The sequence below is a fragment of the Paenibacillus typhae genome (assembly GCF_900099765.1).
Classification (GTDB): Bacteria; Bacillota; Bacilli; order Paenibacillales; family Paenibacillaceae; genus Paenibacillus_AQ; species Paenibacillus_AQ typhae.
Genome location: NZ_FNDX01000011.1, coordinates 1 through 56,651 on the forward strand (window position 1 = coordinate 1; position 56,651 = coordinate 56,651).

Here is a 56,651-nt window from a genome sequence, read left to right on the forward strand (position 1 = left end):
TGGAAGTGCAGCAATGCATGGAGCTGACCAATACTAATCGGTCGAGGGCTTATCCAATCTTTAAATCGCAGATTCGTTTCGGATTCAGTTTTCAGGAATCAAGTTCCTGAAAAACCTTGAATGTTTTTGAAGGTTGGTTATTTTCCTGAAGGATTTCAGGGAGTGATGCGACCGGAAAAAACCTGTTTGGTGGCGATAGCGGAAGGGTTCCACGCGTACCCATCCCGAACACGACCGTTAAGCCTTCCAGCGCCGATGGTACTTGGACCGAAGGGTCCTGGGAGAGTAGGACGCCGCCAAGCGGATAATATTCCCTGATAGCTCAGTTGGTAGAGCACTCGACTGTTAATCGAGTTGTCACAGGTTCGAGTCCTGTTCGGGGAGCCATGCTCTCATAGCTCAGCAGGTAGAGTGCTTCCATGGTAAGGAAGAGGTCACCGGTTCGAATCCGGTTGAGAGCTCCACAAATTTTTTGAGGCCCGTTGGTCAAGGGGTTAAGACACCTCCCTTTCACGGAGGTAACAGGGGTTCGAATCCCCTACGGGTCACCATTTATTTAATGCTTTTGGTTATACATACGGAGGCTTAGCTCAGCTGGGAGAGCATCTGCCTTACAAGCAGAGGGTCGGGGGTTCGATCCCCTCAGCCTCCACCATAATCACTATTGAATGCTTATGGTAGATATGTTACATTATAGGGGATTCGCCAAGTGGTAAGGCAACGGACTCTGACTCCGTCATCATAGGTTCGAATCCTATATCCCCTGCCAATTGCGAGCCATTAGCTCAGTTGGTAGAGCACCTGACTTTTAATCAGGGTGTCGAAGGTTCGAGTCCTTCATGGCTCACTTTGATTAAAAAGTACTCTGCGCGTGTGGCGGAATGGCAGACGCACCAGACTTAGGATCTGGCGTCGTAAGACGTGGGGGTTCAAGTCCCTTCACGCGCACCACTTAATATGCGGACGTGGCTCAGCGGTAGAGCATCGCCTTGCCAAGGCGAGGGTCGCGGGTTCGATTCCCGTCGTCCGCTCCATATTTTGCGCCCTTAGCTCAGCTGGATAGAGCGTTTGACTACGAATCAAAAGGTCAGGAGTTCGAATCTCTTAGGGCGCGCCATTTTTCGGGATGTAGCTCAGCTTGGTAGAGCACCTGGTTTGGGACCAGGGGGTCGCATGTTCAAATCGTGTCATCCCGATTTTCATCTTTGCGGGTGTAGTTCAATGGTAGAACTTTAGCCTTCCAAGCTAATAGCGTGGGTTCGATTCCCATCACCCGCTCCATAATTTTATATTGTTTCGGGATGTAGCTCAGCTTGGTAGAGCACCTGGTTTGGGACCAGGGGGTCGCATGTTCAAATCGTGTCATCCCGATACTACAGCATAGGCTGACAGAAACTCCTACTTTAGGTAGGGGTTTTTTGTTATGTTCAATTGTCCTTCAATTAAGAAACTACTAGGATGGAACATATGTTCTTTTAGTCCTCTAAAAAAAAGCGAACCTCGGGCGGAATTCCGATTCGCAAATAATAGCTTTTTACAGCTTCGTCATGATCCGGCAGGGTACCTGATGAAAGCAGCTTAACAGCAAAAAGATTGGCCTGACGTTCAAGCTTGCCCGGGCTGAAAAAGGAATGCTCCTCCAGGAAAAAACGGTTAATGCCCTTATGAAGACGGTCATGCCCCAGCTCATGCGCACAAACAAACCGCTGCCACTCGGCAGGAAGCCCATTATGAATGACGATAAATCTTCTTCTCAGCTTACGGTAATATAAACCCTTTGTACCCGTTCCCAGATCCATGAACCGGATATGAATACCCAGTGCCCGGGCCAGCTCGAACGGATTGTTGGTCTTATATTTTGTAATCAGATTATTAATTAGTTCATCCATATTGTTCACCCGCAGCATGTAAAAGTAAGTTATAGCCCTGATTAGTTGTTCATACCCGATTGATCAGGAGTATCCGGATAATGTTCGGGTTTCTTTCGTTTGTTCATCTGCTTTGCCTCCCAGAACAGGCCGGTCAGCACATCCTTAATCCGCTGTTTGTCTTCCTTGTTGAGCGGAATCCCGTCAAACATCAGCTCCCCGTCATCCTCCAGCATTTTGCGGAAATCCCGTTTATCCTTGCTTGTTGCCCAATCGGGAACCGGATTGTCATTGCCGCTGGTACCTTGCTCCGGCAGATAGCCTGCCTGGCCCATTAACTGATCATAGGATGCTCCTGTTGCATCTGCAATCTTGCGAAGTGTGGCCGGCTTGGGGACACCACGTAGTCCATTCTCAATGCGTGAAATTTGCGAGCCGCTTATGCCGGCCAAGGAAGCCAGCTGATTAATACTTAATCCCTTCGCTTCACGGATTTGCTTCAGATATCCTCCGAATGTATCAGTCATCGTAAACCACTCCTTATCACCTAAGTACACAAGCCTGTTGCTAATAATATAAACTATCGTTGCCAAAAGGTAAACAACAAAGTCTATTATATTGCCAAAAAGCAAGAAAGAGAGAGTATAACTCCTTTAATTGCCCGAATATGAACGAAAACGGGATTTTACGTTGGAATCCGAAGATGGTATATTATAGGAAAATACGAACAGAATACGAACAAGAAGAATTTTAGCATACTTTCCGGAAAATTGCTGCCGCTAACTGAAAAATCATTTATCCCCCAAAGGAGTGCATACAACTATGAACCTTTCTACCCTGCCTGAATTGGACCGCCGCCGGACACAGATCACTATAGAAAATATGCTGGAGAAGTACCGGATTTTTAAAACGGTGACTTTTGAAGCGAAGGAAGCAGGAATTACTTATTCATACACAGAGAGATTCCATGGCGCGACCAATAAGATTACTGACCAGACCGCAGCGATTGCGGCACACAACGTTGATGTGCCAGCTGCCCGAAGAGCCTACTGTGCTGCATTGGATAGTGTAGTGGACAGGTTAGCGCCCAGGGAGCAGCAGCTTGTACGTGAGCGTTATATGAGAAGAGATGAGGTGTACGATTACACTATATATAACCATGTGTTTGATCCGCCGGTCAGTAAGGACACTTACGTGAAGATACGGTCCAAAGCGTTCTATAAGATGGCACTTGCATTAGCTGATCTTGAGCTGCTCTCATTGGGCTCAGTGCTTAAGTCCGGTGCAGCCGTTAACAGTGGACCCGCCGAGAATGCAGAGCTGACCTTCCGGTAAGCCTACAGTATATGTATAGATTGCACCGTCTCTAGAGGCGGTGCTTTTTTTTTGTGCAGTCGGATCCCCGGCTTAAGATAAAAGCTGAGGATATTGCCGCCCGCTTTAAATCTCCCTGGAACCTCCCCGCGGCAGCCCAAAGCTATCCTGAAATCAGGTGGAATACCGGCTTCATGCTGAAATAATGGGAGTATGATTATAACATGGCAAATGAAGCAAAAAGACACCGCAGGAGCATGAATGCTCCGCTACAAGCCTTGCCGGTTAGCGGCTTAAGGGAAACTGAAGCGGTGAAATCTCTTTGATCAGAGGCCACATCTTGCAGCGGATATTATCCATTACCGGATAATATCCGTTTTTATTTCAGCAGACAGGAGGAATGAGCACACCGGCAATGCTTAACAGAAAAGGGTGACGAAAATGAAAATGGTACAACGGCTGCGCGAGCATATTACGGCGGCGCTGAAGTCCGCTTATCCGGAGCTGCCTCTGGATGTGGACGGGGAGAAGCCGCAGTCGGCCTACTTCAGGCTGGAGCTGATCTCGGCTGTCTACGACAGGCAGCGGGAAGGCAGATATATGGCAGTCTACAAGTTTGGCATCCGCTATGAACAAGGAGGTCTGCTGGACTCTGAGGAGCTGGCTGACGGTCTCTGTGAAGCGCTGGCTGTTCAGAGCCATGCTGACCCTGCCTTTCGTGTAATAAGGCAAGCCTGGGAAGCGGGAAAAGACAGCATCGGGCCAGTGTTCACAGTCGACTATATGCTCTATTTGCAGAAACAGGAGCAGGGGCAGGGACAGACAGAGGCGGTGCTTATGGGCCAGCTATCGGAAGGGGCGTACGTGAAATGAGTACGATTGAAGCGGAACCGGGCAGGTTCAGCAAAAAGCAGATTATGAGCTCAGCACTATTTTCAACGCAAGAAAAGGATGTGCTGGATATAGTACTGCAGGATGGTAATGGATACACGCTGGATGAGGCAAAGGAAGGTATTAAGCTTTTTTTAACTAAGGAGGTTATTTAATGGCTGGCGGAACATGGACAACACAAAATAAGGTACGGCCCGGGGTTTACGTGAATGTAGCCTCAAATAGAAGTATTACAGGTAAAATGGGAAACCGTGGTATTACTGCACTGGCGCTTTCGCTGCCTTGGGGGCAATCCGGAGCTATTGTAAAGCTCACTCCGCAGGATGATTTCAGCCGGCTGCTGGGCTATGACCTGACAGACACTGTACTGATTCCGGTAAGGGAAGCATTAAAGCGTGCCGGTACACTGCTGCTCTACCGCCTGAATGAAGGGGTTAAGGCAGGAGTGAGCAGTAACGGGCTGCAGGCAACAGCTAAGTTCGGCGGGGAGCGCGGAAATGATCTGACAGTGGTCATTGAGAAGAACATTGAAGATAATGCGCTTTTTGATGTAAAGACACTGCTTGGCAGGACCGAAGTGGATAAGCAGACAGTGGCTGGTGCAGCTGAACTAAAAGAAAATGAGTATTTGCTGTTTAAGGCCAACGGTCCGGAGGCGCTGACCCTGTCAGCCGGAATGCCTCTGACTGGCGGTGAGAATGGTACAGTAAATGGAGCACAGCACAGTGATTTTCTGGCTGCGCTTGAGGTTCAGGATTTCCAGACCGTCGGGCTGCTGTCACAGGATAATACACTGAAGGCCCTCTATACCTCTTATGTAAAACGTCTGCGGGATACAGAAGGTAAGAAGGTACAGGCTGTCCTGTCTGATTATGCTGCGGCTGATCATGAAGGCATTATCAGTGTGGCCAATGGTGTCGTGCTGGCCGACGGTACAGTGATTGATAAAACCACAGCGGTAGCCTGGGTGGCCGGTGCTGCGGCTGGTGCTGCTGTTAATGAGTCGCTAACCTACCAATCCTACGATGATGCGGTTGATGCCGATGTCCGGCTCAGCCATTCAGAAACGGTAGCGGCGCTGACAGAAGGTCAACTGCTCTTTACGTACAGCAGCGGCCGTGCGGTGGTCGAGCAGGATATCAACAGCTTCACCTCTTTTTCACCGGATAAGGGGAGAAATTTCTCCAAAAACCGTGTTGTGCGCGTGCTTGACGGGATTGCCGGTGACTTGAAGCGTATTTTTGAACAAAACTTTATTGGCAAGGTTGCCAACAATGAGGATGGCCGGGCATTGTTCTGGGCCCAGTGCGTCACCTATATGAATGATCTGCAGGCGCTGGGGGCTATCGACAGCTTCAATTCGCAGAGCGATATTGTGGTATCTGCGGGTGCGGACAGTGACAGTGTTGTTCTGGAGGTCGCAATGAAACCGGTGGATTCCGTGGAAAAAGTATATATGAAAGTGAAGGTGGTTTAAGATGGCGTTTCTAAAAGCTAGTGATACCCTCTCCGGCCAGGAAGGCCGCGCATATGCCAAGATCGGCTCCCAAGTGGAGGAAATGTTCTATGTGAAGACGCTCGAGGCGACAGTGGAAAAGCAGAAGGCTGAAGTGAAGACACTGGGCCGCCGCGGGGTGCAGCATAAAGCGACCGGATGGTCGGGAAGCGGGACCATGACGATTTTTTATATGACCAGCCGTTTCCGGCAGATGATGCTGGAATATATGAAAACAGGCGTCGACCAGTATTTCGATATTGAAGTCACCAATGAGGATCCGTCGTCCAGTGTAGGAGCCCAGCGGATTATTCTGAAGGGTGTCAATCTGGACAGCGTGATTATGGCCTCCCTGGATACCGAATCAGATGCGCTCGAGGAAGAGGTCAGCTTCACCTTTGAGGATGTAGAGCTGGCACAGTCCTTTAGCGCTCCGGCGGGCTCCAGCCTGTAAGAGAAGGACAGCTTTAATCAGACGTGAGCACGAACAGGCCCGGACGCAAGAGCAGGCGGCGGGTCTTTGCTTCGTCTGCACATTTATATTAGGAGGAAAGACAATGAGCGAATTGAGTATGTTTTTTGCGCAAAATGCAGCTTGTGATACAACAGAGGAGTTTGTGGTGTCCCAGCGTTTTAAGGATAAAGAAGGGACAGCGGTAGCCTGGAAGCTGCGCAGTATGACCGAGGATGAGAACCAGGATTGCCGTAAAGCCGCCACCCGTAAGGTGAAGGGGAAAAACGGCGCCTACACCTCTGAAATCGACCCTAACGATTACATGGCAAAGCTTATGACAGCTAGTGTCGTGCATCCTGATCTGAAAAATGCCGAGCTCCAGCGCTCATACGGGGTGATGGGCGCGGAGGCGCTGCTGCGGAAGATGCTGCTGCCCGGTGAATTTGCTGCGCTCGGTGAACGGGTGCAGGCGCTGAACGGCTTTGGTACAGATATGAACGAGCTGGTGGACGAAGTAAAAAACTGATTAACGGGGGCGACAGTGAGGCCAATCTGGCCTACTACGCTCTCCATGAGCTTCATATTTTGCCGCATGAGCTGATGAGGCTGTCTGCGCGTGAGCGGGCGGCCGTGTATGCGATGATTGCTGTACGGGTAGATAAGGAAAAACGTGAGCGCGCGCGCAGTAAGGGCAAGAAGCGATGAAGGGGGTGAAAGAATGGAGAATTCAAACGGGTCAATGAATAATGCGCTGGTTCCGGTAACCGCACTGACAGTCTGGCAAAATGTGAATGCCCAGTGGGAGCGGCTTAATCAAAACTTTAACCGCGCATCTTATTCGCTTAATGATCTGCAGATCATCCTGCAGCGGATCTATGAGGAGAAAAATAAATCCTTTATGGAAGGCTTCATACAGGCGCAGGAGGCGGCTTCCCGGCTCAATAACGAAGCAGAGCGGGCTAACTCTACGGATAGTGCAGATCAGACGGATAATGCCGGTCCGGCAAATGAGAAAACCGGATTTATGGGAAAAATCCAAAAAATGATGAAGGCACTGGATGTAAGCGGCTTTGAGCTGATTACCTATGTCGGTGAGAAAGCCGTAAGCTACATGATGAACAGACAGGATAAGGCAGCCGCCGGGGCAGCAGGAGCAGGAACCCCAAATGATGCTGGACCTGAACCTGTGGCTGATGCAGCCGGAGAATCAGCCAAGCAGGATAAGCCGGGCTTTCTGTCCAAGGCAAAGGATTCACTTGCGGCTATAGATCTTAGCGGTATTTTCGATAAGGTGAAGTCGCTCGGTGTTAAGGCTATTACTGCAAACGCATCTGAGGAAGATACGAAAAAGTGGGATCTCTTGCAAAGAAATATGGATGGGGCCGTAAAATCAATGGGAGAAAAAGCTATCGTTGCGCTCCGTCCTGTGCTGGATACGCTGAATAAGTTCTTTCAGTCTGAGCAGATGGTCTCAATGCTAACTATGGTAGCCAACGGGTTTCTAGTGATTGCTACGGTCATCGGGGCAGTGGTGGACTGGATCTTTTATATGATTGATGCCATACAGCAGAACTGGGATGTCGTTGCCCCGATTCTGGCTGCGATTGCTTTCGTGCTGCTGGCTGCCATGATTATTCAGGTATATGCGCTTGCCGCTGCCTGGCTGGTGGCTAACTGGCCTATTCTACTTATTGTTGCGGCTATTGGCTTACTTATCTACTGTCTACAGCAATCAGGTGTTTCTGTAGGCCAGGTGGTGGAATTTATTGCAGGGGCTTTCGGCTGGCTTAAGGCTTTTATCGAAAATATCGTAATCGCGCTCTACAACACCTTTATTGCCTTTGCCGATTTTTTCCGGAACCTGTTCATTGATCCCAAGTTTGCTGTAAGTAAGCTGTTCTATGATTTGGCGATGAATTTCCTCGGCTTTATTTATCAGATGGCGTTCGGGGCCGAGAATTTTGCAGGCGGCTTTGTGGGAGCAATGGTGGATGCTATCAACCTGGTTTTGAAGAAGGTTAAAGGGATGGCGGACAGTCTCAGCAAGCTGCCGGGCTTCAGTTTTTTGGCGGACTTTAAGCCTAATTACCTGGACCCGGAGAATAAGCATGTATTCAGTGACATAATTCTGAAAGCCAAAGATATGATCCCCAAGCCTACCTCAGACAAAGCGGTATACGACTCGGAGAAGAAGGATTATGTGGATTATGATAAGGCTGTTAAGGATGCCAGTCAAATGGGCAAGGATCTGGTGAGCAAGTTCGACACGAAGGTGAAATTTGCCCCGTCCGATGCTTCGAAATCAGCTGCCGGAGGCTCAGGTCTGCCAAGCACTGTCAACCGGGTCAATGAAGTGGGTTCGGTGAACGAGACCGTAGACATCTCCAGCGATGATCTGAAAATGCTGCGCGAGCTGGCGGAGCTTCAGGCGATTCAGAATTTTGTGGAGCTGACACCGACGGTACAGGTTACTACCGGTAACATCAATAATGCCGGAGACATCGACTCCATCATTACCAAGATCGGGCAGGTGCTGCAGGAGGAATTCGTCTCAACCGCCCAGGGGGTGTATACGTAACGTGGAGGAATACGGTTTTTTCTTAAGCTTCAATAATTATGAAGAGGTCATCCGGCTGCCGGTTAATCCGGAGATGCTGGAAATCAAAGAGTCGGGAGACGGCAAAAGCTATTCGATTATCGAGCTGGGCGAAATTAATGCAATTGCTTATCCGAAGCTGACGGAGCTTACGATAGAAAGCATGTTTCCGGCGCAGTGGTATCCGTTTGTCGTCTATCCGGCCAGTAAGGTTCAGGAAAAAGAAAGCCGGCTGCTTAAACCCTACGAATATGTGGCGATGATCAAACGGTGGATGGTCAGCCGCAGGCCTATACGGTTTGTTTTTACCGGGCTAAAACAGCTGGATAGTAGTGGAACGGGGCAGACTGGGACGATGGCAGACTGGCTTAAGGAGGCTGCAGACCGGGCTGCCCAGACCTTCACAGGCGATATGGGCATCAACATGCCGGTCAGCATCGAAAGCTTCACCTGGAAGCTGAGTGCCGGGAATTCCGGGGATATCGAATACACGCTGGCACTCAAAAAATATGTCTTCTATCAGGCGCTCGCAGTAAAGGCTGCCGGAAATGTGGTAAAGAAACAGCAGCAGCGGGCCAGTGAAAAGGCAGCGGCAGCCACCTATACGATTCAAGCCGGAGACTCGCTCTGGAGTATTGCCCAGAAAAAGCTTGGCAGCGGAAGCAAATATAAAGCCCTCCAGAAGCTTAACGGCATTTCCGACAGTGAGCTTAAGAAGCTGCAAACCGGCAGAGTCATCAAGCTGGCATAGGGGGAGGAAGCATGAAGCTGCTGGTGAAAAATAAAGACGGTCTGCTCTGGGATATTTCCGCTATAGCGGCCGACATCACCTGGAAGACCTCGCGTTCGGGCAAACCTGCGACACTTGAGATAACGCTTGTGGACAGCGGGATATATCAGCATCCCAGGTTCAGCATCGGGAACGGGGATATTGTACAGTTCAGCAAGGATGGCAGGGATATTTTTTACGGATTTGTGTTTACGATAGCGACCGGTGCAGACCGCGAGATCAAATTGACGGCGTACGACCAGATCCGCTATCTGCTGGGCAACGGAAGCTACGTGCTGCAGAATGTGACTGCAAATGAGGTGATCGCAAAAATAGCGCAGGATTACGGTTTGCAGACCGGTGTGCTTGATGAGGCGCAGTACAGGATACCGTCGCTTATAGAGGATAATAAAAAACTGCTCGATATCATTATGGGAGCCGTGGGCAGTGAGCTGCAGAACAGCGGACAGCTGCTGGCTTTTTATGATGATTTCGGGAAGCTGACACTGCGAAATATGCAGAGTATGCTGCTTAATGTCGTTTTGGGAGCAGGCCGCTACCTCTATGACTACTCGCTGAAGCGGAGCATCGATGAGGACACGTACAATTCTATTTTTTTGTATAGGGATAATGAGGGGACAGGCAAACGTGAATTCTATCCGGTTACGGACAAGGAGAATGTAGCACGCTGGGGGATATTGCAGCTGTATCAGAAGGCCGACGACAAGGCGGCTGTGGCGCAAATCCGGGAGAAGGCGGACAATCTGCTTAAGCTGCATAACCGGGAAAAGCTAAGTCTGACTGTTCAGGCAATCGGGGATATGCGCGTAAGAGCCGGAAACTTCATTTATGTGCTGCTGGATGAATTCGAGACTCAGCAGTTTCTCGTGGATGAATGCAGCCATAAAATTTCAGGCGGAGAACACACAATGTCCCTCACGATAAAGGTGGTGTAGGAACAGATGCTGGATATTATTAAAAAAGCGAGCCTCGGAGCCGTATCCAATACGAATCCGGTGGCTTTTTCTTATGGGCAGGTGACGGGGGCGGAGCCATTGCAGATTCAGGTGGATCAGCGGTTTGTGCTGTCAGGCGCCGCTCTGGTGCTGCCGGAAGCTGTTACAGAGTGCCGGATTGAGCTGGACGGAAGGCAGCTTCTGATCCGGCGGGGGCTTGAACCGGGTGACCGTGTGCTGCTCCTGCGGATGCAGGGCGGACAGAGCTATGTTGTGCTGGATCGGCTGGTGAACCTATGATTCCGGCTGTCGGCAGGTCAGGGCCGATCAAGGGGCTGCTTGAAGAGGAGGCACCGGGACAGAGTGTGATGAGCCCCAGTCTTACCTACCGGATGGACTGGGGCATGAAGCGGATTACCGGCACTGTTGATGCCTTGGAAGCCGTCAGACAGGCTGCCATCAAGGTGCTGCGGACGGAACGCTATGAGTTTCTGATCTACAGTGCGGATTACGGGACAGAGTGGAATCTGCTGCTCGGTAAGGACAGGCTGCTGGTCCGGGCGGAGCTGCAGCGGATTGTCAGTGAAGCACTGCTGCAGGATGAACGGATCCGCGGTCTGGAGCAGGCAGAGATTATTTTTAACGGGGATCAGGTGAGCTTCAATTGCACTGTAGTCACGTATTACGGCAATTTTGAGCTCAGAAAGGAGCTGATAGACAGTGTATGAGGATCAGACATATGAAGTACTGCTTGAACGTATGCTGGACAGGGTCCCGGAAGGGCTGGACAAGCGGGAAGGCAGCATTATTTATGATGCGCTTGCCCCGGCAGCAGCAGAAATGGCGCAGATGTATATTGAGCTGGATGTGAACATTAATCTGCACTTTGCGGACACTGCAGCCGGTGAGTATTTGGAGCGCAGCATTTCCTGGACTGGCATCAAAAGGGAGCCGGCGACGAAAGCCCAGCTTCGCGGGTTGTTCTACAATAGTGACGACGAATTAATGGATATTCCTCTGGGCACCAGGTTCTCTCTCGGGCTCTATAATTACACGGCGGCTGAAAGGCTCTCCCCGGGAGCGTTCCGGCTGGAAAGTGAGACCGCCGGAGCAGCCGGCAATCAGTATTCCGGCAGCTTGCTGCCGGTCGGCTTTATTCCTGAGCTTGCGCGCGGGATGATCGATTCGCTGCTTATTCCGGGTGAGGATGCTGAAGCTGATGAGACACTGCGCCGGCGGTATTTCGAATCTGCGAGACGACCGTCAACCAGCGGCAACAAATATCATTACATGGAATGGGCATCACAGATTGAAGGCGTAGGCGGCGCACGGGTCTTCCCGCTGTGGAACGGACCCAAAACGGTCAAGGTAATCATTGTCGATGCTGAGAAGAAGCCGGCCTCAGCTGTGCTGGTATCCCTGGTACAACAGCATATTGATCCTGCTCCGGGTCTAGGGGAAGGACAGGCTCCTGTAGGTGCGGTGGTGACAGTTGCCTCAGCCGCCGGTAAAACCATCACAGTCAGTGCAGCGGTTACCTTGGCTTCAGGCTATACGCTGCAGGCGGTGATCAATGCTTTTCAGGTCATGCTGGAGAGATACCGTATGGAAAAGGCCTTTGAAGCCTCGTATATCAGCCAGTCTGTCATCGGCGCTTTGCTGCTGGATACTGAGGGTGTAGTGGACTACAGCGGACTGAAGCTGAACGGCGGAACCGGCAATATTACGCTGGCAGAGAACGAAGTTCCCTTGTTCGCTAATGCTGTGCTGGAGGTGTAGCGGATGGGGTACCCGGAGCAGATCGATGTGTTCAAAGAAAAGCTTAATAAAAAAGCCAGTGGCGGCAGCTATGTCGTCGAAGAAAAGCTCATGCTCACAAGTGGGGTTTACAGCGGCCAGCTTACCCACGACAACATTAATAACCAGAGCATAACGGTATATACCGGATCACGCTTCAGCGGGACTGAGCTTCGAAATTTTTCGGTTTCTTTTCCGGATGAAGCGCCCTGGCGGCGGATCATTAAGATTTTTGCAGAGGTTCCAGAGGTATATGTGACCTATGAAACCCCGGGCGACACCGTGGAGGCGGATGATATCAACGTGCTGCAAACGGGGCTGACCGCCGCCCAGCGCGAGATTGAACGATATAAAAGTGCGGGACTGATCGACGGCGGATCTTTTAAAAGAGAGGTGTAACATGGCACAGACGATTCAAGTAAAACGCGGCACAAAAGCGGAGCTATCCACTTATGGCGTGCTGAAGGCCGGTGAAATAGGTTTCTGCACAGACACAAAAGAAGTCTACATCGGTGACGGCACTTCCAATTCGATGGTCGGACGGGCACTATCCGGCCCCGAAGCTTCACGTCCGGCGGCTGCTTCCGTGGGGCGCTTATATTATGTAACGAGCGGGACGAACAGCGGTTATTTGTATTTTGACGACGGGACAGCCTGGCGCAGGATTAATGCCCAGAAGCTGACAGACCTTACGGGAACGGCGGATGATATTGCCGATGGTACAACCTATGCGAAGGTGCTCAAGGCAGATATTACCTCAGGGCATGTCAATAAAGTCTCTGACGGAACGAATGTCAAAACAGCAGCGGAGATTAAGACTCATCTTGATGATGCCACAAAGCATCGTGTGATTAATGATTCAGGTACAGCCATTACAGACCTGTGGTCAGCGCAAAAGATCAGAAACGAGATTGAGCTGGCCAAGCATAATATCGAGCCACAGAGCTCGGTTAAAGATCAGAATCTGACAGCTCCGCCTGCTTCTCCTGCAGAAGGGGACCGATATATTATTCCTGCTGCCGCTACCGGCGCATGGACGGGAAAAGGCAGCCAGATTGCCGAGTACCAATCCGCAGCATGGGTCTACTACCCTCCGGCAGTAGGCTGGACCGCTTATGTGGACGATGAGCAGAAAATCTACAGCTGGAACGGCAGTGCCTGGGTTCGCACCGGCGGCACACTTCAGACCATTACTGCCGGCAGCGGTTTAACCGGCGGAGGACAGGCTGATTCAGTGACCCTAAACATCGGTGCCGGCAACGGCATCACAGTCACTGCCGATGCAATTGCGGTTACCGCAGGCAGAGGGATTACAGTAGATGCAAACGGCGTAGCGGCCAATATTGATGGAAGCAGTATTGTGTATGACACAGCTAACGGCAACAAGCTGATGGTGGCCAGCATAGACGGCGGCACATTCTAGGAGGCGGCAGAGATGGCACTGAAGACATTGATACAGATCCGCCGCGGGTTGGAGAGTGCCCTGGGTGTTCTTGCTGCGGGCGAGCTGGGCTACTGCACTGATTCCGGCAAGCTGTATATCGGAACAGGCAGCGTGAACATGCTGCTGGTCGCATCGCAGAGCACCGGTGACATGCTGAAAAGCATCTATGACACCAACAACAACGGTAAGGTCGATTATGCGCAGACAGCAGACAGCGTAGCCTGGTCCGGCATAGCAGGCAAGCCGGATGTGTTTCCGCCGGCGGGGCATACGCATGATTACATGCCCCAAGGCCCCGTCAGCTGGAATCAGCTCAAGGGGGTATAGCGATGGCTTACGGCGAGCATTTATACGGGACTATAAACTATTCATCCGATCGTTCTCTGCAGGAGGGCCCCGGGTTCACCCGGGCGGATCTGATGAAATACCTGCCTGAGTATTATCAGGGTGTCATTGAAATGGAAGAGCTTCAGGCCAGCAATGCCATAGAATGCGGACAGCTTCGCTATTCAATAGAAGATTCGGCATTACAGACGGATGTAGAATCGGCAACCTGGGGGCTGGCCCGCTGGGAGAATGTATTGGCCTTAACTACGGATAATACCAAATCCTATGCGACCCGCCGGGAGATGATCAAGGCGAAGCTGCGCGGAAGCGGAACGACTACACCGGAGATGATCCGGCGGACGGCATCCGCTTTTTCAGGCGGGGACGTAGAGGTTGTCGATGTACCCGGAGAGTACAGCTTTCAGGTAAGGTTCGTCGGAACCATGGGCATACCGGCCAACATGGCAGGTTTAATCCAGATCATCGAAGAGATCAAGCCGGCGCATCTGGCCTACGAGTTTGTGTACAGCTATACCTGGTGGGATTCGGTGAAGGCACTCACCTGGAGAGGTGCGCATGAGCGGACCTGGAACGAATTAAGAGTATACGAATAGGAGCGTGAATCATGAAAACTACAGGCAATCTGGGGCTGAAAAAGCCGGATGGAACAGACATTGTTGATATCTCGGATATCAACGGCAATATGGACATTTTGGATACTGCGGTAAAGGGCGCACAGGATCATGCAGCTGACGCAGTAAAACATATTACTTCCGCTGAACGCACCGCCTGGAATGCAAAAGCTTCTACTGCGGCGGCAACCGCCAGTGCAGCGGGCCTTATGGCAGCAGCTGACAAAGCGAAGCTGGACGGTGTAGCTGCCGGTGCGAACAATTATGCGCATCCGGCCACCCACCCGGCTACGATGATCACTGAGGATGCTACCCACCGCTTTGCTACAGACACAGAGAAAAGCACCTGGAATGCTAAAGCCAGCACCTCTGCTGCTACTTCAACTGTCGCGGGTTTGATGAGTGCCGCAGACAAGGCAAAGCTGGACGGTGTAGCCACAGGAGCCAATAATTACACCCACCCGAATCATACCGGGGATGTTACGAGCACTAGTGACGGGGTAACGGCTATTGCGGCTGGGGTTATTGTAGACGCTGACGTAAACAGTGCTGCCGCTATCGGCTGGGGAAAGATCAGTAAGACGGGCTCATCCCTCGCTGACCTTGTAACAAGATCTGCTGGAGACCTAAGCAGCGGAACGCTCGCTGCGGCAAGGCTTCCGGCAATTTCCGGAGACATTACCATGGCAGCCGGAGCAGGTACAGCTGTGATTACCGCTGGAGCTATCGTCAACGCAGACGTAAATGCATCAGCAGCAATTGATGCTTCAAAGATTGGGACAGGAGTTGTTTCCAATGCAGAGTTTGCGTATTTGGACGGTGTAACCAGCGCCATTCAGACTCAGCTTAATGCCAAGGAAACGCCGGCAGGTGCCCAGACAAAGGCAAATACAGCAGAGAGTAATGCTAAGTCGTACACGGATGCTAAAGCTTGGCAAAAGCGCAGGCTGACTGAAGATGACGGAACTACAATTAACATCAATGGACAAGACTTAAATAGTCTGCGCGCTACAGGCTGTTTTGTTGGAACAGGTCTTTACAACTCACCTGACGGCAGTTCGGCTACGAGTAACTGGTATTATGTTCAGGTTATGGCAATGAACACGAATGTATGGGTTAAACAGGTTGCTGTCAATTTATTCACTAACACGTTTGCTATGAGAACAGGTTCAGATAATAATGGAACTATAAGTTGGGGAGCTTGGAGTGCGGACCTTTTTCAATCTGTCGCTAATGGGAAAAGCAGTATCGCCTCCGCCATTAGCGGCAAGGGAGTAGCAGCAACAGGAAGCGATGATTTCGGGACATTGGCGGCTAAGATCGGGCAGATAAACACGGGCAGAAGATTTGCAAGTGGAGCTGTATCCATGGGCTGGACAGGAGCCATCTGGACAGCAAGTGTGTGGGGACTTGCTTTTACACCAAAAACGATTATAGCAATGGCTCCGATTAACGGTGATTTGATATCCATTTATGATGTAACGGGCAATTTATATAGCTGGGCTTCATCATCATTTAATGTAAACCTCTGGGCGCAATATGGGGGATCTAATACCGGTAACAATGATGTTAGTGTCTCAGGTGGAAGCTTTACTGTACAGATGTACAGATACTCAACAACTTATGGTGACTCAACCATGCGCTGGATTGCTTTTGAATAGGAGGAGAATACAGATGAATATAGGAAGAAGAATTTATTACGATAAAGTAACAGGAGATATTATCCAAGAGACAGGGGAGCGTTCTGGTGATGTTATCATCACAACAATTGACCAGGATTTTGTTTTCTGCAGCAAGCTTTCAGAACGAGTCCGTGAGACCGTCGGTTGCTTGGAACTGGAATTTGGTGACTATGCTGATGATTTCAGAGAAGGACAGTTGATACGGATTAACACCGCAGAACGGATTCCTCTCTTTAGTTACCCGGAGTTCAACAACAAGCCGGAAGAGATTATTCTGAACCGGATGGGGTCAGTTTGATAATCTAAGGATTTCTATTAAACATTAGAAAGGAGCGGGGGGATGGATAGCGACGATATTGCAAATTTGGAAAAGCTGCTGCCGCTTGCTGATAAATACGGGCTGGCCTATATAGTAGCTTTGGTGCTGCTGGTGATTTTTCTGGTGCTGCTGAGGTCGATTGTGAAGGGGAATCTGGTGCCGCGGGAGCTGCTGGAGCGTGCTGAGGATGACCGGGACCGGCTGCAGAATATACTCGACAAAGAACGTTCAGATTTTATGGCGCCAACTTTGGAGGTGCTGCAACGGCTGAAGGTTGACCACGCCGCCGAGGAAGTAAATGAGGAGAACAGGGGGAGATAGCGTGCTGAGCAAATGGGTTAAACGGCTATCTCCGCTGCATCGTGCCAAGGACAAGGAGCTTACACGGGCTACTAGCAGGGTGGCCCTATCCATCCACAGGTACAAAGACGTCTCGCAGGATATCCAACAGGAAATCAGGAACAATGGTTTTGCCGAATTTTTAATTTATGACCGGGAGGGAGAAGATGGGCACAATTGATGTTGTTTTAATAATGGCATATTCCGTATCGTTTATCTGTGCGCTGCTGCTGATGGCTGCGCTATTTTTATATTTCCGCCGGAGAATCCGGGCAAGGGTAATCAGCTTATTTATGCTGGCAGCATTCTTTTTCCTGGGAGCATATACCGTAAAAATGGCAGTAGCTTTCTGGCTCAGATTCAGCAGTGCAGCAGGCACAGATGCGGTGCTGGCGTCACTTCACTCCCGGGCTTGGGCATTTGCCCAGGCGGGCACAACTTTTGGCCTGATCATTCTTACAATGCTGATGTACACGAAGCGGCGGGACTTGTTCATTGTACTGTCAGATTTAAAAAAATGGAGGTAACCAGCATGCTGACACTGACTCAGATCAAAGCTAAATCAGCCCCCCGTCTAAAAGGTCTTCATCCGGCTGTGTCCGCCGCAGCGGATAAGCTGATTGAACGCTGTTACACATGCGGTGTACCGATTCTGATAACTCAGGGACTCCGCACCTTTGCTGAACAAGACAGGCTGTACGCCCAAGGACGTACCTCTCCGGGAAGCATAGTTACCAATGCAAAGGGCGGATACAGCTATCATAACTACGGGCTGGCAGTTGATTTCGCCCTGCTGCCAATGCATCCTGGGATATGAAGCGTGATAGCGACCGTGACGGGACGTCAGATTGGCAGGAGGTTGTGCAGCAGGCTAGAGCACTCGGCTTTGAGTGGGGAGGGACTGGAGCAGTTTCAAGGATTATCCACATTTTCAGCTGAGCTTTGGCCTGACAATTGGAGAACTGCTTGGAGGAGCCCGGCCGGCTACGTCTGCTGTTGAAGCAGCGAACAAGTTGATCAATTTACAAGAGCAGCAGGCCGTAAAGAGTATTACAACAGCTGTTGTAAACGTCAACGGGTGCAAAATTGCCGAGGGATATATAAAAGAAGGGGTAACCTATGTGCTGGTACGCGCTGTAGCGGAGGCGTTAGGGGCCAGTGTAGGTTTTAATGCTGCGACCCGGACGGTTGAAATTACAAGCAGCCGGTAGGCGAGAGGCCCTAGAGCACAAGAAGCTGATTACTGCTGAATTAGCAGAAACATTTATATGGAAGGAATGAGCTTATGGTACGCAGTGATATTTTGGATAATGTGATGGCCTTTGCGTCTGTACTCGCCGTCTTTGTTCTTGCGCTGGTACAGCTGATAAAAAACAATCTGAATCTCCCGCGTAATGCTATCCCGTTTGTAGGGCTTGCAATAGGCTTGTTGACCGGTGCTGCGGCATATCCGTTTACTGACCTGGACACAGTCCTCAGACTTTGGGCGGGCGGGCTTGCGGGCTTAGCTGCTACGGGTTTGTTTGAACTGGCGTTTAACAACCGCTCTCAGGGCAGTACTAGAGCATAGATTGGATTACCCTGTTGGGCCTGCTCTCCTGAGCGGGCCTTTAATACATAACGGATACATTTTCAATAACCCCAATTTCCATTCTTCCGCAATCCGTGTATAATGCAATCAATACCTACATGCCGTGTGAACCTTGCACATAAATACTCCAAAGGGCAGCCATTATAATGAAATAAAATACATAAATATTTTATGACTGTATAATGAATGAATTTGGTGTATAATCGTAATTACTGCAGCGCTTTACAGCGCAATAAGTTGGAGATTTCCGATAGGTTTTACTGTATGATATGAGGAAAGCTTCAAATAGACAATGTTAGGACATTGATCCGGAAGAGGATGGGGGGAGCAGCATGACCGAACTTACGACAGCTGTCAGCAAAAGCAATTCTAATAATCTGCTGCGGCGTGACGTACGGTTCCTGGGGAACATTTTGGGCGAAGTCTTGGTTCACCAAGGCGGTAACGAACTGCTGGAAGTCGTGGAGAAAATCCGTGAGACCAGTAAATCGCTTCGCTCATTATTTTTGCCTGAACTGCACAATGAATTTAAAGAGCTGATTGGCTCATTGGATCCTGAGAATCGGCACCAGGTAATACGGGCATTTGCTATTTACTTTCAATTAGTTAACATCGCTGAGCAGAATCACCGGATCCGCCGTAAGCGGGACTATGAGCGTTCTGCAGGGGACACGGTACAGCCGGGATCTATCGAAAGTGCGATTCAGGAGCTCCGTGAACGTGATTTTTCCCAAGAGGATGTTCATGACATTATGAACAACCTGTCATTGGAGCTGGTCATGACCGCTCACCCTACGGAAGCAATGCGGCGGGCCATTCTCGATATTCACAAGCGGATCTCGGATGATGTAATGGGGCTCGACAATCCTACACTGACATTCCGTGAACGCGAACAGCTCCGTGAGAAGCTGCTGAATGAAGTTATTACTCTGTGGCAGACAGATGAATTGCGTGACCGCAAACCGACAGTACTGGATGAAGTGCGGAACGGGATGTACTACTTCCACGAGACGATTTTCCAGGTGCTGCCGGATGTATATCAGGAACTTGAACGATGTTTGAGCAAATACTATCCGGGACAGAACTGGCATGTGCCCACATACCTGCGTTTTGGATCATGGATCGGCGGAGACCGTGACGGCAATCCGTCCGTAACGGCGGCGGTGACGCTACAGACGCTTCGTCTGCAGCGCAAGCTGGCTATCCGGGAATATCAGCGCATTATGCGTGAACTCATGCAGTATCTGAGCTTTAGTACAAGCATCGTCAGCGTTACAGAAGAACTGCTGGATTCAATTGAAGAAGACCGCAAGATCATTAAACTGAACCGGGTTGATGCCTGGCGCAATGACAATGAGCCTTACCGGATTAAGCTCAGCTATATGATCTCGAAGACACAGAACGTGCTGGACGACGAGAAAAAAGGAACGCCGGAGCGCTACGCGACCCCGCAGCAGTTCATAGATGACCTGAATGTGATTGACCGCAGTCTGCGGCATCACTATGCCGACTATGTAGCGGATACTTACATTAAGAAACTTATCCGCCAGGTGGAGCTGTTCGGCTTCCACACTGCGGCACTGGATGTCCGCCAGCATAGCCAGGAGCATGAAAATGCGATGGCCGAAATTCTGGCCAAGATGAACATTACCCAGGATTACGCCAATATGCCGGAAGACGAGAAGGTAACGCTGCTCGAATCTCTGCTCAACGATCCGCGGCCGCTAACTTCTCCGTACCAGTCGTACAGTGAAAGTACGGAGGAATGTCTTGCGGTATACCGCACTATCTATCTGGCGCAGGAGGAATACGGCAAGCAGTGTATCACCAGTTATCTGATCAGTATGGCGGAAGCGGCAAGTGACATTCTGGAAGTTATGGTGTTCTCCAAAGAAGTGGGCTTGTTCCGCAAGGATAACGATGGAACTGTAGTCTGCACGCTGCAGGCTGTGCCGCTCTTTGAGACCATTGATGACCTGCACAACGCGCCGCAGATTATGAAGCGGCTGCTCAGCATGCCGATCTATCGTGAAGCGGTGCGGGCAATGAACGACCTGCAGGAGATTATGCTCGGCTATTCCGACAGTAATAAAGACGGCGGTGTGGTAACTGCGAACTGGGAGCTGCGTGTTGCGCTGAAGCAGATTACGGCTACAGCGGATGAATTCGGCATCAAGCTGAAGTTCTTCCACGGGCGCGGCGGGGCGCTTGGACGCGGCGGCATGCCGCTGAACCGCAGTATTCTTGCCCAGCCGGCTTCTACAATCGGCGGCGGAATCAAGATTACAGAGCAGGGTGAAGTGATTTCATCCCGTTATTCAATGCAGGGTATTGCTTACCGTAGTCTGGAGCAGGCTACGTCAGCACTGGTGACGGCAGCCATTCATGCCAGAACGCCGCAGGCAGATCTGTATGAAGCCAAGTGGGATGAAATTGTTGCCCGTATCTCTGAAGTATCCCTGACCAAATATCAGGACCTGATTTTCCGTGATCCGGACTTCCTGACCTTCTTCAAAGAGTCGACACCTCTGCCTGAGGTGGGCGAGCTGAACATCGGTTCACGCCCATCCAAACGCAAGAACAGCGACCGCTTTGAGGATCTGCGTGCGATTCCGTGGGTATTTGCCTGGACGCAGAGCCGTTACCTGCTGCCGGCCTGGTATGCTGCCGGAACGGGGCTGCAGAGCTTCTATGAAGGCAAAGAAGAGAATCTGAAGATTATGCAGACTATGTATGCTGACTTCTCCTTCTTTACCACGCTGATTGATACGCTGCAGATGGCAATTGCCAAGGCAGACCTGGTTATTGCCGAGGAGTACGCGTCCATGGGCAAAAATGACGAAGCCCGCAAACGGATCTTTGGCATGATTGAAGCGGAATTCAAGCTGACCTCGGAGTTGATCCTCAAAATCACCGGCCAGCATGACATTCTGGATAATGTTCCTGTTATTCAGGAATCAATCCGGCTGCGCAATCCTTATGTTGATCCGCTCAGCTACCTTCAGGTACAGCTGCTGTCCGAGCTAAGGGCGCTGCGGGATGCCGAGGGTGACGACGCCGAACTGCTGCGTGAAGTATTGCTTACTATTAACGGTATTGCTGCAGGACTGCGGAATACGGGTTGATGCCCGGAGTTCTGCCTTTGAAATACCGGGAATAATCTTAAAGGAGATTTGCTGCACTTAATGCAGCAGATCTCCTTTTTTTGTCTGTATTTGGGTTCTATTGAATTTTGGAGGGATATTCGGGGGAATTTGGGCGGGAAACAGCGCATAAGCTACAGGTGATGGAGAAGGTGCGAAAGAAGAATTTTGGAACTGCAGGAGCGTCAGCGTCCGCCTTTATTGTCAGATTTCTACTGTAAACAAAACCTATAATAAAGAAATCTGACAATAACAGCGGCCGGAAGTCCAAACATTCTTTGGAGTGCCGCCGTAATCACCGCAATTTGCTGCAAGTTGGTCCTGCCCGCTTTCCATAAGGTAACAATACAATCCTTGATTTTTGACCAAACTTGATTTACGATTTAGATGCTTGTACCGTGGACATTCAGATGAGATGAAAGACCAGGGGCGGCAAGTCTGGGGGAGTTAACAGGTGGAGAATTTGGAAGGCAGATTGACAAAGCTCGCCTTGAAGGGCGACCAGAGAGCATTTGCCGAGCTTGTGGAACTATATAAAGACAAAATATATCATCTGGCTTACCGGATGCTGAACAACCGTCATGAAGCAGAGGATATTGTTCAGGAGACTTTTTTGCGTGTATACCGGAATTTGGACCGTTATGATGACAAACAGAAGTTCTCAACCTGGATTTACAGGATTGGTACGAACCTCTGTATCGACAGGCTGCGCAAGCGCAAGCCTACCTATTCGCTGGATGCGGAGATGAACGACCAGGAAGGCATTGACGGCTATTCCATGATTCCGAGTGACAATGTCACCCCCGAGACGGAACTGCTGCTCTCAGAGACGCAGAGGGTGATCTACGAGGCCATAGACAGCCTGCCTGTGAAATACCGGTCTGTAATGATACTGCGGTATCTGCAGGATCTGTCGCTGCAGGAGATCAGTGATGTGCTGGGTATGCCGGTAACGACGATCAAGACCCGGGTGCACCGCGGACGTGAGTTTTTACGTAAAAAATTAGGCCCGAAAATGTAAAAATAGATGTTTTTTTATGAAACGTCTGACTGGCAGTGCCGTATGTAAGTTAAGCAAGTCTTATGCACTGTCCCTTTGCCTTGAAATAATTAATAGCACTCATGAAAGGATTGGCTCCTATGGAATGCAAACTGGCCGTCTCTTTGATGCATGATTACCTGGATGACGACTTGCCCGAGCTGCAGCAGAGGGAATTGAAGGAGCATCTTCTATCCTGTCCGGATTGCCGTGCAAAGTTCAAAGAATTGGAACAAACGGATATGCTGATGTTCTCCCTGATGCACCAGAATGCGGTGGCCTCAGACGATCTGGTAAGCCGGATAATGGATTCGCTGCCGAAGCCGAAGAAGGAAAGAGCTTTTATTACCTGGATCAAAAGACATCCGGCACTTACGGCGGCGTCCGTATTTCTGCTGGTGATGCTGATGAGCTCGGTGACCTTCTGGAATCAGGATCAGCAGCTTGTCGTCAGAGGCAGTGACCTCGATCAGGTTGTGATCCAGGGCGATACGGTGATTGTACCGTCCGGCAAAACCATTACCGGCAACCTAACGGTGGAGAACGGCAAAACTCAGGTGTACGGGGAAGTCAACGGCAATGTAACGGTGATCGACGGTACTCTGTACAAAGCCTCTACAGCCCACATCTCCGGGCAAGTCAAAAGCATAGACCAAGCGGTAAGCTGGCTCTGGTATAAAGTGACGAACATGTTCTCTGAAGTTGCCTACCGTTAACCCGCATGGCCTTTATGCAGAAATAGTATTTGCGCCTCTTTTTCCGGAAAGATGGCGCTTTTTTGTTGTCCGGAAAGACATTCTCAGCATTCCCCGGCATGTGAAACTTGCAACCTGGGCGTGAACGTTATAACCTAGATATGAAACAGATCTTACAGACAATTTACATAAACCCAGCTAATATGAAATGACGGGGGTTTGGGGCAATGAGCTATTTTACCGACTTAACATGGAAAGAGTCCATTAAAGATATAATCGATATCCTGATCGTCAGCTACATTATCTACAAGGTCCTCAATATGGTGCGCGGCACACGGGCAGTCCAGCTGCTTAAGGGAATTCTTGTGCTGGTTATTATCTGGGCGCTGAGCACGGTTCTGGATCTCTACACGCTGAAATGGCTAATGAACCAGATTTATACGTTCGGGGTGTTTGCCATCTTTATCATTTTTCAGCCTGAGCTGCGAAGGGGGCTGGAGCAGCTTGGCCGGGGCAAGTTTTTTGGCCGGACTTCGGAGAATGATGAGGAGATCAGCCGGCTGGTCGGTGAAGTGATTAAAGCCGTGAATTACCTGTCCAAGCGTAAAATCGGGGCACTTATCGTATTTGAGCGGGCGACGGGGCTGAATGAGTACACCGAATCGGGCATTCCAATGCGTTCCGTGGTAAGCTCGGAGCTGCTGATCAATATTTTTATTCCCAATACTCCGCTGCATGACGGTGCGCTGATTATGCAGGACGGACAGATTGCCGCGGCCGCCTGCTATCTCCCTCTTTCAGAGAATCCGTTCATCAGCAAAGAGCTGGGGACACGCCACCGTGCGGCGATCGGGATCAGTGAGGTCGCGGACTCGGTATCTGTTGTAGTCTCCGAGGAGACAGGTCAAATATCGCTGGCCATCAACGGGCAGATTGTGCGTGACATTAAGGAAGAATCGCTGATCTCGAAGCTTCATCAGGAGCTGAGCGCATCTTCGACGCTGAAGGAGAAGAGCTCTGCTTTCTGGAAACGGAGAGGGGGCAAAAATAATGGATAAGTGGATGAAGAATAACAACTTCAACAAGATTCTTGCACTTGTCTTCGGTATTATCCTGTGGACGATTGTACATGTGGATACCGAGCCTACGAACCAGACTACAGTTAACACACAGACGAAGATTATTGAAAATGTTAAAATAGAGCAGACCGGCCTTGATGAGGAAAAGTATGTATACAGCTTCGACGCCGAGAGTGTGAGACTTGAAGTATCGGGCAAAAATTCCGATCTCAATTTCAAGTTTTCCGACGATTATAAGGTAACCCTCGATTTAAGCGATGTAGGGCCGGGGGATACAACGCTTCCGTTAAATTATACCCTGCCCAAGGGCGTAAAGTTTGAATCCATGGATCCGTCTGAAGTGAATGTGCATGTCGAACTGCGCAACACGAGGACGTTCCCGGTTACCCTGATTACAAGCGGTGCTCCGGCAGAGGGGTATAAGCTCGGCACAGCCGTTATTAACCCTGCTGAGGTTGAAGTTACCCTGCCGGCCAGTGAACTGAGTAAAGTAACTACCGTTCAAGGGACGATTGAGCTGGATGGGGAGAATGAGACCTTTACGGAAAAAAGAATGCGGCTGGCTGCCTATGACAGCAGCGGAAATGAGATTAGCGGTGCTGTTATTGAGCCCGCTACAGTTGCTGTTGAGCTGCCTATTACGCTGCCGTACAAAACGCTACCGCTGGATGTAAGCTTCACAGGGCAGCTGCCGGGATCACTGGTACTGTCCAGAGTCACTCCGGAAATGGATACAGTTACGGTATACGGCAGCGAGGAAGCACTGGCCGGATTATCCTCTTATGATGCAGTACTTGATCTGAGTACGGTTCAGTCCGCAGGAACACAGCAGGTGAAGCTGGAGCTTGCTCCGCCTGAAGGAATAGCAAAGATTGAGCCTGCGCAAATGAATGTCACCGTTTCTGCAGCTGAAATTGCTGAACGGACGATGAATAATATCCCGATCAAGCTTGAAGGTGTGGCCAGCGGGCTTACTGCCGTGGTTACGGACCCGGCCGCCAAAGCGATTTCTCTGACGCTGGCGGGCGCTCCTACACTGCTGGATCAGCTTGATCAGGATAACATCAGTGTTGTTGCCGATGTCGGCGGACTGTCAGCAGGGGTTCATCAGGTGTCACTTCAGATCTCGATGCCGCGGTTCATTTCAATGGTCAATTCCTCACAGCCGAATGTAGTCACCATTGATCTGCAGCCGCCTGCAACACCTGAGGCAACTGTAAGTCCGGATACCGGCATTGCGCCGACCCCTGAGCCGAGCTCTGAAGCTGTTTCCGGCGGGGAAACGAGTGTGGAGCCGACCCATAGCGCAGAGCCAACCGGCACTGCCACACCGGAGCCGGCGGAGGATGTGCCGGAGAACAGCAGCACTCCCGCAGGAAGCGGGAATACGACGAATACCGGGGGCAATGGCGGTACGTAACTTTTTGTGCGGGAAAGCGTCTATGTGTATGGCCCATTAGTTACAAGAATCAGAATTCATTCATACAATAATTCATTAAGCTATGTAAGATGAACCTAAGAATGGGGCTTCATACCTGACATTTTTAAGTTCACATTGTACATGTAGCGTATTAAAAGGAGAAAAGAGATGGGTAAGTATTTTGGTACAGACGGTGTGCGCGGAGTCGCTAACCAGGAGTTAACAGCAGAAATGGCCTATAGCATTGGCCGCTGCGGCGGATATGTACTGGCTGGAAACGTAGAGAAGCCAAAAGTGGTTATCGGCATGGATACACGGATTTCCGGACCGCTGCTGGAATCGGCACTTGTAGCCGGGCTGTTGTCCATCGGGGCAGAAGTAATTCGTATTGGAGTCGTCAGCACTCCTGCTGTAGCATATATAACCAGATTGCTCAAAGCGGATGCCGGTGTAATGATCTCCGCTTCCCACAACCCGGTTGAAGACAACGGAATTAAGTTTTTCGGCGGAGACGGCTTTAAGCTGACCGATGAGACTGAACTGCGCATTGAAGAGCTGATGGATGCCGAGAAGGATGAGCTTCCGCGTCCGGTTGGCGCAGGTCTTGGCAAGCTAACCGTAGACAACGATGCCAAATATCTTTATCTGGAGTACCTGAAGACAACGATTTCCAATCGTTTTGACGGAATTAAGGTTGTACTGGACTGCGCGCATGGTGCAGCTTATGAGCTGGCTCCGCGTCTGTTCAGAGAGCTGGGTGCAGAAGTAATTGCTATCGGAGCCGAGCCCGACGGCCTTAACATCAATGACGGATATGGCTCAACACATCCTGAGAAGCTGCGGGAAGAGGTGCTTCGTCACGGTGCTGATCTGGGACTGGCTTTTGACGGCGATGCAGACCGCCTAATCGCCATTGACGAGACTGGTGAAGAGGTGGACGGCGACTTCATTCTCTGCATCTGCGGAGATGCAATGAACCGCTCCGGCAAGCTCAAGGATGCAACCATTGTTTCGACGGTTATGAGTAACATCGGCTTCTACAAGGCAACAGAAAAATTGGCGCTGAATACAGCCAAAACGGCTGTAGGAGACCGTTATGTGATGGAAGAAATGCGCCGCGGCGGCTATAATCTGGGCGGGGAACAGTCCGGCCATGTTATTTTCCTGGATTACAATACAACGGGTGACGGTATCCTGACGGCGATCCAGCTCGTCGATACCATGAAGGCTGATGGTAAGAAGCTGAGTGTACTGAAGTCGATGATGACCAAATATCCTCAGGTGCTTGTTAATGTGCGGGTTCAGGATAAGACGAATTATCCAAACAATCCGGCGATTGATGCAGCGATTAAAGAGGTAGAAGGCAAGCTTGGGGATAACGGCCGTGTGCTTGTCCGTCCTTCGGGGACAGAACCGCTGATCCGTGTAATGGCTGAGGGCCCGGATAAGGCAGAACTCGATCTGTTCGTAGGACAGATTGTTGAGGTTGTAGAACGCGAATTGGTTTAATACACAAGTAATACCACTGGCAGGCAGAGCCGGCGGTTGGAGATTTTTTGTGCTTCAACTGCCGGCTCTGCGGCTCTTTTGAATTTTTTTTAACAAATTCCAATCGTTTCAACCATTATTTCATTGCCAAAAGTGATGTAAGGTGCATATAATGATGAAGTGTCATTCAAGAAGGAAAGCGGGGATAGTGAGGTATTAGCAATAACAAGCGCCAGAGCTTGATCTTGCGCGGGGGAGAAGGGACAGCTTAAATGGGCTGGAACGGATCACGGCAGATGTAAGCTGACGAGGTGGAGGTGTTCGAAATGTTCGGCGGGGACCTCCCGGTGATGCACCAGAGCCGTAAATGGAAGCGGAAAATGTCAGGGCGACCTGTCACACAACGCTTTTATGGGTGTACGAGGAATTAAACCATTCATGGGTATGCGCTTATGGAAGATACGTAAGTCCTGCTGCGGCAGAGAAGAAGACTGTGCATGTCATGAATATCCTTTTCACAGGTGACAGACCATACAACAGAATAAGCTTTTTCTCTACACATGCCGCACGGCACGTTTCTTTCCTTATGCCGCCCACATTACAATCATTGGACGGAGGAATTTATAATGTGTGGTATTGTAGGATATATTGGTAATCAGAATTCTCAGGGGATCCTGGTAGAGGGCTTGAAGAAGCTGGAGTATCGTGGTTATGATTCAGCAGGTATTGCTGTGTTCACGAAGGAGGGTCTGCAGGTTGTTAAGGCACAGGGCCGTATGGCTAACCTGGAGTCCAGACTTGAAGCTACTCCGCTGACCGGAAGTGCCGGAATCGGGCACACCCGTTGGGCCACTCACGGCAAGCCTTCCGACGAGAACTCCCACCCGCACACAGATGACAGCCAGAAATTCTCGGTTGTGCACAACGGGATCGTCGAAAACTACCTGGAACTTAAAGAAGAGCTGATTGCCGGCGGATGCCACTTCACTTCCGAGACGGATACAGAGGTTATTTCCCACCTGATCGCCCGTGAATATGAAGGAGATATCGTTAAGGCTGTTCAAAAGGCAATCACCCACATGCGCGGTGCGTTTGCCCTGGGCGTTCTGACTGAACATGAGCCGGATAAACTGGTAGCTGTTCGTCAGGCGAGCCCGCTGATTATCGGTCTTGGCGAAGGCGAAAACTTTATCGGGTCGGACATTCCGGCACTGCTGGAATACACCCGTAACGTATATATTTTGAACGACGGCGAAATGGCTGTACTGACAAGAGATGCTGTCGAACTGATGACGATTGAAGGCAACTTTATTTCTCGGGAAATGATTACTGTCGATTGGGATGCTGTTACCGCAGAAAAAGGCGGATACGAGCACTTCATGCTGAAAGAAATCCACGAGCAGCCTAAGGCTTACCGTGACACTATGCGCGGACGCATTAATGCTGAAGGCACTAAAGTAATTCTGCCAGAGCTCAACCTGACTCCTGAGCAGATCAAGAACATCCGCAACATTCAGATCGTTGCCTGCGGTACTGCATACAACGCCGGTCTGGTTGGACGTAACCTGATCGAATCCCTGGTTCGTATTCCGGTTGAGAACGATATTGCTTCCGAATACCGTTACCGTGCGCCAATCGTAACACCGGAAACACTGGTTATCGTAGTCAGCCAATCCGGTGAAACTGCTGATACTCTGGCTGCCCTGCGTGAAGGTCAGGCTAACGGTGCACACGTTCTGGCTATCACTAACGTTGTAGGCAGCTCGATCGCCCGCGAAGCCAACGATGTACTGGTTACTCTGGCTGGTCCGGAAATCGCAGTAGCATCGACTAAAGCCTACACTTCGCAGATCATTGCGTTCACACTGCTCGGCCTGTACATGGCTGAAGTACGCGGAACTCAAACGGATGCACAGGTTGCTGAAATTCTGGCAGCTATGAACACCCTGCCTGAGCAGGTAGAAGAAATCCTGGCTCAGAAGGATGCCATCAAAAATTATGCTGAGCAAATCTCCGGCCACAAGCACCTGTTCTTCATTGGCCGCGGCGTGGATTACGCTGTAGCTCAAGAAGGCTCGCTGAAGCTGAAAGAAATCTCCTACATTCACTCTGAAGCTTATGCTGCAGGTGAGCTGAAGCACGGTACACTGGCTCTGATCGAGGAAGGCGTTCCGGTAATTGCCCTGGCAACCCAGGAATCCGTACTCGAAAAGACTGTCAGCAACATCAAAGAAGTGAAAGCCCGCGGCGCAGACGTGCTGGCCATCACTCACCAGGAGCACGTAACAGACCTGCTAAAATCCGTTGACCAGGCCTTCGTTATTCCGAAGACCCTGCCGCTGCTGACTTCCGCACTGTCTGTAGTTGTAACTCAACTGCTGGCATACTATGCTTCGCTTGCTCTGGGTCATGATGTTGATAAGCCGCGGAATTTGGCGAAGAGTGTTACTGTGGAGTAGGAAGATTTCTGGGAATCACATGAATGATTTGTTACATTAATGTGTTGTTCCGAACATTAAAGTATTGGTCTTATCAGGAAAGTTACATTAATCTTGTGTTCTGAAACGAATAGACCAAAAAGTGAATACATCAATATAGACAACTAGAGCCGTCCTGAAGTCTTGGGATGGCTCTGGTTGTTTTTCTAACAGGGGGGAGATAAATGAATGCAATTGGAGATAAAGTTAAGGCTATTAGGCTGCAACATAATTTGAAACAAGTAACTTTTGCCGAAAAGATTCGTATCTCACAAGGAAGGCTTAGTGAAATTGAGCAAGGTAAAACAAAACCATCAGCTGAAACTCTATTCGAATTAAGGAAACAATTTAATGTTGATCTAAACTGGTTATTCGAAGAAGAAAATTAGTTTAGTTTTAATAATTCAATATGGGTAACTTTGACTAACGATGTGAATTAAATAATTCTCATGAGAAACTATTGGAAACCTCTATAAGAAGTAGGATTAAAAATGAAAGCCAATACTATCAAGTCTTTTCAAGCTTGATAGTATAAGGATCATTCTTATTTAGGATCTTTGATATTACCAAAACTGTTAAACACGTAGATTGCATAATGAAAAGGTCACTTCAGTAAGTGGTGTTAGAATAAAACAAACTATTAGACTGTTAAAAACGTGTGGAAGATTGCTACTGTAGCAAATTTTAATGCTGTATCTAGTTGATTTTTACACATGTATCTGGAGGTTTTTGCAATTCGATTTAAAAATATAACCATTTACTGAATGCTACGCTAATGCAGCCTTACTTTTTTAAAACACTTCCTCCGAAAAGAAAGCGCTTTTCCCATTGAGTACCCTCAATCGTATCGATTCGAACTCCACCCGATTTTTTAGAGTAGGTTTGTAGGATTTTTCCGTTTCCCAGATAGATTCCATTATGAGTAATTCGTGCTGTATTTCTATTAATTCCTTGATAATCTGAAGCTTTATTTCCACGGTAAGACATAAAGAACATAATATCTCCAGGCTTTAGGCTTTTCCAATTTGTTGTATAAGACCCTTTGCTCTTGATGTAGGCACCTTGAGTTCTCGAATTAGAGGGTAAAGTGATTCCTGCCCCTTCAAGATAGGCTTGTCTAACGAAATCAGAGCAATCAAAGGTTCTAGTATTACTTCTACTGGATCCAAATTCATACGGGGTACCTAAGTATGTCATTCCTTTGGAGATGATACTATTCCTTACAGTACTTATAGACTCTTGCGAAGTATAACTAGCTGCGGATGACGTCGTCGATTGCACACCGAATATACTGATTGCCAGAGAGGTAGAAAGCAATAAAATGGAAAAATTCTTTTTCATGATAGACTTCCCTTCGTTTGTTTTTTGTGAAACTGACGTCATCCTATCACAGGATTCAAAGACTTGTTTAGGCGTAATATTTGGAATGTTAATTAAGATGTTTTCCCACAAAAAACACATACTTAACACATAAATGATAGTTAAAATTAAAAACACTTAGAGAAATGGCATGTACATTTAGCTATATTTTTAGGGAAGTCTTAACAAGTAAACTTCATGGAGATGAACAATATGAGAAAAAAGTGGATGAATGTCCTCACCGTAGCCATTTTAAGTGTTAGCATTACTGCCTGTGGATCGGCGCAAAAGAATAATTCAGATCCGACTCCATCTGCAACTACTGCAACAAATGCTGAACCTACTACCGGTACCTCGAATTCCCAAAATAGCTCACCAGTGATTTTATATACTGCTGATGAAGGTGGTAGTATTACTAAAATTGATGCAACCACATACAAAGTCATTAAGTCGATCGATATTGACGGTTCGGTTCATAACGTACAAATTTCACCCGATGGGAAAACGGTAGGAGTTACAGTGGTTCCTACTATGGGGGAGATGGAAGAGGGAGCGGGGAACGAGCAAAGTGAACATGAAATGAATGGGTATGCTTATTTTTTTAGCACATCATCAGACGAACTAATTCAAAAAGTTGAGGTCGGGGCTCATCCGGCTCATATTGTATTCACAAATGATGGGAAGTATGTATTGGTTACGAATAATGAAGGAAACGATGTATCTGTAATTGATGCCAAGTCCTTAAAAATAGTAAATTCCATTCCAACCGGAACGGGACCGCATGGATTTAGAATATCCGCAGACAGCAAATATGCCTATATAGCAAATATGGCCGAAGACACGGTAAGTGTGTTGGACTTGGATGCTATGAATGAAAAACAAAAAATCAGTGTAGGTAACACACCTGTAACTACGGGAATCACGAGTGATGGAAAAATCCTTGTCGTTCCATTAAACGCAGAAAATGCAGCCGGTGTAGTAGATTTGGATTCTTCTAACATTACAAAAGTACCTGTCGGTAATGGCCCTGCTCAGGTATACATTTCTGCTGATAATAAATATGCCGTAATAGCGAACCAAGGTACTGAAGAAAATCCGTCACATAGCATTTCAAAAATTGATCTCGGGACAAAACAAGTAACAGCAACGACTGAGACAGGCACAGGGGCGCATGGTGTAGTCATCAGCCCGGATGGCAGCAAGATCTTTGTAACGAATATGTTCGATAACACCGTAACAGTGATCGATAATGAAACAAATCAAGTGATTACAACAATCAACGTAGGCACAACTCCGAATGGTATCAGTATTACTCCATAACGAGGCTAAGGAGGAAGTGATTTGAGAGTAATCTTATTCGAAGTTGGAGGACTTTCGATTAGATCCTATGGCGTTATAGTAGGGTTGGCAGTGCTACTTGCGATAGGTGTTGCATATTATTTAGCTCGAGGGACCAACTATCAAAAACATATATTGAATCTAGTCTTCTACGTAATATTTAGTGCAATAATTGGCGCAAGAATATGGCATGTATTCTTTTTTCAGTGGGGTTATTATTCAAAACATTTGGGGGAAATATTCGCGATTTGGAATGGTGGCATTTCAATCCAGGGAGCGTTAATAGGTGGTTTTATTGCGGTAGCTTATTATGCGCGGAAAGAGAAGATTTCTTTTTGGGGACTTGCGGATATTCTAGCGCCGGCAATCATATTTGGACAAGCTGTCGGCCGAATTGCCTGCTTTTTAAATGGAGATGCATTTGGGGCCCCGACCGGGACTGGCTTCGGAATTGTTTATCCAGAAGGGACTATAGCTTTCGAGCGCTATGGTTCAGTTCCGTTATGGCCTGCTGAAATATGGGAAGGTCAGCTTGACTTAATCGTCTTTGGTATTCTTCTAGTCTTGAAGAATATAAAGTTGCCTAAAGGTGGACAATTTTTAAGTTATAATATTATGTATGCCCTGGTCCGGTTTTCTATGGAATTTCTGCGTGGAGATTCACCGCGTTATGCGTTAGGCTGGACAGCAGGTCAGTGGACGAGTATGAGTATTCTTGTTATTTCTCTGTCTGTGTTCCTTTATTTCTTCACAAGGAACCAGGTGAAAGAGACAGTACATAGGGTGTAAGGTGCATGAGTGGAAGAGAACATCCTTTGTGCTTATCGCATAGCTATTTTGGATCTACCATATAGGTAGTGTTGATATCATTGATATAGCTCCGCAAGTAACTAGTAGTCATTTGCCTGGGGTGAATGGATTAAAACCGGCTCTGCCGTGTTCTTCAGTTATGGCGGAGTACAGTTGTATCTGCCACCATGGGAACGTCATGGTGGCTTTTTTTTATATAAGGCCAACTCTTCATATTACCACTTTAAAACTGTCTGGTAGCTATCTTATGTGAACATTGAACCCGATCCTCAAAGATTAATGATTTGTATGGTTCGTATTCTGAATCGTTTTTTGTAAACCTAGCGGCTTCGCTTGTTCAGGATCGTTATGATTTGCAACGGTGACATATACCATAAGGACTGTTGAAATGAAGAGGAACATGAATAGCGGTGAACTCAAGACCTTAAAAGTACCTTCGATTACGTTCTCGCTAGATAAGCGCTGCAACAATAAAGTGTGGGCAAATTGCAAGAATCCGGATACGACCATAAAAAAGAATAGAACATCTTTCCATTCTGATTGAGGAAACATTTGTATCAGCATAACCCCCATTAATCCGGCCATCATCCCAGACGATGCTCCGTTTAAGAACGCCCCCAAACCCATCAGTCCTCCTATTATGCTTCCAGAAAAGATCCCTAGAAGGACACCTAACACCAAAGATTGAACAGGGCCGGCAATATAGAGGCCGCTCAAAGTACCGCCTCCAAAACCAACAATCATCCCGACTACCATAGGCGAAACCATTCGAATCGATTCTGTAACTGTCGCCTTAAATCGCAGGATAATGACAAAAGACCAGACCAAAATGAAGATATAAAAAACAACTGCAAGTCCTAAGGATGACACTTTAATCCCTCCTTTTAATGTGAGTTTGGTTGAATAAGCTACTTGTAAAGCGTGTCCTCTACCTACAAACAGTGATATGAGAAAGGATTAAAATGTATTCTCCATTAAAAGCCCATAAATGCTACATAAATTCCACAAGGATCTCTTGTACCATGGAGTTACAGGAGGCGAAAAGAAAAATGAATGCGAAATTATTAACTGGCTTGGGTGCTTTTATATTGACGTTGGGAATCGGTTCCGCAGTATACGCTACAGGAGTTGATTCCGACATCTCCAAAGGGGATGTTTCTTCCAAGCAAGAGGTAGCTCAGCAGGAGACGTATTTTCACCATATGGCGAACATGAACGATACAATGAACGATGAAGTTATGACGGATATGATGAGCAATACCAATATGTCTGAAATGATGAAGCAGCCAGGCATGGACGAAATGATGAATGGACTTGATATGGAAAAAATGATGGAAGATAAAGACATGAGTGAAATGATGAAAAAACCGGATATGGTGGACATGATGGAAGATACCACAATGGATGAGATGATGCGGGATTCCAATATGGATGAAATGATGCAAAGAAACCATAAGAAAGATATGCCTGAACAGAGCGTAAGTATTTAATAGACTATATGATTAAAGTTTAAGGAGGTTATTTCATGAGCTGTTGCGGAAACCATAACCAGCATGACAGTCATAACAATCATCATAAAAAAGGCCCAGCCCATCGTCTGATGATGATGATGTGTTGTATACTTCCGATCGTGCTGTTCGTTATTTTAATCATTGCTAATAATGTAAGTGGTTCAACAAGTAATGCGCTTGCCTATAGTGTGTTGTTGTTATGCCCGCTTTCACATCTCGTACTTATGCCTTTAATGATGCGAAACAAAAAACACTAATTGTACTGCATCAAGTGAGATTTTACCGATTTATTCTGATCAATAACTGTCAGTCTGAGAGATCGCGCACTCTTAACTTGGGGTGGCGGTCTCCTTTTTTAACTAGCCTTATTAGAGCTATCTTCATGTGAATAACAAAGGTGGAGGAACGAAATGAAGTTATCCAGCAAACTGATTCTATATATAAGCCTTTTCATTTTCATACTCATTGTTTCCTTCAGCACTTATGCCATCGCGAATATGAATGCCCAGGTAACCCACCTCGCAGAACAAAAGATGGTGTCTAACACAAAGTTGGCGACGGCACTGCTAGATGTTAAGTTTCCCGGAGAATGGACGCTGAAGGATGGAAAGTTGTTTAAGGGCGAGGTCTCTATAGAGGGAAATCATGACGTTGCTTTGTTCGTTGGAGCATTAACTGGTGATGACATTGTAATTTTTAAAGGCGAGAAGGGTGTAGCTGCATCGTCTAAGGGTAGCCATAATATGAACATCACAGAAATAATACTTGAGTCGAACGTAAAATCCATCGTCTTAGGTGGAAAGTCGTATGTAGGTGAAGCGCATGATGGAACTGAAATGGCGGTCTATGAACCCATTAGATCCTCAGACGGAACTGTAATTGGGGCGTTCCATATTAGTATGGGCAAGGAAATGTATAATCAGGCAATTAGTCGTTTTAAAGTAAAAATGATTGTATTTACGATGATCGGACTCCTTATCGCTTTAATCCTCACCGCTCTTTTCACAAGAAAATTAACCGCACCCTTAAGACAAGTCACTATCATGGCGGAACGAGTTGCAAATGGCGATCTTAGTATCACTGATATCCCCGTCACTTCTAAGGATGAGTTGGGTATCCTTTCGAGAGCATTTAATCTAATGACGCATAACTTACATACACTAGTGTCTAAGGCTCAGCAGGCCGCGGATGAGGTACATAAAGTTTCTGGTGTTGTTCAAATGCATATCAATGGCGTAGGAGATTCATCACTTGAGATCGATCGTACCTTGCAATCCATACTCCAAGGTGCATCCAACCAGGTTGAGGGCATGAATCAAAGTATGGAGGCCGTTGAACATATCCAAATTAGCATACAAGAAATCGTACAAAGGTCATCACAAGTCGCCAGTGCATCGGAAAATATGGTTGTGCATGCGGATCAAGGCAACGATTGGCTTCTAAGCATCATTTCTGTAATCAACCATTTGAACGCTTCCATCACACATGTAGCTAGTAAAATACAACAATTATCGGATAGCTCAGGCAGTATCGGGAACATTGCGACCGTTATTACCGATTTATCCTCACAGACCCATTTGCTGTCGTTGAATGCCTCCATTGAGGCTGCACGTGCAGGAGAAGCTGGGAGAGGATTTTCTGTGGTTGCAGATGAAGTGAAAAAACTAGCTGAGCAGTCTGAAAACTCAGCCCAAGAAATAAGAATACTCATTGAAAAGGTTCAACATATCACCAGTGAAGCAGCCGAAGGGATGAACACAAGTTTAGCTCAATTAACAGCGGGGAACCAGCACCTAATCTCTGCAGGGAAATCCTTCGAACAGATCATTATCTCCTCTCAACATGTAGCTTCTCAGAATCAAAATGTATATCAAGCAACAAGACAAATGTCAACAGATTCTCACTACATTTCTGATTCTGTTGCGGATGTGACTACGATTGCCGAACACACTTCTTCTCGTATTCAAGGTGTGGTCCAAACTTCGGATATGCAAAGTCAAATGGTTAACCAGATATCAGGGGCTCTTGAAGACATGTCCCAATCGGTTGACCAATTGCTAAAGTCTATCCGTATCTTCAAACTGTAGCATTATGTACGGCCAACCACTAGACTTACCTTAATGATATTTAGAACAAGCCCGTTGATATATACCACGGGCTTATCAGTCTTTATTTGACGATGCCGTTCAGGAAGTCAAAATCCTATCCCATAAGAAAGACGAACAAGCGAAGCTTCCCAATATGAGGCACACTATAATTATCTCAGCTAAAAGCCAATTATCATTTACATGATTACAGGGTTTCCGTTGACCGAGACTTCGTCTATCGTGATTAAACTGAGGATCATTGTTGGAGACAGCTGTAACTAAACCGATCTCTCTGCCAAAATTACAAAAGACTGAGGTTATATACAGGTGCATAAACAAAGAGGTTAAATGAACAGACTAGAAAAGGAGATGAAGTACTTCCTAATCCCCTGTTTACATACGGTAGGGGGGTATGGTATATTGATGGTGAGAGGTGAGGCACATGGAACAATCAGTGGAACAGACTGCATCTCATGGACATCATCGAAAAAGTCATCATTCTGATCAAACGAAGGCCAATCTAATGACCCGGTTAAACCGGATTGAGGGTCAAATTCGTGGGGTTAAAGGGATGATAGAAAAAGATACCTATTGCGATGACGTTCTAAATCAAATTGCGGCGATCCAGTCGGCTCTCAATAGCGTAGGGAAGATGGTTCTGGAAGGTCATATGAAAAGCTGCGTGATTGAACGAATCCAATCCGGCGAACATGAAGTGATTGATGAGATTCTGGTTACCATGAATAAATTAATGAAATAAACAAACGATATGGAGGAATGAAAAATGAAGAACGAAACATTACATGTAGAAGGAATGTCTTGTGGGCATTGTGTAAAAAGTGTTGAAGGAGCCGTTAAAAACATTGGGGCTGATGCAAAAGTGAATCTGGAGCAAAAGACGGTTGAGGTCTCCTTTGATGAATCTGTATCCTTGGAAGCCATTAAGAATGCCATCGAAGAACAGGGTTACGATGTCGTTTAAGGCCATAGGCAGCCATCGCAAAGATGGCCCCTTTTTTTCAATGTAATGTACCCCCTGGGGGTATAAAGGAGGGATAGATAATGAGTTCTACGATATCCAAAAGCGAGGAACAGACAACCTTACAGATCACAGGAATGACTTGTGCTGCTTGTGCCAACCGGATCGAGAAAGGATTAAGAAAAATGGATGGGGTGACGGAAGCAAATGTGAATTTCGCCTTGGAACGGGCGACTGTGACGTTTGATCCCAAACGTGCAACCATTCCGCAAATGCAAGAACAGATTGAACATTTAGGCTACGGCACTGTAAAGCAAACCACGGATTTCCAAATCACTGGGATGACATGCGCCGCTTGCGCCAATCGGATTGAAAAGGGATTAAACAAAATGCCCGGTGTTGTAACGGCGAATGTTAATCTTGCCCTTGAAACGGCCCGGGTCGAGTATGACCCAGCGACGGTTACTTTGGAAGACATGCAAAAAAAGGTGGAGCAGCTCGGATATAAGGCCATGCCGAAAGAAGGACAGCAGGACGCCTCTGCACATAAACAAAAAGAAATCTCTAAACAAAAAAGACGGTTTATCATTTCAGCGCTTCTCTCTTTACCGTTACTATGGTCCATGATCAGCCACTTCTCGTTCCTATCTTGGATTTGGATGCCTATGATTTTCATGGACCCTTGGTTCCAACTGATTTTGGCTACACCAGTTCAATTTTATATCGGTGGCCATTTCTATGTTGGTGCGTATAAAGCGCTGCGTAATAAAAGTGCCAATATGGACGTTCTGGTAGCCCTCGGGACTTCGGCAGCATACTTCTATAGCCTCTATTTGACGCTCGAATGGGTTCAAGCCGGTGCGGGGGCTCATGGACCGGAAATGTACTATGAGACCAGCTCTATCTTGATTACACTGGTCATCCTCGGGAAATTGTTCGAGGCTCTTGCCAAAGGAAGAACGTCTGAAGCGATTAAAACACTGATGGGTCTTCAAGCCAAGACGGCATTGGTTGTTCGCGATGGACAGGAAATGACTATCCCTGTCGAAGAAGTCGTGGCCGGTGACATCGTAATCGTAAAACCAGGGGAGAAAATCCCGGTTGACGGCGAGGTGGTGGAGGGGGCTTCTTCCGTAGATGAGGCTATGTTAACTGGAGAAAGCCTGCCGGTTGAGAAAAGAACGGGAGATCCTGTCATTGGTGCAACGATTAACAAGAACGGTGTACTTCGAATTCAAGCGACCAAAGTCGGAAAAGAAACGGCCCTGGCTCAGATTATTAAAGTGGTTGAAGAGGCCCAAGGTTCCAAAGCTCCTATTCAACGTGTAGCAGATGCCATTTCAGGTATATTTGTTCCGATCGTCGTAGCGATCTCGGTTCTTGCGTTTATCGCTTGGTTTGTTTGGATTACGCCAGGAGAGTTTGCAAACGCACTGGAGATTGCGATTGCGATACTCGTCATTGCTTGTCCTTGTGCCCTGGGACTTGCGACACCGACTTCCATTATGGCAGGTTCAGGAAGAGCCGCAGAGTCGGGAATCCTGTTTAAAGGCGGTGAACACCTAGAAGCTACCCACCGCATTAATACCATCATCTTAGATAAAACCGGAACGGTGACAAAAGGCAAACCGGAACTGACTGACGTCGTGGTTTCCGGCTGGATGGAAACAGATCTGCTGGCCCTTGTCGGCGCGGCAGAGAAGAACTCCGAGCATCCTCTGGCTGAAGCTATAGTTGCTGGGATTATCGCTAAGGGTATCCAATTGCCGAGAACGGACACGTTTGAAGCGATACCTGGGCATGGTATTAAGGCAAATGTGATGGGCAAGGAAATTCTCGTGGGTACGAGAAAACTCATGGCTCAGTTTCAAGTGTCCATCAATCATGCGCAAGATCAGATGGACCAACTGGAGCAGGCAGGCAAAACAGCCATGCTGATTGCTGTAGATCGGCAGTATGCCGGTATAGTAGCGGTTGCAGATACCATTAAGGAAACCTCGGCACAGGCTGTTAAACGGCTTAATGACATGGGGATCGAAGTCATTATGATTACGGGTGATAACCATCGAACAGCTGAAGCAATTGCCAAGCAGGTTGGAATTACGCGTGTATTGGCTGAAGTTCTCCCCGAAGGTAAAGCAGATGAAGTAAAGAAATTACAGGCTCAAGGGAAAAAAGTCGCAATGGTCGGAGACGGCATCAATGATGCTCCCGCCCTTGCCATGGCGGATATTGGAATGGCGATGGGTACAGGAACAGATGTAGCGATGGAAGCTGCTGACGTAACTCTCATGCGAGGAGATCTCAATAGTATTCCGGATGCGATCTATATGAGTCGAAAAACGATGGGGAATATTCGGCAAAACCTGTTCTGGGCGCTTGCGTATAATTCTATCGGTATCCCGATAGCGGCGATTGGTTTGCTTGCACCTTGGGTTGCTGGAGCAGCTATGGCATTAAGTTCAGTTTCTGTGGTTCTGAATGCGCTTCGGTTGCAGCGTGTTAAATTGTAAACTTATTGTATTATATTGGGGAGAAGAGAAGAAGGGTATAATCCAATAATGGATCATGCCCTTTCAATCGTCTCCCCTTATCATTTTTTAACAACTACACTTTGAGGTTGTAATGTGGTGTGATCTACCTAACGTATTGCTTTTTTCGAATCTAACGAAGGGTAAATCTATTCTATAACCATCCTCACTACATTGGTCACCGTACATTGTACGTTCAAACAACACGATCAGGAGTAAGTACGTATAAATCTTCAAACTGTTCTCAAAAATATTCTCATACAAGCAGCATGAGTATTTGTATTATCACCGTAATTTGGAGCACTATTTCAAAACGAAAGTCCGGTTGTTTACGCAAACATACCCGATGGAGACCCATGATATTTAGCGAGTGTCCTTTGAAAAAAATTAATCGAACGGTTTTTCTACGGGTTCAACAGCTTACGAGGAATATGGCAGTACCCCTCGGATTACGTTAGGATTACCCTTCTGAGATCGAAATCAAATCACTTTTGAGTTTAATGAGAGGCCAATCCCAGTTTCCCTCTTTCTGAGATAATTCCCGTTGAGGCGGCCCAAGGTTAACTGTACGGCATACGGGGAAAAGTGCTAGTTGTCAATGAGCACATCCCATATGTTGCCGGCCGATACTGAGGTCTGCGGTCAGAAACCACTATACATAAATTAGAATAACGAGGCATGACGCTGTTTGTCGTGCATAGCATTCATAAAGTAAATTTCAATCAGGGGATCATTCGCTCTGTAAGCTAATAAGCTGTCTTTACTAATTCATCGTTATCTGCGATTCTAACACCTTTTAGGAATATCTTTAGCAGCTTACAGATAAGATTTTAAGCTACTCCCCCCTAGATGGCTCAGTTTCATAGTAAGTCAAAGGTAATGCTTAGATTCGTTAATCTGAGTACGTATAACTCTGGTCCATAGAGCAATTCAATTGCATTATTAGAAAGCGAAGTCTCCTGACATGTACGTGTATATATTTGCGTCTTTATTTAGATAATAACTAACGATCAAACAACATTCAAATAATGAAAAGAGAGGGAATGAAAATGTTACTTGCCAACTCCGCTACTCCAAAGCACTATACGCATTGTATTGAAGCCTGCCTAAAATGTGCACAGGCTTGCGAAGAATGTTTTTCAGCATGCCTAAAAGAGACTGATGTTCAAGCAAGAACCTCAATGATCAAGATGCTGAACGATTGCGCAGAAATCTGCCTTCAGGCAGCTCAATTAATGAGCAGAGACAGTATGTTTGCGAAGGCAAGTTGCGAGCTGTGTGCCATGGTTTGCGAAGCATGCGCCAAAGATTGTGAAGCGTTTAAAGATGCCCATTGTCAAGAATGCGCAAAATTCTGCCGCGAATGTGCAGAAGCTTGCCGGCAGATGGCAAGAGCGTAACGAGTGCAATGAAACATCGAGCAGGAGTATCTCGAATTCAAGAGATACCCTGCTTTTTTAGGTTAGGTGTATTGGTGTGCATCGGATTTTATTTAAGCAGTTGGAGGGTGTTTTCTCCCTTATGAGCAAAATCACACACAAAACTCAAATAAAGAACACGAATCTTACATATTAATCTCTTAAAATAAAGTCAATCAAAGATTACACATTTAAGAATTCAGAGGAGGAATAAGGCAATGGCATGGTCATGGAATCGGGTATATATAGTGCCGTTAAGTATAGGATCGGTTTTGTTTGGGGAAAAGACAGTGAATAAAGTAATCTCTAAACAAATAGAAACGGATTGGACCATTCACGCAGACTATTTCGAGGCAGCGGTACAGAATGAACAATTAAAACGAGAACTTTCCAGCTTACGCTAAGTTTTATAAAATGATCATTATGAAAAAAGGAACTGATCCCATCAGTTCCTTTTTGCTTTAACAAGTACAGATGTTCGAAATGGCGTCGAGCGCTTCAACCGATTTTCCGTATTTGCACATGGCGTTACAGTCGTTTCGTAAATCCGAAAAACGAATGTATGAGATAGGGCCGCACTGCGTTTGTTGCAAAGAAGGACGAAGCAGTTGTGCACGCACTTCTTTTTCCCGTTTATCCGGGCAAATCAGATACAACCTGGACGTTGCATTTCCTACGGATAATGATAAGTCATGCAGCCTGAGAATGCCGGAGTAGATGGAGGTGCTCTTTTCAACTTCAAATCCCGATACAATCTCATTATGTTCATTGAGCCAAAGAACATCGATAAAAGCGATTGTATCCGCAATAGATTTAGGGAGATCCATGGCTGGAAATACAGAAAGAGAATACCGCCCTAGAGGCTCGTCCTGCCATTGTCTCTGATGATCGTTCTGGGCGATCCAGACGTTGTACCCAAAGGACCGTCCCAGTCTCGCCAAATACAGCTGCATTTCGGAATGTTCACTTTCTTCGTTAGTATCATTCAGCACCTCCAGATGCCGCTTATACCGCCCCTTTTCCCGTTTCTTTTCCTCCTCTTGAAGAAACGCCTCAGCATTCCCGCTAACAATCAAGCGCCCGGTGCCTATTTCAAACAATAAGCCGGAAATGGCGCCCAGGTCCTTGGATAAGGATGAGCGGTAAGCCGTGTTGATGTCCAGCAATGTCTCGCGCATCTCCAAGTAAGCCGGCCAGGAGCCGAGCTTTATCTTACGATCCAGCAGGGAGTTAAACCCATTCACGATGGCTGTGTTGAACGGGGGGAAAAGTGTAGGATGCAAAAAATACAAGATATTAGCTACCGCAGGACCAAGGCCTTTGATATGGTATTGATCCAGTTTCACAATCTCGGTCAACAATTGTTTTTCGTCAGAGGCTTGTAACACGGCCTTCAAAAATCGGCCAAAAGCCAGCTGGTTCTCTTCATTTTCATAAATGTCGGGAATACGCAGTTTAGGTTTCCAGTAAAACGCGTGTGCAGCACCTTCAAAAACTTGTTTTTGTTCACAAATCGCCGCAAGAACATCCTCCAGTGGAGAGCCCTTAAAGTCGTTTCCAAAAAATCGTGCCTCAATCGCTTTTATAACATCGTTCACACCGGTTTTAATGGTCCGAAAAGCCTTTAACCGATCGCTGTTGTTTAAAAACCAGGTGTGGTATACCGATTCCTGATCCGATTTATAATCTAAAATAAGCTGCTGTAACTCTCGGTTCATGTCGAAGTCGCCCCCATATTCAAATCATATCTAGGATTATAATGTCGATTTAACAGAGTTGCTGTGCGATTTGTTCGTTATAAAAACATGTTATGCCCATCAATTCTACATACTTTCCCCAAAGTCAGTTGGTATCCTTAGGCTACATCAACGAAAACAAATAACATTAATATTAAAGGAGGTGAAAAAGGTTGAAAGCATTACGCAGCACGATTGGCTTCCTTCTCCTTGTCATCATTGTAGCAAGTTTAGGTTATATCGGTTGGTATGCCAACGATAAAGGATTAATCTCGTGGAACAGTCTAAGTACCTCGACAACAAATTCGAATGTCCATAGTCAGCATTCGGCGTCCGTTGCGCCCGAAGGAACATCCACTAACCCAGTCACCACGCTGAGGGAAAGAGTATCTGCAGCCCAGCAATCGATGAAACAAATGGCTAACAATATGATGGCGTATCCGTCAGAAGCCGTATTAAATGGGTCTTCTGTTAACGACGGTGAAACAGGAGGAACTGCCTCACAACAAGCGGTGCCTGGATCAATTCAAGTTCAAAAGGGCATTTACTCCTTATCAGAAAGTGTGTATTTATTAGCACAGCTGGAGCAAACCCTGGATAACGGAATGGGGTTTACTGAATCGGCAAACCCGACGTATGAGACGTATCAGTTCCGTTATAACCTGCTGCTACAAAGCCAAAAGACGCTTAGCGAGGTGAATACAAAGCTCAATGAAGCTAAGAATGGTATTCTCCTAAACGGAACAGGAATGATGGGTAGCCATAATATGCAGGAAACGAGTAGAGCCATCTATGATATGGCCCAGACGGTGATGGGTATAACTAGTCTGAATCAGTGGGTGGAGCAACAGATTCAACAAACCGTTTCACAAGCCCAGAATGTGTTGGCCGCAAGTACCTCCAATCAAGACAGCAGTATCTTCAATGGACTTGGAACCCCAAGTCTCATGATCCTAATCGTGGGTATCTTTACAATTTTGTTGGTAGTCGCTCTCGTTGGCGTGATCGGCAGTATACTAACCCCCCGTCCGGAAACGGCCAGTGCCGAAAATCACCTTTAACTTAAGGAGGAAGTAAAATGATGGATATGAATATGTCCGGAGGAACGCAAGGAACACTGAACTACACCGGAAATTATCAAGGGATGGAAATGGAAGGCGTTTCAAGTACGGGAAGCATCATTTCCGGCATTCTTGGAACGGTGACCCAACTGCTTTTAGTGGCTCTGGTTCTCAGTCTGGTGGTTGGTCTCGCCATTTGGTTAAAAAACAAGTACTTTAAGGAATCCTATAGTAAAGCGAAGACCGTAGTCGGTAATGATCCTATGCTTAAGACCATTTTCGTTCTTGCAACTACGCTTATTGGTGTCATAGTCGTGCTGTATCTACTGGGCATCGTACTGAATGGCGGATTTAACGCTGGTGGAATGGGCATTGTAGGTTCTTGGAGTGTAGCCGGCATATTAACGTTTTTTGTAAAACTGCTGACTATTCTGTTTGTGATCGCTTTGATTGCCTTCCTATATAACTATGTTAAGCAAAATGTAAGCCAGTCTACAATCAATGCAACGAATGGTGCGGTTCTCACAGCAGGTGTGGAACCAAAAACGAATCGGACAGATGTAACGCCGGATGGCGAAACGAAAAGAGACTAAATGAATCGCAGGTGATCGTTTATGAAGTTTGATTTTATCCTCCATTGGCTCTGGGCGCTCGTATTCTCGGTACTGGCCCTTAGTGGAATCGCTATGGCTGGAGCCAAGTATGGCTGGTTGATGCAATATGATATCGCGATGGCGGATATCGTACACCGGATAGCGGCTATCGTGTATGTACTGCTCACTTTCATTGTGATGATGTACGAGATCATCCGCATTCTTCGCCGGGATAAAACCAAAAAGCCTTGGCTTGTGTTCGGACCATCCGGGTATGGACTGTTCACCTTCATCACAACACTCATCTTCATCATTACCGGTGCGATGATTTGGCTCTTTATGGACAGCAATCATGCAGCTACCGCGTTTTCACTTTGGATTCATGAAAAACTGACTTATCTGGCTGTAGCAAGCGTGATCTGGCACATTTACATGAAAACCCATGCGCTAACATGGCCTAAAAAAAGGGCTGCAAAACCTAAATAATGATTGCTCAAGGGAGAGAGGGCCTTTACCATGTGGATGCAAAAAAAGTGGTTCAAGCTATTCATCTGGTTTGTAACCACCTCGTTCTTCTTCGCTCTTGCCGCCATACTCATTTCCATGTTCAGGTTTGGACCGACAGAACAAGAGGTGATGCAGTTTATGATGGGCATGATGAAGGCCATGGATTCCTCTCTGATGGGGCTGTCGATGCAAGTGAAAGAGGACACAAACATACACAGTCTAATGAACCAGAGCATCGCTTTTGCCTTTCCGTTATTGTCTATAAGTATAGCGGCTGGAGTGTACGTACGGTGCAGAAGAAAGGTGTAAAACCATGTTTAAAAAGCAGAAAATGCCGTTCTGGCAACTCACCGCCGTTTTTGCTGTCATTTCGGTGCTCGTGGTTGCCCTATCCTGGGGAAACCGCACGGAGAATGCAGCTCAAATGGACACATCTATGGCCGATATGATGAAGAGCGAAAGTTTATCCAACGCTACGATCCCTGATCTGTTTACATACGAAGGGATTGCAGCAGGCGCGGGGAATGGGAACAGCCAGCATGAGGGCCACCATGATCAACAGGGAAAACTGTATACCATCCATATCGTTACCACTGCGTTGCTTCTTCTAACAATGCCAATGATTATTGCCGGAGCAGTATTTCTTGCGATCGTATGGCCGAAGCCGTTAAACGGGAGGAAAAGGAAATGAATGTTCTAGGTTCATTTGGCAATCTGTACATGGCCATTTTACTGATCTTGCTTTCAGCCGGGCTCATTTTTACTGTCTATGAGATGGTAAAAAAAACAGTTGGCTATATCAGCGAGAGCCGGGGGCAAAAAGGAACTACAACTTCTAGCAAATTTGGAGGAATGACAATAATGAAAAGTAGTGGTTGGTTAAAATTAGCGGTATTTTCGTTTTTCGGACTTATCATTTCTGTAGTACTGCTCAATGTAACAAATCCGACTGCAGCATCTTCTACAAATGATCAACATAGTCTGCACGTAAACGGTACTGCAAACGCGACAGGTACGATGGGGAATATGAGCGGGACGGTGAATGGAACGGTCAACGGGACGGTCAACATGGACCAGATGAATGAAGTGATGCAGCGCATGAATCAGCTTCAGCAAGATATGATGATGATGCAGCAGCAATATATGAACGGTATGCAGACACAATCCAACATGAATATGGGGTCGTCCGGCGGTATGAGCGGTTCTGGAGGTATGATGGATGATGATATGGATATGAACATGGGCGGCAGTAGCGGAAGCAGCAGCAGCGGCGGCATGGGCATGATGTAATTTAAGCGGGAACGGAGCAGCGTTCGTCTTTATTGACCGAACGCTGCTTTTTTAAATCATCTATCTTTGAATAGGAGGAAGACAGATTGAGCAACAGAAGTTTGGTATGGTTGCTTTTCATTGCATTGATTCTTGGTGGAACGGCAGCCGGCCTTTATATGAATGGAACCTCTGCAGTTGGTCAGAGCTCAACCGGCATGGCTCCCCAAGCTACAGATGATATGTCATCCATGGATCATAGTGCGCATGGCACATCTACAAATGTAACGGAGGAGGAAACACCTGTACCAAGTTCCACTCCGACTGCTATCGTACCTACACCGACATCGCCCGTTACTCCAGGGCCAGAAAACACGACTGCCCCTTCAAGTGAGCCTACGGCGCTGGAACCAAAAGAGGGCCAGCCGGTAAAAGGGTTTTCTCTTACAGCCATGAACCGTACTTTGACCATTGCTGAAGGGATAACGCTGCCTCTATGGACATTTAATGGCACCGTTCCAGGGCAGGAAATTAGAGTCACACAAGGGGATTTTGTGGTTGTTACCTTGAAGAATGAACTGGAGGAGCCGGTATCCATTCACTGGCACGGGTACCCGGTCACCTCAGAGGCGGATGGCGTTCCCGGGGTGACACAGGAGGCAGTGAACCCTGGAGAAACCTTCACATACCGCTTCTCGGCCGATATACCGGGAACCTACTGGTATCATTCTCATCAGGAAAGCTCCAAGCAAGTAGACAAAGGACTTTACGGCGCACTGATCGTGGAACCCAAATCAGAGCCTAAACCGGATCAAGATGTGACTCTCCTCTTAGACGAATGGATGGAAGAGCAGGAAACCTCCAGCCACAGCGCTCATGGCTCTTCATCTCAAGCGATGAGCGAAGAAGAGATGATGGCCACGATGTATAACATTTACACGGTTAATGGGAAATCGGGTTCTTTAATCGATCCCTTGACGACCAAGGTAGGGGATACGGTTCGCTTACGTTTGATAAATGCCGGGTATCGCTCGCACGCCATTCATATTCCCGGAGAATTTAAAGTTGTCAGCTCAGATGGTCAGGATATAGCTGAACCAGGAGTACTGAATAACCAAATGGTTACGGTGGCGCCAGGAGAACGTTACGATATAGAAATGACCATCAAGACTAAAGAAGACTTTACGCTGGATGCACATGACAATAATTTGTATAACGATCAGTTGGTGATTCCGGTCAAAGTTGCCGGAAGTAATGGAGTAACCAGCAAGATACAGCATGAAAATATACCGGTTTTCAATTTGCTTCAATATGGAAAACAGGTAAATACGGATCTGCGAACAGTAAGTTCCTTTGCAGTGGAGTATACCGCCATTTTGAATTCTAAAATGAATGGGAATGAGCAACAGTACACGATCAATGATCAGGTGTTCAAGGATCTTCCTTCTCTTCAGGTCAAGACGGGGGATTATGTTAAATTGACGCTTCAAAATGATGATACAGTAGACCATCCCATTCATATCCATGGCCATTTTGCTCAAGTGATCGAGCGAAATGGGGAACTGGTTAGGGGTACGATTATGAAAGATACCGTGCTGGTCAAACCAGGGGAAAAGGTTGTTTTGGTCTTCAAAGCAGACAATCCTGGTAACTGGTTGATTCACTGTCATGAGCTTCATCATGCAGCGGGAGGAATGGTTCAGAAATTGATCTATACGGATTACAAGTCCGCCTACACGCCAGGTTCCTCTGAAGGGAATAAACCTGAATAAAAGAGTGATTCTTAAATATTCCCCCATAAAAAGTGAAGAGGGTGTAAGAACTTTATTAAGTTCTTGCACCCTCTGCTTCATTCACCATCTAAAAAGAACCCCACTAACTTGGCATGATACGGATTTGTGATCTGAAAAGGGGGTGTATCCGTGCCGCTTTTATCAGGGGCGGTTTTTTCTGCAAATTCTAGTTCTGCACATTCTAGTACAGAAGAATCACTGGATGAGGGGTGTGCACCCTGGTTTACCGTCACTTCATTTGTTATATTGCAGCTGGAATGACTTCGAGTTACAGCATCAGGAACATCTTTGATAAGCTGTAGTAACCAACTGGTTAATAGCTGCTTGGTGAAGGGATGTTGGATCCATTCCAGGTGGTCTTTTCCAAGATACTCCGGTAGTGGGATCGTCACACTAGGCGTAGCCACAGCTATGGAACGTTCTATGGATTCGATGAATATAGCTGCGATTTTACTTTGAAAAAGAGACTTATCCAAATGCTCCAGGTCAACAAGAAAGTCAATAACTCTCTGGGAAGTGTGTTCGGGTAGATGAATCGTTAGCTTGCGCTCCACTGCCGGCGATCTGGAAATCTCCATGTCTTGTTCCCTAATTGGCGGTGTATTGCTCATTCTTAACTTTCAGGTACACTTTCAGTAATTTGAAATACGCTCTAGCGATCATCCAAATTGAATCTTTTGTACTGACAAACCGCAGCGGATAATCTTCCTCAAGCTCGTTAATTCTCTCGATGTACGGTCTTAAAAGCAAAGATCCACCGCCAATTTGATACGAAACTCGAATACTGGGGACCTTGTTCCACGTGCTCCGGATCAGTTTATACTCCTCACGAGCGATTTTCATCAGCACTTCATCGACAATGGACTGAATACCGGTGCGTTTACCTCGAAACCAAACGTGATATCGTTCTTCTTCATTCTCAGTGGTTATGACTTCAATGAGCTGCTGACGATTTATGAAACGGTACCCCGTTTCTGCGTATACGCGATCCATGATTTCATCCAAATAAGGAGAGACTCCTTCTTTGATTCCGTCCGAATGGATATTGTCTACTGCTCCATCCTCTAAAATGATTGCCGCATCAGTCGAAAGTCCGCCAATATCGTTAATTAATACGTTCATATGAGTGAGTTCTTCATTGCGAACCGAACCGTCATCATGAGTCGTTAAATCAATCAAAGCAACATGTCCTTCAATATTGACCAGTACTTCTTCAAAATGAATGCGTATTGTTCTACCACCAATGGTCGGTGTAATATGGAAACGGACCTCATGAGTACCCGATTTCAGTTTTTGTTTGAAAAGCTTGCGTTTACCACGTTTTGCTTCACTTAGTGGAAGTCCCGTGGATAAATAATAAGTCACTTCAGTAACGCCATTTTGATTTGAAGAAGCCATTGCAGCATCATAAGCTAACGCGGTTAACAACATTACAATGGGCTGGTCGGCTTCTGATTTATCACTAATCGTAGTTAATTCGTCGTTATGATCATATCCGCCGGCGAGATGACCTACCGCATAAACACCTTGTCCCCGTTTCAATGCGTCAGAAATGATCTCCACATGAAGCCCATCCAATGGGTGTTTCTCTAACTCCACAATGTCTCGGGAAAGACCGATTTCAGCGATGACGTTGGGAATAAGGAGCTCGTTCTCTAATTTTTCGAAGTAAGCTTTTAGTGAGTCATTGCCGATATCCACTGCTGCTTGCCGGATAACCATCGTTATTTTCCTCCTTATGTACCTTTAGCGATTGGTTTTCAAATCGTTTTGATCATTAAAAAAATGACGCTTTACATACGCTTGAGTAATAGGATTGTCTTTTAGTCCCTCATTGGAGTGTTGCTGTGGTTGAATGGGCTGGTCTTCAGTTAAAATAGGTGAAGTTGTGGAGAAAGCGGTTAATGTAAATAATCGGGCTATTCCCATGAATACCACAATAGCTGTCAATAGAATGAGCAAAAGGAGACACAGAAGAAGGAGTTCCGAAAAAAAGGCGTTCAAGTTCAAATGACCATCTCCTTTAGTACGATCCGTTTAACCATCAGCATACAACTCACTCCCTTTGGCACAAGTTTTTATCAGATTTAGGTAAATTATGCCATAAAAATATGTTGAAATGATGTAGATATGAAGAAGATTTCACTTCTTCAATTGCTTATCGTTTTTTCTGTAAAATAGAAAAGTTCACGATTCACGCATGCTTTCAACATACATTCCACATACTCAAACTTTAAAATAAAAATATAAATTAAAGGAACTTTCATAGGAGGATTTCAAATGGAATGGTCTACATTACTCGTGCTGGTATGTCCTGTCATGATGATTGTTATGATGTTTACAATGAAAGGGGGACACTCTCACGGCTCCCCAAATCATCGTGTTGCAGCTGAAAGCCTGCATGACCAGTTGGTCGATCTGAAAGCTGAAAATGAGCGAATTAGCAAAGAACTGCAGAGTTTTAAAAAATAGATGGACAGAATATGCCGTAAGCGAGTGTCGCTTACGGCATTCTAATGTTGAACCGTTCACACATCTACACATTTTCAACACATTAATTTTGTAATATTAAAAAAACAGATAAATTCGAGGTGAATGTTCAGTGTCGAAACTCCAGGTATTAATTGTAGATGATGAATGGAATATGAGAAATTTGCTGCGGATTTATTTAATGAAAGAAGGTTTTGCGATTAAAGAAGCATCCACGGGGCAAGAAGCCTTGGCGCTGGTCCAAGCCCATTCCTTTGATGTCATTATTCTAGATGTTATGTTGCCCGATATGGATGGTTGGCAAATCTGTAAGCGTATCAGAGAACTTGTGAAAACGCCGGTATTATTCCTGTCAGCGCGAACTGAGACTAAAGATAAGATAAAAGGTTTGGGTATCGGAGCGGATGATTACTTGACCAAGCCATTCGATTCAGAAGAATTACTGGCTCGAATTTTCTCGCTGATTCGTAGATCAGTGATGAACCAGGAGGTAATTCCTCAACCGTCGCGCATGCTTCATTATCCAGATCTTGTAATCATACCTGAAGCCCGTGAAGTCCGGATTTGTGATGAATATGTAGAATTTACTCAAAAGGAATTCGATTTATTGGTGTCTTTTGCGCAGAATATCCAAAAAGCATTTACAAGAGAAGAATTAGTGGAACGGCTATGGGGCTATGATTTTGAAGGTGAGTTCAGAGTCGTCGATACGCATATCAAAAACATCAGAGAAAAGATGCATTTGGCCGGCTTGAAATATAACCCGATCCAAACGGTATGGGGGGTTGGCTATAAGTTTTATGTTCCGGGAGATGCCAATGAAAAATAACCGTATCGGCTTAAAATTAGGATTTGTTATTATCACGGTGTTTCTAATCGTATTGGTGTTTCTGGGCTTTACTATAGACCGTTTATTCACAAGTTTTTATATCGATCGGATGCGTACGGAGAATGAGGAATTGGGTTCTCATTTTGCGGTCATGGCCCAATCGGATAGTACTTCTGGTGAAATGATGAAAACTTTTGCAGAATTCTCGAACGTCAGTATTTTTAACGTCAATGCCAATAGTGAGGTAATTCTACACTCAGGAACGCATGACTCTTCCGATCGAAAGATAATTCGAAGCTCGGATCTGGAAAGAATCTTTGCAGGAAAGAAAGTCAATTTCTTATATACCGAACCTTCCGGAATTCGTTACTTTGTTTCCGGACAACCAATCTATGTGAAAGACGTAGCGGCCTCCGCCCTTTATGTCATGTCTTCCACCGAGAAAATGGAACAGTCATTACTTGCGGTCCGTAATCTTTTGATCTTGTCAGGGATTGGCGCTTTTTTATTGGCTCTCGGTATTACATGGATAATAGCCCAGTATTTATCCCGGCCTTTACTTAAAATGCAACAGGCCACACGGAAGATCGCTGCAGGGGACTTGGAAACACGTCTTGATATTAACAGCAATGATGAAATGGGCAGCTTGGCGCATGCAATCAACGATCTTGCTGTGGATCTTCAGCGATATCGGGATACAAGGCAAGAGTTTTTCGCTAATATTTCTCATGAACTCCGGACACCGATCACCTATTTGGAAGGCTACTCTCAGGTTCTCCAACAGGAACTTTATGAAACCGTAGAGGAGAAAAACAAGTATCTGGGAATCATTCATGACGAAGCGTTACGTTTGCAGCACTTAGTTGAGGACCTTTTTGATTTATCGAAAATGGAAGAAGGGAAGATTAATCTTGAGCTAGACTGGGTGAATATGTCTGATTTAACGCAGCAGGCGGTGCGAAAAGTGGAGCTCAAGGCAAGAGAAAAAAGCCTTAGCCTGAAATACAAGGAAAACGGTATGATGAAAAAGATTCGCGGAGATAAAAAGCGGATGGAGCAAATAATCCTTAATCTTTTGGAGAATGCAGTCCGTTATACCGAAAAAGGCGAAATTAACGTCTCTCTCTCATATACCAGTAGTGCTTTTCTCCTGGTCGTGGAGGATTCAGGGATTGGCATTCCAAAAGACGAAATCCCCTACATTTTTGAACGCTTTTATCGTGTAGAAAAGTCTAGATCACGCCAATATGGAGGAACGGGCTTAGGACTGTCCATAGTGAAAAAACTGGTTGAACTGCAGGGCGGGCAAATTACAGTAACAAGTGAAGTAGACAAAGGCACACGGTTTGAAATTCAGTTTTACCAGCAGCCATGACGTTAGGAGGCAGGCTAATGAAAAAAGTGGAATGGCTAATTGCTGTTCTTTTGATCGGAATGGGTATAAGTTGCATGACGATATCCGCGGTATCCTTTCAAAGTCCCATAATACAAGCAAGTGGGATCATAAAATTGGTAACATGTTTTGTTTTTATCGGGTTATTGAGTTTCGTTTCTTTAAGGATTTATAAAGCTCGAAAAAAACATTGAGACAAAGACTTTTTATTCGCAAAATTGCAAAACTCAATTTTTTCACAAAAACCACATCAAATCTTCATACTTTCAGGTTAATTGAAGATAGCTACACCTCATTCAAACACTGAAAGGAGAAGTTTATTTCATGACACAAGAACAGTTACAGGAGTGCATTGATGAATGTCTACGTTGTGTGCAGGCTTGCAATTACTGCTACAAATCTTGTTTGGAGGAAGAATCCGTTGATATGATGAAGGATTGCATCCGTCTCGACCGAGAGTGTGCGGATATTTGTGCCTTTACTGCTCAGGCCTTGACTCAACACAGCACCTATTCCACGGAGCTGTGCAGACTGTGTGCTGATGCTTGTGAACGTTGTGGTAATGAATGCAGTAAACACCATCATTCGGCTCATTGCCAGAAATGTGCTGAGGCCTGTTTCCGATGTGCGGAGGTTTGCCGTAAGATGATCGCTTAACTTAACATTTGACTTTAAATGAATCAGATGAGCAAGGTTGTTATGTTTCCCTTGCTCATCTGATGTCAAAAGGACAGGAAAGGGTATAAGGAGAGTATGGATGGGTAGGGAGACTCAAACGATTAAGAGACGATATGACCGAATAGCTCCGCTTTTTCATCGTGTGGATGGAAAAATGATGAGGAGTTGGCGCAAAGAACTGTTAAGCGGGCTAAGTGGAAATGTACTTGAGGTAGGCATAGGAACAGGTGCTAATCTTTCCTATTATCCACCCGCTGTTCGCTTAACCGGGATTGATTTTAGCCCAAAGATGCTACAATATGCCGAACAACGTGCAAAGGAACTGAAGATCGACGTTACTTTAATGGAGATGGATGCTCAAAATTTAACTTTTGAAGATCAGACATTCGACTACATAGTAGCGACTTGTGTGTTTTGTTCTGTCCCCGATCCGGTTCAGGGCATGAGAGAAATGAAGCGAGTGTGTAATAAAGAAGGGGAAATCAGGCTGTTAGAACACATGAGGAGTGAGCATCCAATGGTTGGGAAGCTAATGGATCTGCTTAATCCCCTTACAGTTCGTATCAGCGGGGCCAACATTAACCGGTATACGTTAAAGAATGTGGAATCTGCCGGCTTGATCATACAAAAAAGCGAGCCTTTATGTACAACCATTGTAAGACGATTGCTCTTGAGACCGTAATCAGCCGACTTCCCACGTCAATGGTATGAAATCTGTTTCGTTGGAGACGATAATGCATACGCGTTAGTCTGCATAAATTTCACAATTCACCTATGAAGGAGTGTTATTAATATGAAAAAAGGTTTGTTCATTTTAGCTACAGCGCTGGTGGTCGTCATCAGTGGCTGTGGAAATACCGCAAATAACGGAAATGAAGCGTCCAATACACCCAATAACGCTGCATCCAGCATGAATCATTCAGAGATGGAACATGAGAATATGACAAGTGAAGTGCCTGAAGGATTAAAAGAAGCCGCTAATCCGGAGTATAAGGTCGGCGATCAAGTCATTATTACCGAGGGACACATGGCCGGGATGAAGGGAGCTACCGCAACCATTGTAGGGGCTTATGACACTAATGTCTACGCGGTATCGTATACACCCACTACCGGAGGAGATCCGGTTACCAATCATAAATGGGTTATTCAGCAAGATTTAAAAGATGCAGGAGACCAGCTTTATGCGCCTGGCACAGAAGTGGTGCTTAACGTTGATCATATGCCTGGTATGAAGGGGGCTACCGCAACTGTAGATACAGGTGAGCAAACAACCGTATACATGGTTGACTATACCCCGACAACAGGCGGAGAGCCAGTGAGAAATCACAAATGGGTAACCGGTGATGAGTTAAAGGCGAAGTAAACGAAGATGATAAAAGCAGCCTCCAGGGGCTGCTTTCTTTTTTAATAAATAGAGGAATCTTGCAAAAATTGACGTAAATTACCGATGGAATCAATGGATGAATGATATAATAGTATTAGATTTTCCGCAAAAGACATGAGGAATACAGGGGAATAGCATTACAAGGGGGATCAAAGTATGATTAGGGAGATTGCCGTTAAAAATGTGGCTACCTATAGTAGTGAGGGTGTACTTTACAGTGACCTGAAAAAAATTAACTATTTTTACGGCTCGAATGGCAGTGGGAAAACAACCTTATCTAATGTTCTTAAACAAATTGAACTTTATGCTGATAGTAGGATATCCTGGGTTTCCCAGCCATTAAAAACAGTGGTGTATAACCAAAAGTTTGTCGAGGAAAATTTCCACCAAGATTCAGATATCAAAGGTATCTTTACTTTGGGAAGAGAATCAACAGAAATTAAAAAAACCATCCGGGACAAAAAAGACTTAGTTGATAAAGTAGTTGAGGAAATTCGTCGGTTAAGTTCTAATCTAGAGGTCAAACAAAAAGAGTCTAAACAAAACGAGGATGAGTTTACCGACGATTGTTGGAAATTAAAGCGGAAATATGACGATATCTTTTCAGTGGCCTTTTCGGGTTTAAGAAACAATAGAATAAACTTTATGAAAAGATGTAAGCAAGCACCGACAGGCGGACTAATATGTGCTCTAGCAGACCTCCAAGCGCGAGTACAGAAATTGTTTAATGGTTCAAATGAGAAGCTACCCTTTCTTGAAAAGATTAAAATAGAGCATCTGTCTGCGGTATGCAATCACCGGATTTTTCAGACCCCTATCATTGGTAAACAGGAAGTCGATATTGCTGTGCTTATATCCAAGCTAGCGATTAGTGACTGGGTTAAACAAGGACATACACATGTTTCTGAAGCGGAAGGAGTATGCCCCTTTTGCCAACAACAACTCCCTGAGGGATTTACCGAAAAACTCAATGATTACTTTAATGAACATTACGAAAAAGAGATGATTGAACTCCAAGATCAAGTTGAACAGTATAAACGGTATTATCATTATCTTGAAAATCAAGTGCA

At 46.6% G+C, this 56,651-nt stretch carries 62 protein-coding genes, 12 tRNA genes, 1 rRNA gene and 1 pseudogene (1 of these 76 running past the window's edge); 68 read left to right on the top strand and 8 right to left on the bottom strand.

From position 1 onward, the window contains the following. The first annotated feature begins 185 nt into the window (after positions 1-185). The 13 genes from rrf to BLR64_RS11900 all read left to right on the top strand — a co-directional run bounded on the left by rrf (position 186) and on the right by BLR64_RS11900 (position 1,371). Positions 186-302 (top strand): 5S ribosomal RNA (gene rrf / locus BLR64_RS11840). A 9-nt stretch (positions 303-311) separates the two neighbouring features. Further along, a tRNA-Asn gene (locus BLR64_RS11845) sits at positions 312-387 on the top strand. A 1-nt stretch (position 388) separates the two neighbouring features. After that, positions 389-464: transfer RNA gene (locus tag BLR64_RS11850), tRNA-Thr, on the top strand. Between the two features lie 12 nt (positions 465-476). Then, positions 477-551, top strand: a tRNA-Glu gene (locus BLR64_RS11855). A gap of 28 nt (positions 552-579) precedes the next feature. Next, a tRNA-Val gene (locus tag BLR64_RS11860) sits at positions 580-655 on the top strand. A gap of 40 nt (positions 656-695) precedes the next feature. Further along, positions 696-769: transfer RNA gene (locus BLR64_RS11865), tRNA-Gln, on the top strand. A gap of 5 nt (positions 770-774) precedes the next feature. Continuing rightward, positions 775-847, top strand: a tRNA-Lys gene (locus BLR64_RS11870). A gap of 20 nt (positions 848-867) precedes the next feature. Next, positions 868-951: transfer RNA gene (locus tag BLR64_RS11875), tRNA-Leu, on the top strand. A gap of 8 nt (positions 952-959) precedes the next feature. Next, positions 960-1,034, top strand: a tRNA-Gly gene (locus tag BLR64_RS11880). Positions 1,035-1,040: 6 nt separating this feature from the next. Then, positions 1,041-1,117 (top strand) — tRNA-Arg (locus BLR64_RS11885). A 5-nt stretch (positions 1,118-1,122) separates the two neighbouring features. Further along, a tRNA-Pro gene (locus BLR64_RS11890) sits at positions 1,123-1,196 on the top strand. An 11-nt stretch (positions 1,197-1,207) separates the two neighbouring features. After that, positions 1,208-1,281 (top strand) — tRNA-Gly (locus BLR64_RS11895). A 16-nt stretch (positions 1,282-1,297) separates the two neighbouring features. Continuing rightward, positions 1,298-1,371 (top strand) — tRNA-Pro (locus tag BLR64_RS11900). 104 nt (positions 1,372-1,475) lie between these two features. Here the strand turns inward: BLR64_RS11900 and BLR64_RS11905 are convergent. Both BLR64_RS11905 and BLR64_RS11910 read right to left on the bottom strand, forming a co-directional pair. Then, a complete protein-coding gene (locus BLR64_RS11905) occupies positions 1,476-1,889 on the bottom strand; it encodes an ImmA/IrrE family metallo-endopeptidase (protein WP_090714378.1) in 414 nt (137 codons plus the stop codon). A gap of 41 nt (positions 1,890-1,930) precedes the next feature. Then, positions 1,931-2,395, bottom strand: a complete 465-nt coding sequence (locus BLR64_RS11910; protein WP_090714380.1) for a helix-turn-helix domain-containing protein — start codon at positions 2,393-2,395, stop codon at positions 1,931-1,933. A 295-nt stretch (positions 2,396-2,690) separates the two neighbouring features. Between BLR64_RS11910 and BLR64_RS11915 the strand changes: the two genes are divergently transcribed. The 32 genes and pseudogenes from BLR64_RS11915 (at position 2,691) to BLR64_RS12065 (ending at position 30,204) form a co-directional block, all read left to right on the top strand. Next, positions 2,691-3,203 carry an ArpU family phage packaging/lysis transcriptional regulator gene (locus tag BLR64_RS11915; RefSeq protein ID WP_090714382.1) on the top strand — a complete coding sequence of 171 codons (513 nt, stop codon included), beginning with the start codon at positions 2,691-2,693 and terminating at the stop codon, positions 3,201-3,203. A gap of 420 nt (positions 3,204-3,623) precedes the next feature. Next, positions 3,624-4,055, top strand: a complete 432-nt coding sequence (locus tag BLR64_RS11920) for a phage tail terminator family protein (protein ID WP_139171957.1) — start codon at positions 3,624-3,626, stop codon at positions 4,053-4,055. Next, entirely contained in the window at positions 4,052-4,228 is a 177-nt protein-coding gene (locus BLR64_RS30300) for a hypothetical protein (protein ID WP_167360655.1), read from the top strand. The genes BLR64_RS11920 and BLR64_RS30300 overlap by 4 nt, the downstream gene beginning before the upstream one ends. Beyond that, a complete protein-coding gene (locus tag BLR64_RS11925) occupies positions 4,228-5,550 on the top strand; it encodes a phage tail sheath family protein (RefSeq protein WP_090714385.1) in 1,323 nt (440 codons plus the stop codon). The genes BLR64_RS30300 and BLR64_RS11925 overlap by 1 nt, the downstream gene beginning before the upstream one ends. 1 nt (position 5,551) lies before the next feature. Then, complete coding sequence (locus BLR64_RS11930; protein ID WP_068721306.1) at positions 5,552-6,022, top strand: phage tail tube protein; 471 nt, start codon at positions 5,552-5,554, stop codon at positions 6,020-6,022. Positions 6,023-6,125: 103 nt separating this feature from the next. Beyond that, positions 6,126-6,548 carry a phage tail assembly chaperone gene (locus BLR64_RS11935; RefSeq protein WP_039877364.1) on the top strand — a complete coding sequence of 141 codons (423 nt, stop codon included), beginning with the start codon at positions 6,126-6,128 and terminating at the stop codon, positions 6,546-6,548. Positions 6,549-6,740: 192 nt separating this feature from the next. Continuing rightward, positions 6,741-8,600: a phage tail tape measure protein gene (locus tag BLR64_RS11945; RefSeq protein ID WP_090714387.1), complete on the top strand. Its 1,860-nt coding sequence runs from the start codon at positions 6,741-6,743 to the stop codon at positions 8,598-8,600. A gap of 1 nt (position 8,601) precedes the next feature. After that, entirely contained in the window at positions 8,602-9,369 is a 768-nt protein-coding gene (locus BLR64_RS11950; RefSeq protein WP_090714388.1) for a LysM peptidoglycan-binding domain-containing protein, read from the top strand. A gap of 11 nt (positions 9,370-9,380) precedes the next feature. Next, positions 9,381-10,343, top strand: a complete 963-nt coding sequence (locus tag BLR64_RS11955) for an XkdQ/YqbQ family protein (RefSeq protein ID WP_090714390.1) — start codon at positions 9,381-9,383, stop codon at positions 10,341-10,343. A 6-nt stretch (positions 10,344-10,349) separates the two neighbouring features. Further along, positions 10,350-10,643: a DUF2577 domain-containing protein gene (locus BLR64_RS11960; protein ID WP_090714392.1), complete on the top strand. Its 294-nt coding sequence runs from the start codon at positions 10,350-10,352 to the stop codon at positions 10,641-10,643. Continuing rightward, positions 10,640-11,071, top strand: a complete 432-nt coding sequence (locus tag BLR64_RS11965) for a DUF2634 domain-containing protein (protein WP_090714394.1) — start codon at positions 10,640-10,642, stop codon at positions 11,069-11,071. Before BLR64_RS11960 ends, BLR64_RS11965 begins: the two co-directional genes overlap by 4 nt. Further along, entirely contained in the window at positions 11,064-12,122 is a 1,059-nt protein-coding gene (locus BLR64_RS11970; protein WP_090714396.1) for a baseplate J/gp47 family protein, read from the top strand. The genes BLR64_RS11965 and BLR64_RS11970 overlap by 8 nt, the downstream gene beginning before the upstream one ends. 3 nt (positions 12,123-12,125) lie before the next feature. Continuing rightward, on the top strand, positions 12,126-12,539 hold the full coding sequence (locus BLR64_RS11975) for a phosphoglucomutase (protein ID WP_090714398.1): 414 nt from the start codon (positions 12,126-12,128) through the stop codon (positions 12,537-12,539). A gap of 1 nt (position 12,540) precedes the next feature. Continuing rightward, the gene (locus tag BLR64_RS11980) at positions 12,541-13,563 is read left to right on the top strand and encodes a DUF2793 domain-containing protein (RefSeq protein ID WP_090714400.1); all 1,023 of its coding nucleotides are present in this window, start codon (positions 12,541-12,543) and stop codon (positions 13,561-13,563) included. A gap of 12 nt (positions 13,564-13,575) precedes the next feature. After that, a complete protein-coding gene (locus BLR64_RS11985) occupies positions 13,576-13,911 on the top strand; it encodes a hyaluronate lyase N-terminal domain-containing protein (RefSeq protein ID WP_167360656.1) in 336 nt (111 codons plus the stop codon). A gap of 2 nt (positions 13,912-13,913) precedes the next feature. Continuing rightward, entirely contained in the window at positions 13,914-14,525 is a 612-nt protein-coding gene (locus BLR64_RS11990; RefSeq protein WP_090714401.1) for a putative phage tail protein, read from the top strand. A gap of 863 nt (positions 14,526-15,388) precedes the next feature. Further along, positions 15,389-15,466, top strand: a pseudogene (locus tag BLR64_RS31235) (hypothetical protein); the annotation flags it as partial. 751 nt (positions 15,467-16,217) lie between these two features. Then, positions 16,218-16,523, top strand: a complete 306-nt coding sequence (locus BLR64_RS12000) for a hypothetical protein (protein WP_090714404.1) — start codon at positions 16,218-16,220, stop codon at positions 16,521-16,523. Positions 16,524-16,565: 42 nt separating this feature from the next. Continuing rightward, a complete protein-coding gene (locus tag BLR64_RS12005; protein ID WP_090714406.1) occupies positions 16,566-16,865 on the top strand; it encodes a hypothetical protein in 300 nt (99 codons plus the stop codon). A 1-nt stretch (position 16,866) separates the two neighbouring features. Continuing rightward, entirely contained in the window at positions 16,867-17,064 is a 198-nt protein-coding gene (locus BLR64_RS12010; protein WP_090714408.1) for a hypothetical protein, read from the top strand. Beyond that, positions 17,051-17,410, top strand: a complete 360-nt coding sequence (locus BLR64_RS12015) for a hypothetical protein (protein WP_090714409.1) — start codon at positions 17,051-17,053, stop codon at positions 17,408-17,410. Before BLR64_RS12010 ends, BLR64_RS12015 begins: the two co-directional genes overlap by 14 nt. Before the next feature lie 5 nt (positions 17,411-17,415). Continuing rightward, entirely contained in the window at positions 17,416-17,700 is a 285-nt protein-coding gene (locus BLR64_RS31110) for a M15 family metallopeptidase (protein WP_341833381.1), read from the top strand. Between the two features lie 196 nt (positions 17,701-17,896). Further along, the gene (locus BLR64_RS31115) at positions 17,897-18,094 is read left to right on the top strand and encodes a stalk domain-containing protein (RefSeq protein ID WP_244157685.1); all 198 of its coding nucleotides are present in this window, start codon (positions 17,897-17,899) and stop codon (positions 18,092-18,094) included. 92 nt (positions 18,095-18,186) lie between these two features. After that, positions 18,187-18,453 (top strand): holin, encoded by a 267-nt coding sequence (locus BLR64_RS12025; protein WP_090714591.1) that lies wholly within the window; start codon positions 18,187-18,189, stop codon positions 18,451-18,453. Positions 18,454-18,806: 353 nt separating this feature from the next. Beyond that, entirely contained in the window at positions 18,807-21,599 is a 2,793-nt protein-coding gene (gene ppc / locus BLR64_RS12030; protein ID WP_090714411.1) for a phosphoenolpyruvate carboxylase, read from the top strand. Between the two features lie 472 nt (positions 21,600-22,071). After that, positions 22,072-22,638 (top strand): RNA polymerase sigma factor SigW, encoded by a 567-nt coding sequence (sigW, locus tag BLR64_RS12035; RefSeq protein ID WP_090714412.1) that lies wholly within the window; start codon positions 22,072-22,074, stop codon positions 22,636-22,638. A 119-nt stretch (positions 22,639-22,757) separates the two neighbouring features. Further along, complete coding sequence (locus tag BLR64_RS12040) at positions 22,758-23,372, top strand: zf-HC2 domain-containing protein (protein WP_090714414.1); 615 nt, start codon at positions 22,758-22,760, stop codon at positions 23,370-23,372. A 206-nt stretch (positions 23,373-23,578) separates the two neighbouring features. After that, positions 23,579-24,409 (top strand): diadenylate cyclase CdaA, encoded by an 831-nt coding sequence (gene cdaA, locus BLR64_RS12045; protein WP_090714416.1) that lies wholly within the window; start codon positions 23,579-23,581, stop codon positions 24,407-24,409. Beyond that, positions 24,402-25,850 carry a CdaR family protein gene (locus BLR64_RS12050; protein ID WP_090714418.1) on the top strand — a complete coding sequence of 483 codons (1,449 nt, stop codon included), beginning with the start codon at positions 24,402-24,404 and terminating at the stop codon, positions 25,848-25,850. The genes cdaA and BLR64_RS12050 overlap by 8 nt, the downstream gene beginning before the upstream one ends. Positions 25,851-26,018: 168 nt before the next feature. Then, positions 26,019-27,359: a phosphoglucosamine mutase gene (gene glmM / locus BLR64_RS12055; RefSeq protein WP_090714419.1), complete on the top strand. Its 1,341-nt coding sequence runs from the start codon at positions 26,019-26,021 to the stop codon at positions 27,357-27,359. A gap of 605 nt (positions 27,360-27,964) precedes the next feature. Beyond that, positions 27,965-29,797: a glutamine--fructose-6-phosphate transaminase (isomerizing) gene (glmS, locus tag BLR64_RS12060; protein WP_090714420.1), complete on the top strand. Its 1,833-nt coding sequence runs from the start codon at positions 27,965-27,967 to the stop codon at positions 29,795-29,797. A 203-nt stretch (positions 29,798-30,000) separates the two neighbouring features. Further along, positions 30,001-30,204, top strand: coding sequence for a helix-turn-helix domain-containing protein (locus tag BLR64_RS12065; protein WP_090714422.1), 204 nt, complete (start codon positions 30,001-30,003; stop codon positions 30,202-30,204). 394 nt (positions 30,205-30,598) lie between these two features. Here BLR64_RS12065 and BLR64_RS12070 read toward each other — a convergent pair whose 3' ends face one another. Next, positions 30,599-31,156, bottom strand: a complete 558-nt coding sequence (locus BLR64_RS12070; protein ID WP_223879977.1) for a C40 family peptidase — start codon at positions 31,154-31,156, stop codon at positions 30,599-30,601. 231 nt (positions 31,157-31,387) lie between these two features. Between BLR64_RS12070 and BLR64_RS12075 the strand changes: the two genes are divergently transcribed. After that, entirely contained in the window at positions 31,388-32,494 is a 1,107-nt protein-coding gene (locus BLR64_RS12075) for a YncE family protein (RefSeq protein WP_090714425.1), read from the top strand. A gap of 21 nt (positions 32,495-32,515) precedes the next feature. Continuing rightward, on the top strand, positions 32,516-33,301 hold the full coding sequence (gene lgt / locus BLR64_RS12080; protein WP_090714426.1) for a prolipoprotein diacylglyceryl transferase: 786 nt from the start codon (positions 32,516-32,518) through the stop codon (positions 33,299-33,301). 297 nt (positions 33,302-33,598) lie between these two features. On the opposite strand, the gene BLR64_RS12085 is transcribed toward lgt, so the two are convergent. After that, a complete protein-coding gene (locus BLR64_RS12085) occupies positions 33,599-34,192 on the bottom strand; it encodes a hypothetical protein (RefSeq protein ID WP_068724079.1) in 594 nt (197 codons plus the stop codon). A 179-nt stretch (positions 34,193-34,371) separates the two neighbouring features. Between BLR64_RS12085 and BLR64_RS12090 the strand changes: the two genes are divergently transcribed. The 7 genes from BLR64_RS12090 (at position 34,372) to BLR64_RS12120 (ending at position 42,252) form a co-directional block, all read left to right on the top strand. Then, entirely contained in the window at positions 34,372-34,812 is a 441-nt protein-coding gene (locus BLR64_RS12090; RefSeq protein ID WP_090714428.1) for a hypothetical protein, read from the top strand. Between the two features lie 431 nt (positions 34,813-35,243). Then, positions 35,244-36,920: a methyl-accepting chemotaxis protein gene (locus BLR64_RS12095; RefSeq protein WP_090714429.1), complete on the top strand. Its 1,677-nt coding sequence runs from the start codon at positions 35,244-35,246 to the stop codon at positions 36,918-36,920. 442 nt (positions 36,921-37,362) lie between these two features. Then, complete coding sequence (locus BLR64_RS12100) at positions 37,363-37,680, top strand: metal-sensitive transcriptional regulator (RefSeq protein WP_054940734.1); 318 nt, start codon at positions 37,363-37,365, stop codon at positions 37,678-37,680. A 24-nt stretch (positions 37,681-37,704) separates the two neighbouring features. Beyond that, complete coding sequence (locus BLR64_RS12105; protein WP_090714431.1) at positions 37,705-37,902, top strand: copper ion binding protein; 198 nt, start codon at positions 37,705-37,707, stop codon at positions 37,900-37,902. A gap of 80 nt (positions 37,903-37,982) precedes the next feature. Beyond that, complete coding sequence (locus BLR64_RS12110) at positions 37,983-40,412, top strand: heavy metal translocating P-type ATPase (RefSeq protein WP_090714433.1); 2,430 nt, start codon at positions 37,983-37,985, stop codon at positions 40,410-40,412. A 1,067-nt stretch (positions 40,413-41,479) separates the two neighbouring features. Further along, entirely contained in the window at positions 41,480-41,830 is a 351-nt protein-coding gene (locus tag BLR64_RS12115; RefSeq protein WP_068724072.1) for a four-helix bundle copper-binding protein, read from the top strand. Between the two features lie 236 nt (positions 41,831-42,066). Next, entirely contained in the window at positions 42,067-42,252 is a 186-nt protein-coding gene (locus BLR64_RS12120; protein ID WP_054940736.1) for a hypothetical protein, read from the top strand. A 57-nt stretch (positions 42,253-42,309) separates the two neighbouring features. Here BLR64_RS12120 and BLR64_RS12125 read toward each other — a convergent pair whose 3' ends face one another. Further along, on the bottom strand, positions 42,310-43,566 hold the full coding sequence (locus BLR64_RS12125) for a hypothetical protein (protein ID WP_090714434.1): 1,257 nt from the start codon (positions 43,564-43,566) through the stop codon (positions 42,310-42,312). A 191-nt stretch (positions 43,567-43,757) separates the two neighbouring features. Here BLR64_RS12125 and BLR64_RS12130 point away from each other — a divergent pair, with 191 nt between their 5' ends. The 7 genes from BLR64_RS12130 (at position 43,758) to BLR64_RS12160 (ending at position 48,786) form a co-directional block, all read left to right on the top strand. Next, positions 43,758-44,645 (top strand): hypothetical protein, encoded by an 888-nt coding sequence (locus BLR64_RS12130; RefSeq protein ID WP_090714436.1) that lies wholly within the window; start codon positions 43,758-43,760, stop codon positions 44,643-44,645. A 17-nt stretch (positions 44,646-44,662) separates the two neighbouring features. Then, complete coding sequence (locus BLR64_RS12135) at positions 44,663-45,238, top strand: hypothetical protein (RefSeq protein ID WP_068723313.1); 576 nt, start codon at positions 44,663-44,665, stop codon at positions 45,236-45,238. A 21-nt stretch (positions 45,239-45,259) separates the two neighbouring features. Continuing rightward, the gene (locus BLR64_RS12140; RefSeq protein ID WP_090714438.1) at positions 45,260-45,724 is read left to right on the top strand and encodes a cytochrome b/b6 domain-containing protein; all 465 of its coding nucleotides are present in this window, start codon (positions 45,260-45,262) and stop codon (positions 45,722-45,724) included. 30 nt (positions 45,725-45,754) lie between these two features. Next, a complete protein-coding gene (locus tag BLR64_RS12145) occupies positions 45,755-46,054 on the top strand; it encodes a hypothetical protein (protein ID WP_068723309.1) in 300 nt (99 codons plus the stop codon). A gap of 4 nt (positions 46,055-46,058) precedes the next feature. Continuing rightward, the gene (locus tag BLR64_RS12150) at positions 46,059-46,436 is read left to right on the top strand and encodes a hypothetical protein (RefSeq protein WP_090714439.1); all 378 of its coding nucleotides are present in this window, start codon (positions 46,059-46,061) and stop codon (positions 46,434-46,436) included. After that, complete coding sequence (locus BLR64_RS12155) at positions 46,433-47,035, top strand: hypothetical protein (RefSeq protein WP_090714441.1); 603 nt, start codon at positions 46,433-46,435, stop codon at positions 47,033-47,035. Before BLR64_RS12150 ends, BLR64_RS12155 begins: the two co-directional genes overlap by 4 nt. An 86-nt stretch (positions 47,036-47,121) precedes the next feature. After that, the gene (locus BLR64_RS12160; protein WP_090714442.1) at positions 47,122-48,786 is read left to right on the top strand and encodes a multicopper oxidase domain-containing protein; all 1,665 of its coding nucleotides are present in this window, start codon (positions 47,122-47,124) and stop codon (positions 48,784-48,786) included. 77 nt (positions 48,787-48,863) lie between these two features. On the opposite strand, the gene BLR64_RS12165 is transcribed toward BLR64_RS12160, so the two are convergent. Genes BLR64_RS12165 through BLR64_RS12175 form a run of 3 tightly spaced genes read right to left on the bottom strand, consistent with a single transcriptional unit; the run spans position 48,864 to position 50,817 of the window. Continuing rightward, positions 48,864-49,385, bottom strand: coding sequence for a hypothetical protein (locus BLR64_RS12165; protein WP_090714444.1), 522 nt, complete (start codon positions 49,383-49,385; stop codon positions 48,864-48,866). A 10-nt stretch (positions 49,386-49,395) separates the two neighbouring features. Further along, the gene (locus BLR64_RS12170; RefSeq protein ID WP_090714446.1) at positions 49,396-50,529 is read right to left on the bottom strand and encodes a ParM/StbA family protein; all 1,134 of its coding nucleotides are present in this window, start codon (positions 50,527-50,529) and stop codon (positions 49,396-49,398) included. Between the two features lie 24 nt (positions 50,530-50,553). Then, positions 50,554-50,817 carry a hypothetical protein gene (locus BLR64_RS12175; RefSeq protein ID WP_090714448.1) on the bottom strand — a complete coding sequence of 88 codons (264 nt, stop codon included), beginning with the start codon at positions 50,815-50,817 and terminating at the stop codon, positions 50,554-50,556. 270 nt (positions 50,818-51,087) lie between these two features. Between BLR64_RS12175 and BLR64_RS12180 the strand changes: the two genes are divergently transcribed. The 7 genes from BLR64_RS12180 to BLR64_RS12215 form a co-directional block, all read left to right on the top strand. Continuing rightward, the gene (locus BLR64_RS12180; protein WP_068723298.1) at positions 51,088-51,279 is read left to right on the top strand and encodes a DUF2933 domain-containing protein; all 192 of its coding nucleotides are present in this window, start codon (positions 51,088-51,090) and stop codon (positions 51,277-51,279) included. Between the two features lie 130 nt (positions 51,280-51,409). After that, entirely contained in the window at positions 51,410-52,126 is a 717-nt protein-coding gene (locus tag BLR64_RS12185) for a response regulator transcription factor (RefSeq protein ID WP_068723296.1), read from the top strand. Beyond that, complete coding sequence (locus tag BLR64_RS12190; protein WP_090714450.1) at positions 52,116-53,501, top strand: sensor histidine kinase; 1,386 nt, start codon at positions 52,116-52,118, stop codon at positions 53,499-53,501. Before BLR64_RS12185 ends, BLR64_RS12190 begins: the two co-directional genes overlap by 11 nt. Positions 53,502-53,843: 342 nt before the next feature. Further along, positions 53,844-54,176, top strand: coding sequence for a four-helix bundle copper-binding protein (locus tag BLR64_RS12200; protein WP_090714452.1), 333 nt, complete (start codon positions 53,844-53,846; stop codon positions 54,174-54,176). Between the two features lie 100 nt (positions 54,177-54,276). Next, a complete protein-coding gene (locus BLR64_RS12205) occupies positions 54,277-54,879 on the top strand; it encodes a class I SAM-dependent methyltransferase (RefSeq protein WP_090714454.1) in 603 nt (200 codons plus the stop codon). Between the two features lie 111 nt (positions 54,880-54,990). After that, positions 54,991-55,560, top strand: a complete 570-nt coding sequence (locus BLR64_RS12210) for a YdhK family protein (protein WP_068723287.1) — start codon at positions 54,991-54,993, stop codon at positions 55,558-55,560. Between the two features lie 177 nt (positions 55,561-55,737). Next, on the top strand, positions 55,738-56,651 hold the 5' end (the start) of the coding sequence (locus BLR64_RS12215) for an AAA family ATPase (RefSeq protein ID WP_090714455.1). Its footprint extends 1,312 nt past the window's final position; only the first 914 of its 2,226 coding nucleotides appear in the window; its start codon is at positions 55,738-55,740; its stop codon lies off the right edge, out of view.

What these genes read in the sequence shown, in the direction of transcription:
- BLR64_RS11905 (WP_090714378.1), bottom strand. Translation starts at nt 1,889, where the DNA reads ATGGATGAACTAATTAATAATCTGATTACAAAATATAAGACCAACAAT.
- BLR64_RS11910 (WP_090714380.1), bottom strand. Translation starts at nt 2,395, where the DNA reads ATGACTGATACATTCGGAGGATATCTGAAGCAAATCCGTGAAGCGAAG.
- BLR64_RS11915 (WP_090714382.1), top strand. Translation starts at nt 2,691, where the DNA reads ATGAACCTTTCTACCCTGCCTGAATTGGACCGCCGCCGGACACAGATC.
- BLR64_RS11920 (WP_139171957.1), top strand. Translation starts at nt 3,624, where the DNA reads ATGAAAATGGTACAACGGCTGCGCGAGCATATTACGGCGGCGCTGAAG.
- BLR64_RS30300 (WP_167360655.1), top strand. Translation starts at nt 4,052, where the DNA reads ATGAGTACGATTGAAGCGGAACCGGGCAGGTTCAGCAAAAAGCAGATT.
- BLR64_RS11925 (WP_090714385.1), top strand. Translation starts at nt 4,228, where the DNA reads ATGGCTGGCGGAACATGGACAACACAAAATAAGGTACGGCCCGGGGTT.
- BLR64_RS11930 (WP_068721306.1), top strand. Translation starts at nt 5,552, where the DNA reads ATGGCGTTTCTAAAAGCTAGTGATACCCTCTCCGGCCAGGAAGGCCGC.
- BLR64_RS11935 (WP_039877364.1), top strand. Translation starts at nt 6,126, where the DNA reads ATGAGCGAATTGAGTATGTTTTTTGCGCAAAATGCAGCTTGTGATACA.
- BLR64_RS11945 (WP_090714387.1), top strand. Translation starts at nt 6,741, where the DNA reads ATGGAGAATTCAAACGGGTCAATGAATAATGCGCTGGTTCCGGTAACC.
- BLR64_RS11955 (WP_090714390.1), top strand. Translation starts at nt 9,381, where the DNA reads ATGAAGCTGCTGGTGAAAAATAAAGACGGTCTGCTCTGGGATATTTCC.
- BLR64_RS11960 (WP_090714392.1), top strand. Translation starts at nt 10,350, where the DNA reads ATGCTGGATATTATTAAAAAAGCGAGCCTCGGAGCCGTATCCAATACG.
- BLR64_RS11965 (WP_090714394.1), top strand. Translation starts at nt 10,640, where the DNA reads ATGATTCCGGCTGTCGGCAGGTCAGGGCCGATCAAGGGGCTGCTTGAA.
- BLR64_RS11975 (WP_090714398.1), top strand. Translation starts at nt 12,126, where the DNA reads ATGGGGTACCCGGAGCAGATCGATGTGTTCAAAGAAAAGCTTAATAAA.
- BLR64_RS11980 (WP_090714400.1), top strand. Translation starts at nt 12,541, where the DNA reads ATGGCACAGACGATTCAAGTAAAACGCGGCACAAAAGCGGAGCTATCC.
- BLR64_RS11985 (WP_167360656.1), top strand. Translation starts at nt 13,576, where the DNA reads ATGGCACTGAAGACATTGATACAGATCCGCCGCGGGTTGGAGAGTGCC.
- BLR64_RS11990 (WP_090714401.1), top strand. Translation starts at nt 13,914, where the DNA reads ATGGCTTACGGCGAGCATTTATACGGGACTATAAACTATTCATCCGAT.
- BLR64_RS12000 (WP_090714404.1), top strand. Translation starts at nt 16,218, where the DNA reads ATGAATATAGGAAGAAGAATTTATTACGATAAAGTAACAGGAGATATT.
- BLR64_RS12005 (WP_090714406.1), top strand. Translation starts at nt 16,566, where the DNA reads ATGGATAGCGACGATATTGCAAATTTGGAAAAGCTGCTGCCGCTTGCT.
- BLR64_RS12015 (WP_090714409.1), top strand. Translation starts at nt 17,051, where the DNA reads ATGGGCACAATTGATGTTGTTTTAATAATGGCATATTCCGTATCGTTT.
- BLR64_RS31110 (WP_341833381.1), top strand. Translation starts at nt 17,416, where the DNA reads ATGCTGACACTGACTCAGATCAAAGCTAAATCAGCCCCCCGTCTAAAA.
- ppc (WP_090714411.1), top strand. Translation starts at nt 18,807, where the DNA reads ATGACCGAACTTACGACAGCTGTCAGCAAAAGCAATTCTAATAATCTG.
- BLR64_RS12040 (WP_090714414.1), top strand. Translation starts at nt 22,758, where the DNA reads ATGGAATGCAAACTGGCCGTCTCTTTGATGCATGATTACCTGGATGAC.
- cdaA (WP_090714416.1), top strand. Translation starts at nt 23,579, where the DNA reads ATGAGCTATTTTACCGACTTAACATGGAAAGAGTCCATTAAAGATATA.
- BLR64_RS12050 (WP_090714418.1), top strand. Translation starts at nt 24,402, where the DNA reads ATGGATAAGTGGATGAAGAATAACAACTTCAACAAGATTCTTGCACTT.
- glmM (WP_090714419.1), top strand. Translation starts at nt 26,019, where the DNA reads ATGGGTAAGTATTTTGGTACAGACGGTGTGCGCGGAGTCGCTAACCAG.
- glmS (WP_090714420.1), top strand. Translation starts at nt 27,965, where the DNA reads ATGTGTGGTATTGTAGGATATATTGGTAATCAGAATTCTCAGGGGATC.
- BLR64_RS12065 (WP_090714422.1), top strand. Translation starts at nt 30,001, where the DNA reads ATGAATGCAATTGGAGATAAAGTTAAGGCTATTAGGCTGCAACATAAT.
- BLR64_RS12070 (WP_223879977.1), bottom strand. Translation starts at nt 31,156, where the DNA reads ATGAAAAAGAATTTTTCCATTTTATTGCTTTCTACCTCTCTGGCAATC.
- BLR64_RS12075 (WP_090714425.1), top strand. Translation starts at nt 31,388, where the DNA reads ATGAGAAAAAAGTGGATGAATGTCCTCACCGTAGCCATTTTAAGTGTT.
- BLR64_RS12090 (WP_090714428.1), top strand. Translation starts at nt 34,372, where the DNA reads ATGAATGCGAAATTATTAACTGGCTTGGGTGCTTTTATATTGACGTTG.
- BLR64_RS12095 (WP_090714429.1), top strand. Translation starts at nt 35,244, where the DNA reads ATGAAGTTATCCAGCAAACTGATTCTATATATAAGCCTTTTCATTTTC.
- BLR64_RS12100 (WP_054940734.1), top strand. Translation starts at nt 37,363, where the DNA reads ATGGAACAATCAGTGGAACAGACTGCATCTCATGGACATCATCGAAAA.
- BLR64_RS12105 (WP_090714431.1), top strand. Translation starts at nt 37,705, where the DNA reads ATGAAGAACGAAACATTACATGTAGAAGGAATGTCTTGTGGGCATTGT.
- BLR64_RS12110 (WP_090714433.1), top strand. Translation starts at nt 37,983, where the DNA reads ATGAGTTCTACGATATCCAAAAGCGAGGAACAGACAACCTTACAGATC.
- BLR64_RS12115 (WP_068724072.1), top strand. Translation starts at nt 41,480, where the DNA reads ATGTTACTTGCCAACTCCGCTACTCCAAAGCACTATACGCATTGTATT.
- BLR64_RS12120 (WP_054940736.1), top strand. Translation starts at nt 42,067, where the DNA reads ATGGCATGGTCATGGAATCGGGTATATATAGTGCCGTTAAGTATAGGA.
- BLR64_RS12125 (WP_090714434.1), bottom strand. Translation starts at nt 43,566, where the DNA reads ATGAACCGAGAGTTACAGCAGCTTATTTTAGATTATAAATCGGATCAG.
- BLR64_RS12135 (WP_068723313.1), top strand. Translation starts at nt 44,663, where the DNA reads ATGATGGATATGAATATGTCCGGAGGAACGCAAGGAACACTGAACTAC.
- BLR64_RS12140 (WP_090714438.1), top strand. Translation starts at nt 45,260, where the DNA reads ATGAAGTTTGATTTTATCCTCCATTGGCTCTGGGCGCTCGTATTCTCG.
- BLR64_RS12145 (WP_068723309.1), top strand. Translation starts at nt 45,755, where the DNA reads ATGTGGATGCAAAAAAAGTGGTTCAAGCTATTCATCTGGTTTGTAACC.
- BLR64_RS12150 (WP_090714439.1), top strand. Translation starts at nt 46,059, where the DNA reads ATGTTTAAAAAGCAGAAAATGCCGTTCTGGCAACTCACCGCCGTTTTT.
- BLR64_RS12155 (WP_090714441.1), top strand. Translation starts at nt 46,433, where the DNA reads ATGAATGTTCTAGGTTCATTTGGCAATCTGTACATGGCCATTTTACTG.
- BLR64_RS12165 (WP_090714444.1), bottom strand. Translation starts at nt 49,385, where the DNA reads ATGGAGATTTCCAGATCGCCGGCAGTGGAGCGCAAGCTAACGATTCAT.
- BLR64_RS12170 (WP_090714446.1), bottom strand. Translation starts at nt 50,529, where the DNA reads ATGGTTATCCGGCAAGCAGCAGTGGATATCGGCAATGACTCACTAAAA.
- BLR64_RS12180 (WP_068723298.1), top strand. Translation starts at nt 51,088, where the DNA reads ATGGAATGGTCTACATTACTCGTGCTGGTATGTCCTGTCATGATGATT.
- BLR64_RS12190 (WP_090714450.1), top strand. Translation starts at nt 52,116, where the DNA reads ATGAAAAATAACCGTATCGGCTTAAAATTAGGATTTGTTATTATCACG.
- BLR64_RS12200 (WP_090714452.1), top strand. Translation starts at nt 53,844, where the DNA reads ATGACACAAGAACAGTTACAGGAGTGCATTGATGAATGTCTACGTTGT.
- BLR64_RS12205 (WP_090714454.1), top strand. Translation starts at nt 54,277, where the DNA reads ATGGGTAGGGAGACTCAAACGATTAAGAGACGATATGACCGAATAGCT.
- BLR64_RS12210 (WP_068723287.1), top strand. Translation starts at nt 54,991, where the DNA reads ATGAAAAAAGGTTTGTTCATTTTAGCTACAGCGCTGGTGGTCGTCATC.